This window comes from Cloacibacillus sp., from assembly GCF_020860125.1.
GTDB lineage: Bacteria > Synergistota > Synergistia > Synergistales > Synergistaceae > Cloacibacillus.
The window spans coordinates 1-57671 of the sequence record NZ_JAJBUX010000044.1; the positions used below are offsets into that span (position 1 = coordinate 1).

Annotated in this window: 51 protein-coding genes, 2 tRNA genes and 1 riboswitch (1 of these 54 running past the window's edge); of the genes, 44 read left to right on the top strand and 9 right to left on the bottom strand. The window is 56.3% G+C overall.

Annotation, left to right across the window (positions count from 1 at the left end; translation table 11 throughout):
* Window positions 1-103 precede the first annotated feature (103 nt).
* A tRNA-Tyr gene (locus LIO98_RS05790) sits at window positions 104-189 on the top strand.
* 47 nt (window positions 190-236) lie between these two features.
* Window positions 237-312, top strand: a tRNA-Thr gene (locus tag LIO98_RS05795).
* 327 nt (window positions 313-639) lie between these two features.
* Here the strand turns inward: LIO98_RS05795 and LIO98_RS05800 are convergent.
* Entirely contained in the window at window positions 640-1359 is a 720-nt protein-coding gene (locus tag LIO98_RS05800; RefSeq protein WP_291954066.1) for a PDZ domain-containing protein, read from the bottom strand.
* Window positions 1360-1783: 424 nt separating this feature from the next.
* On the opposite strand from LIO98_RS05800, the gene LIO98_RS05805 reads away from it, so the two are divergent.
* The 6 genes from LIO98_RS05805 (at window position 1784) to LIO98_RS05830 (ending at window position 10889) form a co-directional block, all read left to right on the top strand.
* A complete protein-coding gene (locus LIO98_RS05805; protein ID WP_291954069.1) occupies window positions 1784-3214 on the top strand; it encodes a glucose/sorbosone family PQQ-dependent dehydrogenase in 1431 nt (476 codons plus the stop codon).
* A gap of 466 nt (window positions 3215-3680) precedes the next feature.
* Entirely contained in the window at window positions 3681-4619 is a 939-nt protein-coding gene (locus tag LIO98_RS05810; RefSeq protein WP_291954072.1) for a bile acid:sodium symporter family protein, read from the top strand.
* Window positions 4620-4818: 199 nt separating this feature from the next.
* Window positions 4819-5712 (top strand): ParB N-terminal domain-containing protein, encoded by an 894-nt coding sequence (locus LIO98_RS05815; RefSeq protein WP_291954075.1) that lies wholly within the window; start codon window positions 4819-4821, stop codon window positions 5710-5712.
* Between the two features lie 184 nt (window positions 5713-5896).
* On the top strand, window positions 5897-7507 hold the full coding sequence (locus LIO98_RS05820; protein WP_291954078.1) for a gamma-glutamyltransferase family protein: 1611 nt from the start codon (window positions 5897-5899) through the stop codon (window positions 7505-7507).
* Window positions 7508-7752: 245 nt separating this feature from the next.
* Window positions 7753-9120, top strand: a complete 1368-nt coding sequence (locus tag LIO98_RS05825) for an FAD-dependent oxidoreductase (protein ID WP_291954081.1) — start codon at window positions 7753-7755, stop codon at window positions 9118-9120.
* 419 nt (window positions 9121-9539) lie between these two features.
* Complete coding sequence (locus LIO98_RS05830) at window positions 9540-10889, top strand: GntP family permease (protein WP_291954083.1); 1350 nt, start codon at window positions 9540-9542, stop codon at window positions 10887-10889.
* 107 nt (window positions 10890-10996) lie between these two features.
* Here the strand turns inward: LIO98_RS05830 and LIO98_RS05835 are convergent, their stop codons facing one another.
* A complete protein-coding gene (locus tag LIO98_RS05835) occupies window positions 10997-11734 on the bottom strand; it encodes a FadR/GntR family transcriptional regulator (protein WP_291954086.1) in 738 nt (245 codons plus the stop codon).
* 287 nt (window positions 11735-12021) lie between these two features.
* Here LIO98_RS05835 and LIO98_RS05840 point away from each other — a divergent pair, with 287 nt between their 5' ends.
* From LIO98_RS05840 to LIO98_RS05850, 3 genes are all read left to right on the top strand, one after another.
* Window positions 12022-12990, top strand: coding sequence for an aminopeptidase (locus LIO98_RS05840; protein ID WP_291954088.1), 969 nt, complete (start codon window positions 12022-12024; stop codon window positions 12988-12990).
* Between the two features lie 68 nt (window positions 12991-13058).
* On the top strand, window positions 13059-14258 hold the full coding sequence (locus LIO98_RS05845) for a DUF3798 domain-containing protein (RefSeq protein ID WP_291954091.1): 1200 nt from the start codon (window positions 13059-13061) through the stop codon (window positions 14256-14258).
* Window positions 14259-14360: 102 nt separating this feature from the next.
* The gene (locus LIO98_RS05850; RefSeq protein WP_291954093.1) at window positions 14361-16160 is read left to right on the top strand and encodes an aminopeptidase P family N-terminal domain-containing protein; all 1800 of its coding nucleotides are present in this window, start codon (window positions 14361-14363) and stop codon (window positions 16158-16160) included.
* 116 nt (window positions 16161-16276) lie between these two features.
* Here LIO98_RS05850 and LIO98_RS05855 read toward each other — a convergent pair whose 3' ends face one another.
* Window positions 16277-16747, bottom strand: a complete 471-nt coding sequence (locus tag LIO98_RS05855; protein WP_291954096.1) for a DUF188 domain-containing protein — start codon at window positions 16745-16747, stop codon at window positions 16277-16279.
* Between the two features lie 55 nt (window positions 16748-16802).
* Window positions 16803-17168 (bottom strand): hypothetical protein, encoded by a 366-nt coding sequence (locus tag LIO98_RS05860; protein ID WP_291954098.1) that lies wholly within the window; start codon window positions 17166-17168, stop codon window positions 16803-16805.
* Window positions 17169-17255: 87 nt separating this feature from the next.
* Between LIO98_RS05860 and yfcE the strand changes: the two genes are divergently transcribed.
* The 22 genes from yfcE to LIO98_RS05970 all read left to right on the top strand — a co-directional run bounded on the left by yfcE (window position 17256) and on the right by LIO98_RS05970 (window position 37518).
* Window positions 17256-17828 carry a phosphodiesterase gene (gene yfcE, locus LIO98_RS05865; RefSeq protein WP_291954101.1) on the top strand — a complete coding sequence of 191 codons (573 nt, stop codon included), beginning with the start codon at window positions 17256-17258 and terminating at the stop codon, window positions 17826-17828.
* Complete coding sequence (locus LIO98_RS05870; protein WP_291954104.1) at window positions 17815-18633, top strand: GAF domain-containing protein; 819 nt, start codon at window positions 17815-17817, stop codon at window positions 18631-18633. Before yfcE ends, LIO98_RS05870 begins: the two co-directional genes overlap by 14 nt.
* Complete coding sequence (locus LIO98_RS05875) at window positions 18620-19444, top strand: PHP domain-containing protein (protein ID WP_291954106.1); 825 nt, start codon at window positions 18620-18622, stop codon at window positions 19442-19444. Before LIO98_RS05870 ends, LIO98_RS05875 begins: the two co-directional genes overlap by 14 nt.
* A gap of 44 nt (window positions 19445-19488) precedes the next feature.
* On the top strand, window positions 19489-20529 hold the full coding sequence (locus tag LIO98_RS05880; protein ID WP_291954108.1) for a GntG family PLP-dependent aldolase: 1041 nt from the start codon (window positions 19489-19491) through the stop codon (window positions 20527-20529).
* Window positions 20526-21887, top strand: a complete 1362-nt coding sequence (locus tag LIO98_RS05885) for a TldD/PmbA family protein (protein WP_291954110.1) — start codon at window positions 20526-20528, stop codon at window positions 21885-21887. The genes LIO98_RS05880 and LIO98_RS05885 overlap by 4 nt, the downstream gene beginning before the upstream one ends.
* Window positions 21865-23181: an N-acetylmuramoyl-L-alanine amidase gene (locus tag LIO98_RS05890; RefSeq protein ID WP_291954113.1), complete on the top strand. Its 1317-nt coding sequence runs from the start codon at window positions 21865-21867 to the stop codon at window positions 23179-23181. Before LIO98_RS05885 ends, LIO98_RS05890 begins: the two co-directional genes overlap by 23 nt.
* A 201-nt stretch (window positions 23182-23382) precedes the next feature.
* Window positions 23383-24252, top strand: coding sequence for a GerMN domain-containing protein (locus tag LIO98_RS05895; RefSeq protein ID WP_291954116.1), 870 nt, complete (start codon window positions 23383-23385; stop codon window positions 24250-24252).
* A 1-nt stretch (window position 24253) separates the two neighbouring features.
* Window positions 24254-25018, top strand: coding sequence for a ribonuclease PH (rph, locus tag LIO98_RS05900; protein WP_291954118.1), 765 nt, complete (start codon window positions 24254-24256; stop codon window positions 25016-25018).
* Window positions 25009-25614, top strand: a complete 606-nt coding sequence (gene rdgB, locus LIO98_RS05905) for an RdgB/HAM1 family non-canonical purine NTP pyrophosphatase (protein WP_291954120.1) — start codon at window positions 25009-25011, stop codon at window positions 25612-25614. The genes rph and rdgB overlap by 10 nt, the downstream gene beginning before the upstream one ends.
* Window positions 25615-25675: 61 nt before the next feature.
* Window positions 25676-25903 (top strand): preprotein translocase subunit SecG, encoded by a 228-nt coding sequence (gene secG, locus LIO98_RS05910; RefSeq protein ID WP_066742800.1) that lies wholly within the window; start codon window positions 25676-25678, stop codon window positions 25901-25903.
* Window positions 25904-25916: 13 nt separating this feature from the next.
* The gene (locus tag LIO98_RS05915; protein ID WP_291954124.1) at window positions 25917-26960 is read left to right on the top strand and encodes a nicotinate phosphoribosyltransferase; all 1044 of its coding nucleotides are present in this window, start codon (window positions 25917-25919) and stop codon (window positions 26958-26960) included.
* A 171-nt stretch (window positions 26961-27131) separates the two neighbouring features.
* A complete protein-coding gene (rplM, locus tag LIO98_RS05920) occupies window positions 27132-27566 on the top strand; it encodes a 50S ribosomal protein L13 (RefSeq protein WP_291954125.1) in 435 nt (144 codons plus the stop codon).
* 18 nt (window positions 27567-27584) lie between these two features.
* On the top strand, window positions 27585-27980 hold the full coding sequence (gene rpsI, locus LIO98_RS05925) for a 30S ribosomal protein S9 (protein ID WP_034441771.1): 396 nt from the start codon (window positions 27585-27587) through the stop codon (window positions 27978-27980).
* A 402-nt stretch (window positions 27981-28382) separates the two neighbouring features.
* The gene (locus LIO98_RS05930) at window positions 28383-29039 is read left to right on the top strand and encodes a TetR/AcrR family transcriptional regulator (protein WP_291954132.1); all 657 of its coding nucleotides are present in this window, start codon (window positions 28383-28385) and stop codon (window positions 29037-29039) included.
* Between the two features lie 83 nt (window positions 29040-29122).
* Window positions 29123-29758 (top strand): N-acetyltransferase, encoded by a 636-nt coding sequence (locus LIO98_RS05935; protein ID WP_291954134.1) that lies wholly within the window; start codon window positions 29123-29125, stop codon window positions 29756-29758.
* Between the two features lie 496 nt (window positions 29759-30254).
* Window positions 30255-31268 carry a glycine betaine ABC transporter substrate-binding protein gene (locus tag LIO98_RS05940; protein ID WP_291954137.1) on the top strand — a complete coding sequence of 338 codons (1014 nt, stop codon included), beginning with the start codon at window positions 30255-30257 and terminating at the stop codon, window positions 31266-31268.
* A 19-nt stretch (window positions 31269-31287) separates the two neighbouring features.
* Window positions 31288-32178, top strand: coding sequence for an ABC transporter permease subunit (locus tag LIO98_RS05945; RefSeq protein WP_291954140.1), 891 nt, complete (start codon window positions 31288-31290; stop codon window positions 32176-32178).
* A complete protein-coding gene (locus tag LIO98_RS05950; RefSeq protein ID WP_291954142.1) occupies window positions 32171-33352 on the top strand; it encodes a glycine betaine/L-proline ABC transporter ATP-binding protein in 1182 nt (393 codons plus the stop codon). The genes LIO98_RS05945 and LIO98_RS05950 overlap by 8 nt, the downstream gene beginning before the upstream one ends.
* Before the next feature lie 83 nt (window positions 33353-33435).
* Window positions 33436-34092, top strand: coding sequence for a TrkA C-terminal domain-containing protein (locus tag LIO98_RS05955; protein WP_291954145.1), 657 nt, complete (start codon window positions 33436-33438; stop codon window positions 34090-34092).
* 184 nt (window positions 34093-34276) lie between these two features.
* Entirely contained in the window at window positions 34277-35074 is a 798-nt protein-coding gene (locus LIO98_RS05960; RefSeq protein WP_291954147.1) for an ABC transporter ATP-binding protein, read from the top strand.
* Window positions 35074-36249 carry a SufD family Fe-S cluster assembly protein gene (locus LIO98_RS05965; RefSeq protein WP_291954150.1) on the top strand — a complete coding sequence of 392 codons (1176 nt, stop codon included), beginning with the start codon at window positions 35074-35076 and terminating at the stop codon, window positions 36247-36249. Before LIO98_RS05960 ends, LIO98_RS05965 begins: the two co-directional genes overlap by 1 nt.
* A gap of 312 nt (window positions 36250-36561) precedes the next feature.
* Window positions 36562-37518 carry a magnesium transporter CorA family protein gene (locus tag LIO98_RS05970; RefSeq protein ID WP_291954153.1) on the top strand — a complete coding sequence of 319 codons (957 nt, stop codon included), beginning with the start codon at window positions 36562-36564 and terminating at the stop codon, window positions 37516-37518.
* Between the two features lie 82 nt (window positions 37519-37600).
* On the opposite strand, the gene LIO98_RS05975 is transcribed toward LIO98_RS05970, so the two are convergent.
* A complete protein-coding gene (locus LIO98_RS05975) occupies window positions 37601-38176 on the bottom strand; it encodes a TetR/AcrR family transcriptional regulator (RefSeq protein WP_291954155.1) in 576 nt (191 codons plus the stop codon).
* Between the two features lie 291 nt (window positions 38177-38467).
* Between LIO98_RS05975 and LIO98_RS05980 the strand changes: the two genes are divergently transcribed.
* From LIO98_RS05980 to LIO98_RS06000, 5 genes are all read left to right on the top strand, one after another.
* Window positions 38468-39463, top strand: coding sequence for an efflux RND transporter periplasmic adaptor subunit (locus LIO98_RS05980; RefSeq protein ID WP_291954158.1), 996 nt, complete (start codon window positions 38468-38470; stop codon window positions 39461-39463).
* Window positions 39460-40386 (top strand): ABC transporter ATP-binding protein, encoded by a 927-nt coding sequence (locus tag LIO98_RS05985; protein WP_291954161.1) that lies wholly within the window; start codon window positions 39460-39462, stop codon window positions 40384-40386. The genes LIO98_RS05980 and LIO98_RS05985 overlap by 4 nt, the downstream gene beginning before the upstream one ends.
* A gap of 1 nt (window position 40387) precedes the next feature.
* The gene (locus LIO98_RS05990) at window positions 40388-41386 is read left to right on the top strand and encodes an ABC transporter ATP-binding protein (RefSeq protein ID WP_291954163.1); all 999 of its coding nucleotides are present in this window, start codon (window positions 40388-40390) and stop codon (window positions 41384-41386) included.
* Window positions 41383-42516 (top strand): ABC transporter permease, encoded by a 1134-nt coding sequence (locus tag LIO98_RS05995; RefSeq protein WP_291954166.1) that lies wholly within the window; start codon window positions 41383-41385, stop codon window positions 42514-42516. Before LIO98_RS05990 ends, LIO98_RS05995 begins: the two co-directional genes overlap by 4 nt.
* Window positions 42517-42604: 88 nt before the next feature.
* On the top strand, window positions 42605-43957 hold the full coding sequence (locus LIO98_RS06000) for a TolC family protein (protein ID WP_291954169.1): 1353 nt from the start codon (window positions 42605-42607) through the stop codon (window positions 43955-43957).
* A 234-nt stretch (window positions 43958-44191) separates the two neighbouring features.
* Here the strand turns inward: LIO98_RS06000 and LIO98_RS06005 are convergent, their stop codons facing one another.
* Window positions 44192-45091: a DMT family transporter gene (locus LIO98_RS06005; RefSeq protein ID WP_291954172.1), complete on the bottom strand. Its 900-nt coding sequence runs from the start codon at window positions 45089-45091 to the stop codon at window positions 44192-44194.
* 269 nt (window positions 45092-45360) lie between these two features.
* Here LIO98_RS06005 and LIO98_RS06010 point away from each other — a divergent pair, with 269 nt between their 5' ends.
* From LIO98_RS06010 to LIO98_RS06030, 5 genes are all read left to right on the top strand, one after another.
* On the top strand, window positions 45361-47280 hold the full coding sequence (locus LIO98_RS06010; protein ID WP_291954176.1) for a diguanylate cyclase: 1920 nt from the start codon (window positions 45361-45363) through the stop codon (window positions 47278-47280).
* A gap of 681 nt (window positions 47281-47961) precedes the next feature.
* Window positions 47962-49842 (top strand): diguanylate cyclase, encoded by a 1881-nt coding sequence (locus LIO98_RS06015; protein WP_291954179.1) that lies wholly within the window; start codon window positions 47962-47964, stop codon window positions 49840-49842.
* Window positions 49843-49939: 97 nt separating this feature from the next.
* Window positions 49940-50527, top strand: a complete 588-nt coding sequence (locus LIO98_RS06020; protein ID WP_291954181.1) for a hydrolase — start codon at window positions 49940-49942, stop codon at window positions 50525-50527.
* Window positions 50528-51604 (top strand): tRNA 2-thiouridine(34) synthase MnmA, encoded by a 1077-nt coding sequence (mnmA, locus tag LIO98_RS06025; protein ID WP_291954184.1) that lies wholly within the window; start codon window positions 50528-50530, stop codon window positions 51602-51604.
* A gap of 244 nt (window positions 51605-51848) precedes the next feature.
* On the top strand, window positions 51849-52610 hold the full coding sequence (locus LIO98_RS06030) for an FCD domain-containing protein (protein WP_291954185.1): 762 nt from the start codon (window positions 51849-51851) through the stop codon (window positions 52608-52610).
* Window positions 52611-52616: 6 nt separating this feature from the next.
* Here LIO98_RS06030 and LIO98_RS06035 read toward each other — a convergent pair whose 3' ends face one another.
* Window positions 52617-55103: a cation-translocating P-type ATPase gene (locus LIO98_RS06035; RefSeq protein ID WP_291954188.1), complete on the bottom strand. Its 2487-nt coding sequence runs from the start codon at window positions 55101-55103 to the stop codon at window positions 52617-52619.
* 67 nt (window positions 55104-55170) lie between these two features.
* Window positions 55171-55290, bottom strand: a riboswitch (NiCo riboswitch).
* A 51-nt stretch (window positions 55291-55341) separates the two neighbouring features.
* Window positions 55342-56457: a cyclopropane fatty acyl phospholipid synthase gene (gene cfa / locus LIO98_RS06040; RefSeq protein ID WP_291954190.1), complete on the bottom strand. Its 1116-nt coding sequence runs from the start codon at window positions 56455-56457 to the stop codon at window positions 55342-55344.
* Between the two features lie 374 nt (window positions 56458-56831).
* On the opposite strand from cfa, the gene LIO98_RS06045 reads away from it, so the two are divergent.
* Window positions 56832-57176 (top strand): DMT family protein, encoded by a 345-nt coding sequence (locus LIO98_RS06045; protein ID WP_276795428.1) that lies wholly within the window; start codon window positions 56832-56834, stop codon window positions 57174-57176.
* On the opposite strand, the gene LIO98_RS06050 is transcribed toward LIO98_RS06045, so the two are convergent.
* Window positions 57157-57671 carry the 3' portion of an MFS transporter gene (locus LIO98_RS06050; protein ID WP_291954197.1) on the bottom strand. It continues 679 nt past the right edge of the window, so only the last 515 of its 1194 coding nucleotides appear in the window; its start codon lies off the right edge, out of view — the gene reads right to left on this strand; it ends in the stop codon at window positions 57157-57159. The genes LIO98_RS06045 and LIO98_RS06050 overlap by 20 nt on opposite strands.

Here is a 57671-nt window from a genome sequence, read left to right on the forward strand (position 1 = left end):
CTTCCCTACATTTCCTCCGCAAGCCGTCTCATAAGTCTTGACAAACGTCTGATATCATGTAAAATATCTTTTTGTAATGTCGCTATGTGCGGCGTCGCTGAGTGGTAGGATGGCCGAGTGGTCAAAGGCAACAGACTGTAAATCTGTCGGCGTGAGCCTACGCTAGTTCGAACCTAGCTCCTATCACCATTTTTATGTAAAAATGCCCTTACCGCATTAGTGTATGACTGTTGTAAGCCGACTTAGCTCAGTAGGTAGAGCACATCCATGGTAAGGATGGGGTCTCCGGTTCGAGTCCGGAAGTCGGCTCCATTTAACAAGTCAGGCCCCTTTTAGGGGCCTTTTTTATTGCCTGTTACGCTTGTTAAAGTTGTTAAAATCCTGTTATAATCAAGCGCAACGGTTTTTTTTGATTTTTGGTAGCTTGTCAGGGTTGTTAAAGCTTTTTAAAGCCTGTTAAGCTAAAATCAGCACTAAACGGATGCTCCAGGCAGGAAGTTCCGTGTCCGTGGATGGCGTGCCGCGCCTCAATAGCAGGTTTGGCGGCTGGGCGTAATGATAGAAAGTGATAAAAAGAAGGGCTCCGGCAGGGCCCTTCTTTTTATCACTTTATGACAATATTGTTTTGCCGGTAATTTTCTATTGAGTATCTTTCTTTAAGGTCACGATCTTCTTCTCTCCATCATGTTCGATTAGGATGATAAGTGAAGAACCGGAAGCCCATTTGTTGGCGATATATGTATTGATGGCCTCTAGTTCGAGCGTGCTGAGGTCCTGTCCGTTAATTTCCAGTATCTTGTCGTTGATTACAATTTTTGCATTCGCCGCGGCGCTGCCGGGGTCTACGGTTTTTGCCCTATAGCACCCCTGCATATCCTTATCCGTAAGCGTTAGTCCAAGTTTTTTCTCTCTTTCGTTGCCTGATCCGGGGAGCTGGTCGACGGCCTCGTTTCCTATTTGGTCTTTAGGCGTATGGTCTATCAGGTTTTTTACTTCCTTGATTATTGGGACGAGCTGATCGATGCTGCGCTTTCTTTCATAAAAGCCGCCCCAGCCGTTGGATATTTTTTCTGTTTCAGTGACCATCATTTTAATATTGCCGTCTCTTGGAAGAAGGTTGAACCTTACAGTCGTATTCTGCGCCGCCGTCCAGAAGCCGTCGCCAAAGTTTTTATCGAAAGTTAGTTTATAGGGCGTGACTTCGTTTATCGCGAAGTTTTTGCCGGTCATGACTTCAATAAGGACGTCCTGTACCTGCTGCGGCGTGCAGTCTCTGATTGTGGTCGTATATACCGACGCCGCAAACGAGACGGATGCCGTCAGAATAACGAACAATATGGCCATCATGATTTTTTTCATTTCAATCTTCCTCTCAAGAACAAAAATTGTATTATAGAAGAGCTGCCGTTAGTCTATCATGTTTTATGGATTTTTACAGCTTCATGTTAAAGTGTCTTGCTTCATAGCTTTATCCGGGATATTTTTTCTTTGCTCGCGGTCATCAGTGCGGGGCGGCCGATAATGACGGATAATAAAGGGGCGGCGAAACGGGGCGTTTTCTCCAGTGTTAAGATCAACTTCATATAATTTGTACCAGCTGTTCTCCGGCATAATATGGTATGGGCAAAACTACCGGCTTTTCTCTCCTGGTTTTTATCACTATTTAATCGTTATTTTTACTAACGCGGGAATTTTAATGCTTATTATACTGATTTATATATTAAAGCTGCAAAATAATATATAAAACGGCAGTGATGCCGTAATCAGAAGGAGCGTTATTGTTGTGAAGATATCCCCAATCAAAGTTTTGTTGCTGTCGTTTATGGTTTCACTCTTCGCCTTCGGCGGACAGGCCCTCACGGCGGCGGGAGACGCGGTCCGCACCGCCGAACCGTTCACCGGCAAGGTTCTGGTCGAAGGGCTTGACGGCCCCTGGGAGATGCTGTGGGGGCCCGATAATATGCTGTGGGTGACGGAGCGGCTTGGAAAGAGGATCGTGCGCGTCGATCCCGCAAGCGGGGCGGTGCGCGAGGCGGCCCGTATTGACAGGGCAAACGCCGCCGGCGGCCATGAGGGCATCCTCGGTCTGGCGCTGGCGCCTGATTTTCTCAAAAAAGGCGGCAAAAATTATGTCTATGTGGTCTATACGTATAAATCGTCGCCCAGCCAAAGCAAGTCGGATTTTAAGAGGATAGCCCGCTTCCGCTTTGACGCCAAAAGCGAAAAATTAGTCGATGAAAAGGTGATCCTCGACAAGATCCCCGCCGGAGACGACCATAACGCGGGACGTATAGTCTTTGGCCCGGACGGCAAACTTTATCTCTCTCTCGGCGAGCTCGGCCATAACCAGGGCGCCAATATGCTGCTGCCCAACGAGGCGCAGCGCCTTCCCTCAGCCGCGGAGGTGCGCAAATCCGACTGGAGCTCATATGTCGGAAAGGTGCTGAGGATTGAGCCGGACGGCTCCATCCCGCGCGACAACCCGGTGCTTGACGGTGTGAGAAGCCATATCTTCACCTACGGCCACCGCAATCCGCAGGGACTGGTGTTTGTGGGGGAGAACCTCTTCTCCTGCGAGCACGGCCCCTCGACCGACGACGAGATCAACCTGCTGGTGAGCGGCGGCAATTACGGCTGGCCAATAGTAGCGGGCTTCCGTGACAACCAGGCCTACACCTACGCCGACTGGTCGAAGGCCAACAAGAGCGCGATAGATAAGTACGACCCCAACCAGCCCAACATCATCCCCGAGGGCGTGCCCGTGATAAGGGAGCTGGACTGGAACGCGCCGAACTTCAAAGAGCCGCTGAAGACCTTCTATACGGTGCCCAACAGCTATAACTTCAAGGATTCCCGCTTTGAAAAACTGCCGTATCTCTTCTGGCCGACCGTGGCCCCGTTGAGCATCACCTATTACCCGGCGGACGGCGCGATCGAGGCGTGGAGAAATTCCCTCATCATCACGACGCTGAAAACCGGCGAGTTGTACCGGATGAAGCTGAACGCGGACGGAAAGACGCTGCAGGGCGACGCGATACCGTACTTCCATACCGCCAACCGCTATCGCGCGGCGGTCGTCTCCCCCGATACGAAGAGCATCTTCGTCATGACAGACAAGGGCGGCAATGTGCTGGACAGGAATTTCATGCCGACCAGTCAGGTGGAGAACTCGGGTGCGATAATCGTGTTTACATATGCCGGAGAGGGAAAATAATATATCCATTGACTTAACAGTAAGATATTTTTAAGCCGCGGGGCTGTCCCGCATGATAATGACAGATGCATGGCTTTCACATTGGCGGATGGGCCGAATGAAAGCTGTGTATCTGTCCTTTTTTGTCATTGTAAATTTTGCGTGCAGGGAGCGGTGAAAATAAAGAAGATAAAGGAAAAGTTCCGGTAAGAGGCGGGGCTTTTCCCGTCTGCCGCCGATTCCGGTCACGGCGGCCTGATTGTGAGCTGTCTTTCAGAAAATACTATATTGTGGATAAAATACTTGCAAGCAAATGCTAATGCAAAAAAATACAGGTATTTTATAGCGTAAATATAAACATTACACCTGTTTTATAATTTGAGGCCGGTTTGACATTCCCGTACGGCGCTCACTATAATGCTTGCGCGCCGTTATTCCATAATGGTTTTATATAACAATATTCAGTCTGAAGAGGAGCGTTTTAATTATGAAGTTTCTGGAAAAGCTCAGTGATTTTGTGGGTAAGTATATGGCCGTTATCGTCGTCGTAGTCGCGGCGGCGGCGCTTTTCGTACCGGCGGTCCTGATATGGATAAAGACGTCGTGGATCACGACCCTGCTGATGATAGTGATGTTCGGGATGGGGCTGACGCTGGATCCCGTCGACTTCGCCGTAGTCTTTAAGCGTCCGAAGGACGTCATTCTCGGGTGCCTCGCGCAGTTTACGATCATGCCTCTTCTGGCCTTCGCGCTTGGCAAGGCCTTTGCCCTGGACGACGCGCTGCTGGTCGGCGTTATCCTTGTCGGGACCTGCCCCGGCGGGACCTCGTCAAACGTTATCACCTACCTCAGCAAGGGCGACGTCGCCCTCTCCGTGGGGATGACCAGCGTCTCGACGCTGCTCGCCCCGCTGCTCACGCCGGCGCTGACCTACCTTCTGCTGAGGCAGACCGTCTCCGTCGATATGGCGGCGATGTTCATGTCGATCGTCAAGGTGGTGATCCTGCCGATCGCCGCGGGCTTCGTCATCAATAAATTTTTCAGCAGCACCACCCAGAAGGCGGTCAAGGTACTGCCGCTCGTCTCTGTGACGGCCATTGTCATGATCGTCGCCGCGGTGGTCTCCGCCAACTCCGCGAAGATCATGACCACCGGCGTTCTCGTGTTCTCGGTCGTCATCCTGCATAACATTCTCGGCTACGCGCTCGGTTACGTGATCGCCGCGTTTTTGAAGGTCCCGCTCGCGAAGAAGAAGGCGATCTCGATAGAGGTCGGGATGCAGAATTCAGGCCTCGCCACCAGCCTCGCGGCGACCTCCTTCCCCTCCTTAGCGCTGGCCACGGTCCCGGGCGCGGTATTCAGCGTCTGGCACAACATATCGGGAGCCATTCTCGCGAATATATATTCGCAGATGAAGGAGAAATAGCCTCTTACAAATTACCTTTTGCCTACTGCCGGTCCCGTCCCTTCCCCAAAGGGCGGGGCTTTTTTATGGACTCACTTATCATGTGGTTGGGGAACTATTTTTTTCGCTTGGCGGTATCCCCGCGTGCTAAAATATTACCGGCAAGCACCGCAAAAGTATCCAGACTGCCATAATGCCAAAAGATTGGGATGATGAGCGGGTGAAGATAAATGAGATCGTCAAAAGATACTATCCGCGCGAGCTTTTGCCCTCAGAGGGCGCTTCTGCCCTTGATGGGGAGAGCGTAAGGGCGCTGCTCCGCCGATTCGTTGATGAGGCGAACGGCGACCTTGACCGTCTGGGCGACGAACGCCGCCTCTACCTTCTTGAGGATATCCAGATTGACGAGCCGCGTTTCCAGTCGCGAAACGACATCAGCGGCGAGGCGGTGGAGACCTACGCGCAGAACTATGAGAACGGCGCGGATATGCCGCCCGTCGATATCGCCCTGCTTGACGACGGCCGCCTCTATCTGATAGACGGCTTCCACCGCTGCCGGGCAAGGATGAGGATGGGCGCCGCGTGGGGTTTCATCGACGCCGTGCTGCACAAAAATCTCTCAGAGGCCGACGCACGCTTTTTTTCCATAAAAGAGAACATGAAAAACGGTCTGCCGCTGCGCAGCAGGCGCGACAGAGAGAAGGCCTTCGCGATCTATGTCGAAACTGGACGCTGCCGCTATCCCAACGGGATGCTCAAAAGCTACCGCGAGATCGCGGAGGAGCTGACCTTCCTCGGCAAAGATACGGCGAGGCGTTATATGAGCAGCCTTTTCCCAGAGATCGCGAGACAGCTCTCAAACCGTTACGGCGAGCCGGAGGCTGGGCCGTTGGAAGACAGCTCCTCCAAGACGGAACGGCCGGAAAAAAGCGCCGCGCCAGCGCTGCTGAAGAGCCTGAAGAGGACCGGAGAACGGGCGGCGGCGATCGCCACCGACGAGAGCGCCCTCCTGTATGAGCGGCAGCTGCTGGCGCTGCTGAATGCCTCGCGCGCCAGGTGGCGGCGCGGCGTGATCGAAACGGCGGATTACGAGGGAATCCCAGGGAAGGATTAGGCGGTCTGGCCTTCGGAGGCCTTGAGGACCGGCGGAAATGGGCTTCCGCGCCGCATAGGCGAAGGCTGTCTTTGTCAGTAGTTGCTGTACAATTTTTAATCTCGCACCGCTGGTCACAATTACGCCGATGTTGTATAAATATATATGGGTAAATTAAATATCTTTTTGAAATGTGGTGTTATTTATGAAAATGGACGCTCTGAAATATAAATACCCCTCGCGCCGCACGCTTGTATACGGTTCGCGCGGCATGACCGCCACCACGCAGCCGCTGGCCGCGCAGGCGGGGCTTGAAATGCTGAGAAGGGGCGGAAACGCGGTGGACGCCGCGGTGGCGACCGCCGCCTGCCTCACGGTGGTGGAGCCGACCAGCAACGGGATCGGCGGAGACGCCTTTGCGCTCGTATGGACGGGGGGCAAGCTGCACGGCCTCAATTCAAGCGGACATGCGCCGTCGCGGGCCAATGCCGACGAACTTCTTCGCGGCGGCTGGGAAAAGATGCCGCTCTACGGGTGGAAGGCCGTCACCGTCCCCGGCGCTCCCGCCGCCTGGGCGGCGCTCAACGCGAAGTTTGGCCGCCTGCCGCTCGACGTGCTGCTTGAACCGGCGATCCACTACGCGCGCAGCGGCTTTTCCGTCTCTCCGACGGTGAGCCTGCTCTGGAAAAAGGCCTTCGCCGGTTTTGCCAAAAACCTCCACGGCGGCGAGTTTGCCCACCTCTTCGAGTGCTTCACGGCAGAGGGCAAAGCGCCCGCCGCGGGGCAGATCTGGCGCTGCGAAGCGCAGGCGCGCACGCTGGAAAAGATCGCGGAGACGAGCGCCGCCGCCTTCTATACGGGGGAACTCGCGGAGGCGATAGACCGCTTCTCAAAGGAACATAACGGCTGGCTGCGCGCTGAAGATCTCGCCGCGTTCGCTCCCGAGTGGGTCGAGCCGATAGGCGTGAATTACCGCGGCTACGACGTCTGGGAGATACCGCCGAACGGACAGGGCATCGTCGCGCTGATGGCGCTGAACATCCTGAAAAAATTCACGCTCTCGGAGCGTGAATGCGCGCGCAGCTACCACCTGCAGATAGAGGCGATAAAGCTGGCGTTCGCCGAGGCTCTCGCCGAGGTGGGCGACCCGCGCCATATGCGCCGTTCGGTGACGGAGCTGCTTTCGGAGGAGTTCGCCGACCGCCGCGCCGCCCTCATCGACCCGGCCGTGGCCGGGCTTCCGACCTCGGAGCGCCAGACCTCAGGCGGCACGGTCTATCTGGCGGCGGCGGACGGCGAGGGGAACATGGTCTCGATGATACAGAGCAACTACCGTGGCTTCGGCTCCGGCCTCTGCGTGCCTGGGACGGGGATCACCCTGCATAACCGGGGGAATAATTTCTCGCTTGACCCCGCCTCGCCGAACTTCCTCGCGCCGGGCAAGAGGCCCTACCACACGATAATACCGGGCTTCATCACCAAAGACAACGAGGCGGTCGGCCCCTTTGGGGTGATGGGGGCCTTCATGCAGCCGCAGGGACACCTTCAGATGATCGCCAACATGGTGGACTTCGCCCTCAACCCGCAGGAGGCGCTAGACGCGCCGCGCTGGCAGTGGACGGAGGGGAAACGGGTCGGCCTCGAGCAGGGAGTGGAGAACCATATCATCAAAGAGCTAGCCGCGATGGGGCACGAGGTCTATGTGGACTACGACCACAGCTCCTACGGGCGCGGACAGATAATACTGCGCGGCGAAGACGGCGCCCTCATGGGGGCCACGGAGCCGCGTGCCGACGGCTACGTCGCCGTATACTAAAGGACGGATGTTCGGGTACAAGAGGCGTTCCTGACAGAAGTATCAGGCCTGGACCATTTATAATAACAATATCAGCAGGGCAGCCGTTACTTTTATCAACGGCTGCTTTTATTATATATTTGCGGCGGCAGACTGCGGAATCATTTCAGAAAAAGCCTTTATATGCTTGACATTTTTTAGGATAGCTGTATGCTTTTATTAATGTAATTAAAAAAGATACATTTAATTTCCGGAGGTACGGGAAGATGGAGAGATTCGACGTTATAGTAATCGGTTTTGGTAAGGGCAGCAAAGTTCTCACCAGTGCTATGGCAGCTCAGGGCCGGCGGGTCGCGTTGGTGGAGAAGTCGGACAAGATGTACGGCGGGACCTGTCCCAATGTGGGCTGCGTGCCGACGAAGTTCCTCGTCAACAGGGCTGAGATGGCGCGGATAAAAGGCTTCGCCGGTTTTGAGGAAAAGGCGGCCTTTTACGCGCAGTCCATCCGCGATAAAAAGGAACTTCGGGAGAAAATCCTCGGCAAGATGTTCAATACGTTCGGCGGCAATCCGAATATCACGCTCTACACCGGTACGGCGAAGTTCGTCTCGCCGAAGGAGATAGAGGTCAGCGGCAAAGACTTCACCGCCGCGATCACCGCGGATAAGATCGTCATAGATACCGGCTCCGTGCCGTTCATCCCGCCCATCGAGGGACTTAAAGAATGCCGGTGCGCCTATGTCAGCGAGGGCATGCTCGACCTGGAACGGCTGCCGAAGCGGCTGGTGGTGATCGGCGGGGGAAATATCGGCCTTGAATTCGCCTCGTTCTACCGCCAGTTCGGTTCGGAGGTGACCGTGCTCCAGGATCTGCCGGAGTTTTTCCCGAACGAGGACGCCGACGTAGCGGCGGCGGTCAAGGAGACGCTGGCCGGGCAGGGAATAGAGCTCGTTGCCGGGGCTAAGGTGCTCTCGGTGAAGAACGAAGGCGAGGGCGCGGTCGTCAGGTATGCCGCCGACGGAGAGGAAAAAGAGGCTAAATGCGACGCGGTGCTTGTGTCGACGGGGCGCGTCCCCAATACGCGCGAGCTGAACCTCGGGGCGGCGGGCGTGGAGACGACTCCGCGCGGCGCGGTCGCCGTAGACGAAAGGATGCGCACGACGGAGTCAGGGATCTGGGCTATCGGGGACGTCGCGGGCAGTCCGCAGTTCACCTATATCTCACAGGACGACGCGCGTATCGTAATGGATGATTTTAAGGGCGGCGGCAGAACGAGCGCCGGCCGCAACGTTCCCTACAGCGTATTCCTTGCCCCTCCGCTCTCCCGCGTCGGCCTCACGGAAAAGGCGGCGCTGGCAAAGGGATATAAGATAAAGACCGCCGTGATCCCCGTGACGGGGCTGCCGCGGTCGCACGTCCTCGGCAAGTATACTGGGATGCTGAAGGCCGTCGTCGACGCCGATAGCGGGCTGATCCTCGGAGTTGCCCTCTACTGCGAGGAATCGCACGAGATGATAAATATAGTCACGCTGGCGATGAACGAAAAGCTTTCCTACACGGTACTGCGCGACATGATCTTTACGCACCCCGTGATGAGCGAAGCGTTTAACGATCTTTTCGCCGCGATAAAATAAATCACCGTAAATCGGCGTTTATACGCGCCGCTGACTTAGCTCAACAAGGCCGGAAAATCCTCGACGCACGAAAGTGCGCCTGCGGTTTTCCGGCCTTATTTCGCGTCGTCATCGACACGTCTAAACGCCGATTTCCTTCGGGTGGGAAAAGAGATAAACAGCGATTTAGCTTTTGATTTTCTGGAGAGTAATTCGCTGTTTATCATTACCCTATCGAGGATAAACCGGCGGCGGGGCTGTATTGGAAAATGGGGACGGAGGCGTTTGTGTATTCAACTTCCGCCCCCTATCGCGCGGCCGCGCATAGAGGAAAATCACGCGGTAAAAATGATATAAATCGGGGTTTTCTTTAGTGAATAGGCGTGCTATCCTAGCGTTATTGAAACATATCTAAAAATATACTTTAGGAGGCGGCAATGATGACGGGTATTCCTTTAATTATTATCTTTGTTCTGGCAATCATTGTGATGGTGGCGGCGATATCGAAGTATAAGATTCATCCTTTCCTGTCGATAATGGCGGTGTCCCTGATCTTCGGCGTGATCGCCGGGATTCCGCTCAAGGACATTCCGGGAGTGATCGGGGCGGGCTTTTCCGGAACATTCACCAGTATCGGCATCGTGATAATCTTCGGCGCGCTTGTCGGGACCCTGCTTGAAAAGACGGGGGCGGCGCTCAAGATGGCCGACGTGGTGGTAACGCTGGTAGGGAAAAAGAATCCCGAGCTTGCGATCATCATAATGGGATGGATTGTCTCGATACCGGTCTTCTGCGACAGCGGATTTGTCGTGCTCAACCCGATAAGAAAGGCGCTTGTAAAGAGGACGGGGGCCTCCAGCGTCGCGATGACGGTGGCGCTCTCTATGGGGCTTTACATATCCCACTGCTTCATACCGCCGACGCCGGGACCGATTGCCGCGGCCAACGCCCTTGGTATCGGCGATAATATCCTGCTGGTCATCGGGCTTGGCGCGCTGCTCTCCGTTCCCGCGCTTGCCGCGGGGTATATTTTCGCGAAATATATCGGAAAACGTGTCTCGGCGCGCGACGATAACGCCGACATGGATCTGGTGAAGAGCTACGAAGAGCTTATCGCCGAATATGGCAGGCTCCCGGGCGGCGTGATGTCGTTTGCCCCGATAATCGTTCCTATCTTCCTCATGGGACTGGCCTCGGCCTTCTCAATGGCGAAGGTGAGCATCTCCGCCATTATCTTCCTCGGTACCCCGATCATCGCGCTCGCGGTCGGCGTCATCCTCGGCGTAATCCTGCTGGTCCAGTCCGGCAAGGCGAAGGACTTCTACGAGATCACGAACGACACCCTGAAGACCGTCGGCCCGATACTTTTCATCACCGCCGCCGGCGGCGTGCTCGGCAAGGTCATCAGCGTCTCAGGGATGGTGCAGTACATCACGGAGAATTCCAGCGTCCTCTCGACGATCGGCATATTCTTCCCCTTCGTGCTGGCCGCGATACTGAAAACGGCGCAGGGCTCCTCTACGGTGGCGATCACCACCACCGCGGGTATGCTCGCCCCCATGCTTCCCGTGCTGGGGCTCAACACGCCGTCGCTCTCGGCGCTCTGCGTCATCGCGATCGGCGCGGGAGCGATGACGGTCTCGCACGCGAACGACTCCTATTTCTGGGTCGTCACGAATTTCGGCGAGATGGAGACGGAGCAGGGCTACAAGACCCAGACCATGGGCACCTTGATAATCGGGCTCGCCTCGATGGTCGGCGTATTCGTCGCCTATCTGGTACTGAAATAACCGAAAAAAGGCCGCGTTAAGCGAGGCCTGATAAATCGGAGAGGGGCATGTCCGTTAAGGTCATGCCCCTCTCTTCGTTATAAAGTAATCGCGCGAAAGCGCCGCGCCTAGGGGTTATATATCTTCATTCCGGCCCGCTCCGCGGCGTTTTTCAGGTGCGTGAGAGCCGCTTCCTGCGCCGCCGCCGGGTCTTTCGCCATAATATATTTCACCACGCGGCGGTGCTCTTCGAGGACGTTGTGCGCCCTCTCTGGCGAGGCCATCGTCATTATGCGCAGCTCCTTAGCGAGATCGTGCAGCTTTCCCTGCAAAAAGAGGAGAAATTCTATCAATACGGGGTTATGGCTCGCGCGCGCGATCGCCGCGTTGTAGCGGTCATGGGCCTCCGCCCCCGGGGCATTTTCTTTGACGGCCTCTTCCATTCCTCTGAAAGACTCCGTTATCTCCGCGATATCCTCCTGCGTGCGCCGCATCGCGGCGAGCCCCGCCGCCTCCGATTCAAGCAGCGCGCGCATTTCGTAAAAATAGTTTATCTCACCGATCGAGACGGTCTCGAATACATCGGAAAACCTGAACGCCTGACGGCTGCGCGCGTTTTTTACGACAATGCCGCGCCCCTGTTTTGATTCGAGGATATCCTCGTTTTTCAGGCTGGCGATGGCCTCGCGGAGAATGGTGCGGCTCACGCCGTATCTCTGGGCGAGCTCCGTCTCCGGCGGCAGTTTATCTCCCACCGTGAGCTGCCCTGACTGTATCTCCGAGAGGATCAGCTTCGATATCTGTGAAGACAGCCTCTCCGCTTTGACCGGCATCGCCGGGGATATCTTTCTCTCCTGTATATCCATATGGGAAACCCTCTTTCGGAACTGCTCTCTAATCATCATTGTCCGGCCTTTCTATCTAGTTTATCACAAGCGCCGCCGTGAGTTAAACGTGGTATAGGCATAAATGCCAGCGGCAGCATAGTAAACAGCATTGATTCAATTTTTTTAACGATACGAAAAAATGTTTAAAAAGCCCCTCAAAGCTATTGACATATTTTTGTATGATTGTAGTATTATATTATAAAATTATTATTTAAGAAAAACACAGGCAAGGTCACGTTATATCAAAAAGGAGTGGTTTTTTGAAGATGAAAGAGGCACTTATGATGCAGGGAGCGAGAACGATAATGGATAACTGCGTCTCGCTCAAAGCGGGCGAGACGATCCTGATCGTCACCGATATGGTGCAGGAGAACATCGCCAAGGTCCTGGCCACGGCGGCGGTGGAGCGCGGCGCTGAGGTAGTGGTAAGCACGATGAAGCCCCGCCAGCGCGCGGGCGAGGAGCCGCCGAAGCTCATCGCCGAGAGCATGAAGTTCGCCGACGTCGTCCTCATTCCCGTGAGCTATTCTGTGACGCATACCTTCGCTGTGAAGGAGGCGGCGGAAAACGGCGTGCGCCTGCTCGTCCTCACCGATTTTACGGAGGATATGCTCATCTCCGGCGGCATCGAGGCCGATTTCAGGGCGATCAAGCCGGTCTGCAAAGGGGTGGCCGACGCCTTCGCAAAGGGCAGCAAGGTGCACGTTACCTCGCCGGGAGGCACGGACCTTTGGCTCGATATCACCGGCAGACGCGGCAACGCCCTCTACTGCGTGGTGGAGCCGGGGGAATTTTCCACGATCCCGACGGTCGAGGCCAACTCTTCGCCCGTTGAGGGATCGGCGAACGGACGCATCGTTGCGGACGCCAGCGTTCCCTATCTGGAGATCGGCGTGCTGAACGAGCCCATCGTCGTGGACGTCAAAGACGGTTTTATCACCGATATCAGAGGCGGCAGGCAGGCTGAGGTATTGAAAAAAGACCTCGCGAGCCACAACGACCCGAACTGCTATAACATCGCGGAGCTTGGCGTCGGCCTTAACCCCAAGTGCAGGCTCTGCGGGATCATGCTTGAGGACGAGGGCGTGATCCCCACGGCGCATATAGGGATAGGCACGAGCATAACGCTTGGAGGCACCGTCAAGGCTCCGACCCACTACGACCTTCTGATGTGGAACCCGAAGATAGAGGTCGACGGCAGAGTGCTCGTCGACGGGGATAAAATTTATTTATAGATGCTGAAAAGGCATAATGCGCTGTTACATTTGCGTTATACAAAACATAAAACGGGGAGGTAATTAAAATGAAACGAGTAATTATGTTGTTGGCAGTGCTATTATTATCGCCTATTTTTCCCGGAGGATCATTTGCCGCCGAGGCTCCCTTCCACATAGGGATCGCCACGTTAACCGTCTCGCAGGCGGAAGACACTTACCGCGGGGCCGAACATATGGTAAAAAAATATGGGGACACCAGTGACGGCGGGATGATCAAACATATAACCATGCCGGATAATTTTATGCAGGAGATGGAGACGACGATATCACAGATTGCCGGTCTGGCGGATGATCCTAAGATAAAGGTAATTGTCGTTGGCGAGGCGGTCCCTGGAACTACAGAGGCGCTGCGCAGGGTCAAGGAAAAGAGAGACGACATAATCTGTCTTACCGGGTCTCCGCAGGAAGATCCCAACGTTATCTCTTCCGTGGCGGACTACAGCGTCGCGTCGGATAAAATCATAAGGGGATATCTGAATATATACGCGGCAAAAAAACTTGGCGCGAAAACCTTTGTAATTATCTCTTTTCCCAGGCACATGAGTTATGAGCTGCAGGCCCGACGCCGGGCCATTTTTGAAGAGGCGTGCAAGGATTTGGGATTAAAATATGTCTTTGAAACGGCGCCCGACCCGGTAAGCGATGTCGGCGTCGCGGGAGCGCAGCAGTTTATCCTCGAAAAACTTCCGTCATGGATAAATAAATATGGAAAAGAGACCGCTTTTTTCTGTACAAACGACGCGCAGACAGAGCCGCTTCTCAGGCAGGTGGCGAAATATGGCGGAATATTTATCGAGCCGGATCTGCCCTCTCCGCTTATGGGGTATCCCGGAGCCCTGGGTATAGACCTTAAAAATGAAGCTGGAGATTGGCCCGCGATCATGAAAAAAGTTGAGGCCGCCGTTATCGCGGCTGGCGGAAAGGGACGGATGGAAACTTGCGCATACTCTCAAAGCTGGGCGACGGTCTGCGCGCTGACTGAATACGGAAAACGCATCGTCGAAAAGAAGGCGACGCTTGGCAAATCTAAAGACCTGCTGGAATGCTACGCCTCGTATACTCCCGGAGCCGAATGGTTCATAAGGCCGTATACGGAGCTTGGAACAGGCGTAACCAATAGAAAATACCAGCTCATCTATCAGGATACATATATTTTTGGCAAAGGTTATCTTAAACTTACGGATGTGAAGGTTCCGGAGAAATATTTTAATCTAAAGAATAAGTAGGATTTTAACTTTAAATATGTCTGCCGGCTAATTGATCTAGTATTTTAAAAATTAGCTGGCAGAAAATATATTTTATGGAACTCCGCTGAGGATGTGTTGTCGATGGATTTTAGGGAAAAATTAAGCGCACTCCGTAAAAAAATGGCTAATGACAATGTCGGGGCATTAATAATATCTTCAGCCGATCCCCATCAGAGTCCCTCTGTGTGTGCGCACTGGAAGGCCGTACAGTGGCTTACAGGTTTTACGGGTAGTTTGTCCACATGTATAGTGTCGCGCCAGTCGGTGGCGATGTGGACTGACGGCCGCTACCTTTTGCAGGCTCAGAGAGAATTGAATGACAAAGATATAGAAATTTATATTTCGTCAGATGCGGAAGCTCCCAGTCATGCCGAGTGGATACGCGAACATATTGGGCGTGAAGAAAAAATCGCAATAGATAAAAAGCTGTTTTCAGTAGAGGAGTACCGTTCTATTAAAAGAAATCTGGGGCCGGGTTTCATAGTAGAGGATAGGAGCGGGTATGTTGACGAAACTTGGCAGCCGCGCCCCCTAATATCGTCCGAACGGCTGTTTGAACTTGACGTGTCATTTGCCGGAGCGTCACGGGTGGAAAAAATCAATATTATCCGCGGCCGGATGAAGAAAAAAGGCGCGGAGCAATATCTTGCCGCCTCTCTTGACGCGGTGGCATGGCTTACAAACCTGCGAGGTCATGATAATCCGATATACCCGCTGTTTCACTCGTATCTGTTTATCACGGGAAAAATTGCTGTTTTATATACGAATCTCTCTAAAATTGATGATATCACCGCGGAAGGGTTAAGAAAAGATAATATTTTACTGCGCGAGACTTCAGATATATTTAACTTCCTGCCCAATGAGACGGCCGGTAAATCCATCTATTTGGACCCGTATAAGATTTCTGTCAGCCTGTTTGAGTCATTATCTCCGTCTGCGTCTGTTATAGAGGGAATAGATCTGATTACCCATGTTAAATCTATGAAAAATGAAATTGAGCAGAAAAATATCCGCATGAGTAATATAAAAGAGTGTGTGGCGCTCTGCAGGCTCATAAAATCTGTCAAAGAGAATGTAAAAAAAGAGATTTTCCTTGATGAGTATATGATTGGCCAGAAGGTAAATGAATTTCGTAAGATTGAGCCTACATTTTTACAACCGGCGAATATTCCGATAGTAGCCGTGGGAGAGAATGCGGCTTTGCCGCACTATAAGCCGAAGAAAGAAAAAAGCTCCAGGCTGGAGGCAAAAGGGTTTCTTTTATTTGATCTGTGCGCTCACTATCTTACGGGAAGTACGGATATAACGCGGACAATTCAGATAGGCTGTTTAAGCGATGAGATGCAGAGAGACTATACGCTTGTCCTTAAGGCCCACATCGCTCTTGCGATGCTGACTTTTCCGTATGGAACGACCGGTTTTGTGATTGATGGCATCGTTAAATCCAGCCAATGGCGCAATCACATGAATTATGATACAGGAACGGGGCATGGAATAGGTTTTTGTCTTGATATACATGAAGGTCCATGCAAAATAGTAAACGAGTTCACGCCGTTTTTCCCTTACGCGATGACAACGCCGCTTGATGTGGGGATGTTGTTTTCAAATGAACCCGGAGTATATAAAAAAGGCAGGTTCGGAGTCCGTCTGGAGAATGATATTCTTGTTCAAGAAGATTGCATAAACGAATTTGGCCGTTTCTTGAAGTTTGAAACGCTGACCTATTGTCCCTTCGAGCTGGGGGCGATAAAAAAGGAGCTGCTTTCCGTTGAAGAGCTTGAGTGGCTGAATAAATATCATGAAAAAACCTACGAAGCTCTTTCTCCATACCTGAATGAAAAAGAGAAAACATGGCTTTGGTATGAAACGAGGAAGCTGTAAGCTGCCTGCGTTTTTACAATAGGAACAATCAATTTCTAAGCGCCGTAGAGTAGCCGCAGTCTCTATGGCGCTTATTCTAAACATGACGCGGCCCCTCTCGTTAGGATAATTCTCTTTTACGCAAATATCTTACGGGGGGTATCGTTATCAGTATCCCCCGCGCCGGTCATCTCCGCGAGTTTTTCATAGAAGCGCCGGTCGTCTTTCGCGGTGCGTTTGGCCGGTCCCTTGGTCCGGCCGCCGGCGCGGCGGTATTTGGCTTTGAGCTCGCGTTCTTCGAGGCTGGATTCCATGCGCTCCTGGAGATATTCGAAACCTGTCGGCCCGAGGGCGCGCGCCCCCTTCGCGAGCACCATCGCCGCGAGGCCGATGTCCTGTGTCACGACGATGTCGCCGGCGCGCGCGAGATTTATTATTTTCAGATCGGCCTCCTGCGGGTCGCCGCCCACGGTGATGTGATGCTCCGAGACGATCTCGTGGTTGAAATTCGCGACCGTCACAAGCTCCACCCCGGCCGCGCGGGCGAGCTTTGCCGCGGCCTCGAATGCGCCGCGCGGGCAGGCGTCGGCGTCAATGATTATCCGCACAGCCGCAGAGGCGAAGTTTAATTTCGCAGATCATCTGTTTGCCGTACCGTTTATCTCACTTCATACAGCCGCAGATCTCGGTGTTGTCACCCGAAGCCGGCTCGGCCTTGATCTCGGTTATCTTTATACGTCCCTCGCGGTGGAGCGTGAGGGCGAGTGAAATGATCGTCGCCGGCGTGACGCCGATGTCCCGCGCCAGTTCATCGGGATAGAGGGCGCCCTCTTTTTCTACGGAGCTGATGATCGTGTCGCTCAGACAGGCCACCCACTGGGAGAAGAGCTGCTGCATCTCGGGGGTGTTTGAGGCCGCGAGCTGGCTTATCCTCACGACCGAATCGAATATGCGCGCCGAAACAAGTTCCAGCGACTTTACAAGTTGTCTCATATCCTGGTCTTCAAGATTTTTTATATCGATATTCATAGAAATTACCTCCTTGATGGTATGTCTTTCATGCCACTGTGAATTATAATATAAATTAGCACTTTTGAGAGAAGGGATGGAATCACAATGTCCGTTATCACGATAGATGATGAAAAAATCGGCGTATTATCCGACACACACGGAAGTTTCCCCGCTTGGCGGAAGGCGCTCGCGCTCTTCGGCCCGGAGGTGAAGACGATCCTGCACGCCGGCGACGTGCTCTATCACGGCCCGCGCAACAGCGTCCCCGGAGGTTACACACCCGCGGATCTCTTTGAGGCGATAAACGGTTTTCAGCACGGGGGCGGCAGGGTGCTGATCGCCGAGGGAAACTGCGACGCCGCCGTCGACCGCATGGTGCTCGAACCGGAGATGGAGAAGTGCGTCTCTCTGGTATGGCGCGGCAAAAAGATCCTCATGATGCACGGTGACAACTTCTCACTGCTGCGCGAGATGGCGCGCTACAATAAGGTGGATCTTGCAATATCCGGCCACACGCATATCGGCTCGCTCGTGCGCGAGGGGGGAGTGATCTTCCTCAACCCCGGCTCGACGACGATACCGAAGGGGCGGGACCCGGAGAGCGCCGCGATTCTTGACGGCGAGGGCATCAGGATAATGACTCTCGACGGAAGGGAACTTCACTTTGAAAAATGGTAAGAGCGGGGTGCCGCCGGTATTCAGACCACGCAGGTTCTGGACCTCGGTGCTCTGGCTCGTATTTCTCGCGGCGGGGGCCGCGTTCAGCTGTATATTCGGCGTATTCGCCTTTTTTACGGCGGTGCTGGTCGCCGTCTTCATCGGACTGAACGAGTTTGGCCGCTGGCCCTATAAGACGAACCTTGTTATCTGCGCCGGGACCGCCGTGGTGGTCGCGGTGGCGGGGATATTTACCTGGATGGAGATTACATCGCTCTTTGTGCTGTTTTTTACGATGAGCGCCTATATGTTCTATTTCAGAGACCGCACGAGCCGCCTGATACCGGCGCTTGAGACCTTCGCCGCCTCTCTCGCGAAGGCTCCCGATTTTGATTCGATAATTGAAAACGCCTGGCGCGGCATGCAGGAGATGGCTCCCGCCGCCGCCGTCTTCGTTATCCTTGCCGATATCGAAGGCTGTCTTTACATACCGGACCATTTTGGCCAGCCGGGGCGCGCTTTGAAGAGAAACGGCGGCACTCCCTGGAAGGTATTCACCTCGGGACGTCCGATAAATATTCCGCGCGTCTCGACAGGGCGGGATCAGCCGCTGGACAGGGACGCGCTCTCGCTGATCTCCGTGCCGATCACCGCGCGGGCGGAGAAGCTCGGCGTGCTCCAGCTGGAGGCCGGTACTGCGGGAGCCTTCAGCGAGGAGGATGTGGCGAAGCTTTCGCTTGCGGCGATGATCATCGGCCAGGAGCTGTATATGTTCGAGGCTTCGGAGGTCGTTGAAGAGGAGGACGGCGTCGATGATCCTGATTGATATGCACGTGCACAGCCGCTTTTCCGACGGTACCTTCACGCCGGAGGAGCTCGCGGCGGCGGCGCGGCGGCGCGGACTTTCGCTGCTGGCGCTGACAGACCATGATACGACCGCCGGGCTTGCTCCCTTTATGAGGGCCTGCGTCAAAGACGGGGTCAAGGGGCTCTGCGGGATCGAACTTTCGGCGGAGGCTCCCTTTACGCTTCATATATTGGGCTACCGGATATCGCCGGGAGCGGGCAGGCTGGAGGAGCGGCTGGGCTATATCCGCGAAAGGCGCGACGCGCGCAACCTTCTGATCTGCGAAAAGCTGCGCGCGCTCGGGCTGGACGTCGCCATAGACGAAGCGCGCGAGATATCGGGCGGCGAGGTGGTCGCCCGTCCGCACATCGCGCGGCTCCTGATAAATAAGGGCTACGCGGGCAGTGTCACGGAGGCCTTCACAAAATATCTCGCGCGGGGGGCCGCGGCCTATGTGGCGCGCGAGAGGCTCTCCGCGGAGGAGTGTATCTCGCTCATCCGCGAGGCGGGCGGCGTGGCGGTACTGGCGCATCCTTTTCAGTGCCGGCTTGACGACGAAGGGCTGGAGGCGCTGCTTTCCAGGCTCAAGGGGGCCGGGCTGTGGGGGATGGAGGCCATCTACGGCGCAAACTCGCCGGAGACGACCTACCGCCATCTGAAGATGGCGGGGAAGTTTGGCCTCTACGCGACCGCCGGTTCGGATTTTCACGGAGGCAACAGCCCCGGGACGGAGCTCGGCATGCCGGTCTGCGAAGATCTTCTTCCGTGGGCCAGGCTGGGTATAAGATAGAACAAGAGGATTCTCTGGATAAATACCGCAGGAGGTAAAAGGAAATGTATCATAAAATAATGGATTTCAGAAGCGATACAGTCACCAGGCCGTCGGAGGAGATGCGCCGCGTCATCGCGGCCGCCGAGGTGGGAGACGACATATACGGCGACGACCCTTCGTCAAACGCGCTCTGCAAATATGCCGCGGAGATAACGGGTAAAGAGGCGGCGATCTTTGCCTGTTCGGGAACGATGGGCAACCTTCTCGCCTTTACGACGGCCGGACGCCACGGAGAGAGCCTGCTGGCTGGCAAGCGCTCCCATGTGTGGTGCGCCGAGGTCGGCGGCTTTTCCTCTGTCGCCGGGCTCTGTCCCTATCCGCTGGTTGACGACGAGGGCGTTCCCGATCCCGCGGAGCTCGCCGTAGCGAGCAGAGCCGACAACGACGTCCATCACCCAGATACGACGATACTCGCGCTTGAAAACACCCATAATTACACGGGCGGCATCGCGGTGCCGCCGGACCGCTTCGCGCAGACCGCGCGCGAGGGACGCCGCCTCGGCTTCCACGTCCATCTTGACGGCGCGCGTATCTTCAACGCCGCTGTCCGCCACGGCGTCGACGTGAGAAGGTACACCGACGAGGTGGATTCTGTGCAGTTCTGCCTCTCCAAGGGGCTTGGCGCGCCGCTCGGCTCGATGCTCTGCGGTTCGCATGAACTGATCGAGGGGGCGAAGAAGTGGCGCAAACGCCTCGGCGGCGCGCAGCGGCAGGTAGGGATCGCGGCTGCCGCGGGGCTTTACGCGCTGAAAAATAACGTGGCGCGCCTCGCAGAGGATCACGCCAACGCCGCGCTGCTCGTCGATCTGCTCAAAAGGGGCGGCGTAGAGGTGGAAGAGCGTCCCAATATGACGAATATGGTATTTTTCCCCCTCAAAGAGGGGCAGGTCGGCGACGCGGAATTTGAGGCGAGATGTCTTGAAAAGGGGCTGCTGGCGCACATGATCTCGCCGCGCCGCGCGCGCTTTGTGACGCATCTCGACGTTGACCGCGAGGATGTGGAGCGCGCCGCCGCGATAATCCTGGAGGTCCTTTCGGCGTGATAAAATTTCTACCCCACAATGAAATAGAGGCGCTTGCCGCCCACATGCTCGATCTCGCCTCGCGAAAGGGCGCCTGGGGCGCGGACCTTCTCTACAGCGAGGGCGGCGGCAGCGGGCTGACGCTCAAGGACGGTGAAACGGAGGAGTGTGTCTCCGGCTCCTCCGCCGGCATCGGCATCAGGACGATAATGTCCGACGGACGGCAGGGTATCGCCTACGGCAGCCGGCTCGACAGGGACTCCGTGGATTCGCTCGTCGAGTGGAGTCTCCACAACGCGCTGGCCTCGGAGCCGGAGGAGGGCATCACCCTCTACGACGGGCCGCTGGTGCGCTGCGAGGAGCTTGAGGCGGAGGACGGGCGGATACGAGAGATCACCGCCGCCGACCGCATGAAATATTGTCTTGAAATGACACGGGAGGCGAGGTCGCTCGACAGCCGCGTCGTCTCGGTCCGTTCCGCCTCCTGGCGTGACGGCTGGGGAGCCTCCTTTTTCGCGACGACGAAGGGACTTTCGGGCTGGGAAGAGGGCTCAAGCGCCAACTGCGGCGTTATGGTGCTCGCGCAGTCCGGTGAGTTTACCGAGATGGGCGGTTATGGAATGGAGGCGCTGTGCCTGGACGAGCTGGACATCCAAAAGAGCGCGCGTACGGCGGTGGAACAGACCGTTGCCTCGCTGGGCGGCACGCAGCTCGACACCGAAAGCTATACCATAATGATAGAGCCGGAGACGGCCGCCGCGCTTGTCGACGTCATCGGAGGCCTATTCTGCGCCTCCGACGTGCACCGCGGGCGTTCGATGATGAAGGGCCGTCTCGGAGAGCTTGTCGCCTCTCCCTGTCTTAATCTCACGGACAACGGACGTATCCCCTGGAAGCCCGGCAGCTCCTCTTGGGACTCCGAGGGTGTTCCTACCGGACGCACGGAGCTGATAAAAAACGGCGAGGCGAACGCCTTCCTCTATAATTTGCAGTATGCGATAAAGGACGGCGTCAGCTCCACCGGCAACTGCTCACGCGGGATGTCCTCGCTGCCCGACGTGGGAACGACGAACCTCATCCTCGAGGCGGGGACGGAGAGCCCGGAGGCGCTGCGCTCCCGGATCGCCAGCGGGATGTACGTAACGGAATTCATGGGGCTGCACACCATCGACCCGATCAGCGGTGATTTTTCGATCGGCGCCAAGGGACATCGGATAGAGAATGGCGAGATCACGACGCCGGTAAGCGGTGTCACGATGGCCTCTAATCTGCTAGAATTTATGAAGAATATCTCGGCGGCGGCCTCCGATCTGAAATACTCAGGTTCGGTGGCGGCGCCAACATTGGTGGTTGATAATGTTGTCATTGCAGGTAAATAAAAAAATATTCACGAGACTTATAACGGGGCTCCTCTCGCTCTTCATCCTCTCGGCCTCCTGCGCTTTCGCCGCGGAGAGCCTCTCCTTCTGGAACGGGGAGGTCAAAAAGGGCGACGTCACGATGCGCCGTAACGGAACGATGCAGGAGGTCGCCGTCGACGAGGTCATCTCGTCGCTCGGCTTCATACCCAAGAGCGACGCCTCCTCGATCATTGTGGTGCTGGAGGGAAAGAAGATCGAATTCTGGAACGCCTCGAACGTCGTGCGCGCCGCCGGAAGCATCATCAGCTTCCCTCTGCCGGTGAGCAATACGGACGGCCACTGGTGGGGCGAGGCCAAGTCGGTGGCCGAGGCCTTCGGTTACTTCTACGCCGCGATAGGCAAACCGGCCGCTTTCCGCTGGGGCGCATCCTCGGCCGCGCCTCAGCCTGCCGTACAGCCGAAGACCGCGGAGCCGAAGGCGGAGGAAAAACCCGCCGAACCGGAAAAGAAGCAGGCGGTAAAGATCCCGCCGGCGGAACCCGCGCTGCAGCCGGCCGAACCGGAGGAAAAATATACCCCAGCCGCACCTGCCGTGGCTTTCAGCGGCAAGGCGCGCCCGATCGTCGTCGTTGACGCTGGGCACGGCGGGCACGATCCGGGAGCCGCGGCAAACGGCGTGCGTGAGAAGGACATCAATCTCAAGGCGGCGCTCCAGCTAGGCGAGATACTGCGCCAGTACGGGATCGACGCGAGGCTTACGCGCAGGACGGACGTCTATCTGAAACTTGCGGAGCGTACCGCCTTCGCGAACAAAAACGAAGCCGACGTATTTATAAGCCTTCACTGTAATTCGATGCCCAAAGGACGGTCGAACGTCGCGGGGCTTGAATACTACATCATGGCCCTTCCTTCTGACAAAGACGCGATGAACCTGGCCATCGCGGAAAACAAAGAAATTTCCGCCGGTGTGGACAGCGCCGCCGAGGCGCAGCACGCCGACAAAAAGACGCAGTTGCTGCTCAAGATATTGGGAGACATGCAGCAAAATGATAAAATAAGTGAAAGCACGGCGCTGGCCGAGGTTATGCACAAGGCGGCGAAGTCCGGCTCCATGCCGATGCGGAAGGTGGCGCAGGCTCCTTTCTTCGTTCTGCGCGGAGCGGGAATGCCCGCCGTACTCGTTGAAATGGGATATCTCACCAACGCCGCGGAGGCGAAAAAACTCAGTTCTGCCTCCTATAGGGAGGCGCTCTGCCGCAGCATTGCGCAGGGGATCGTGCAGTACATCAAGGCGCATCCCACGCAGAGATAGGCAACAGCGATTGAATATGGCGGCCTGCGCTCCGGTCACCGGCCCGCGCAGTGAGTATGGGCCGCCCGTTCGCCCTGAGCGGAAAACCGAACCTGACGGCGAAAGCCGTCGTTTTCCCGTCCGCAGCCGAACGGACGAAAATATTTGACCGGTGTTTTGCTGGCGATTATGATACGGAGAGATAGATTGGGAGGACTGTTAATGAGGGATTCAGAGGGAAGACAGCGGCACTTTGTGATACAGGATAAGAAGGACGAAAGTTACGACTCTCCGTCCGTGCGCCGCCGCGGGATCATAAAGGGGCGCGAAGAAGAGGCCGAAGAGGTTCTCGAAGAGCTGCGCGCGCCGCGTCCCCGCAAATCGCTGCGCGAACGCGAGATGGAGGAAGAGGAAGAGTCCCGCACCCTGCGCCGCGGCCGCGGCAAAAAGCGCCTGAAAGAGGAAGAGGACTACGATTACGAGGAGGAGGACGAGGAAAATTACGGCTCCAAAGCTCCCAAAATCGTCCGTGTCTTTGCCTGGGTCGCGCTGATGATCATCCTCTTTGCCTGCGGCTACCTCGCCACCAACTACTTCTTCAGCTGGTCCGACAAAAAGGGCGGAGAGCGTATAGGCAGCGTCTACGGCACGGGCTCCGAGGTCAAAGAATCAGCGGCGACGGAGGAGACTCCCGCCTCCAATACGAAATATACCCTCTATCTGCCAGACGGCGATGGCTTCCAGAGCCGCGGCATCGATATAACCGGCGGCGGCACGAGGGAAGAAGACATCGCGAAAGTGATGTCGATGTACGTTGACAGCCTGAAAGAGACGAAGGCGCTCGACCCGGCGGTCTCCATAAACGAAATATTCCAGAGCGGAGACTGGCTCTATCTCAACATGACTCCCTCCTTCCAGAGCTCGCTCAAGAGCCTTGGCAAGGCCAAGGCGGAGAAGCTGCTCAGCGGCTTTACCAAGACGGTACAGGAAAACTTCCCGCCGCTGAAAAAGGTAAAATTCTACGTGAACTCCAAGGAGATCACCGACAAAACCCCCGTGGACCTCACACAGCCCTGGGAAAGGACCAATTAAAATGGCTGAATTGATCCGTATAGACGGGCGCGGCGTGGAGACGCTGCGCCCGATAACCTTTGAGCGCGCCGTCAGCCGTTACGCCGAGGGGTCGGCGCTTGTCAGATGGGGCAACACCCATGTCCTCTGCACCGCCTCTGTCGACGAAAAGGTCCCGCCTTTCATGCGCGGATCCGGCAGCGGCTGGATAACCGCGGAATACTCGATGCTCCCGCGTGCGACGCATCAGCGCAGCCCGCGCGACATCAGCAGGGGAAAACAGAACGCGCGCGGCAGCGAAATACAGCGGCTCATCGGCCGCTCTCTGCGCGCGGCGGTTGATATGACGAAGCTCGGCGAGCGGACGATCACCATTGACTGCGACGTGCTCCAGGCCGACGGCGGCACGCGCACCGCCTCCATTACGGCGGGCTTCATCGCCCTCTTCGACGCGCTGCGCTGGCTTCGCGCGAACGAGAGAATCGCCGCCATCCCACTTAAGAACCAGATCGCCGCCGTCAGCGTCGGAAAGGTAACCGGAACGCCGATGCTCGATCTTTGCTACGAGGAGGACTCCACGGCTGAGGTTGACGCCAACCTTGTTATGACCGGCGCCGGAGACTTCATCGAACTGCAGGGGACGGGAGAGGGCGGCTCCTTTTCTTACGCGGAGCTTGCGCAGATAATCGACCTCGGCTGGAGCGGCATCTCGGAGATACACCAAAAACAGCGCGAAATACTCGCGCTCAGTGAAGAAGAGAGAGAGCTGTTTGAAAAATGCAGATGATCCTTGCGAGCACAAACAGGGGAAAATACCGCGAGATGAAGGCGCAGCTGAAACCGCTTGGCGTCGAACTTCTCTTCGGCGGCGACTTTGAAAAGCCGCTTGAGGTCGACGAGACGGGAGAGAGCTATGCGGAAAACGCGCTGCTCAAGGCGAGGGCCTGGGCCGAGGCCACCGGCCTGCCGGCGCTTGCCGACGACAGCGGCCTGGAGGCGGAGGCTCTCGGAGGAATCCCGGGGATACATTCCGCGCGTATTATTGAGGGCAGCGACCGGGACCGGATGTACTGGCTGCTCGGAGAGATGAAGGATAAAGAGGACCGCCGCGGACGCTTCGCCTGCGCCGTCGCGGTAGTCTTTCCTGATAAAAAAGAGCCGCTTACGGTCACAAAATATTGTCCGGGGCGGATAACGCGCGAACCGGCGGGCGAGTCCGGCTTCGGCTACGACCCGATATTCGTCCCCGACGGCTTTGACAGGACCTTTGCCGAACTGGGTGACGAAATAAAAAATAAAATTTCCCACCGCGCAATGGCCGTAAAAGGTATAGCCGAAAAGCTCATACCTGTGGTACAATCATACGCTGTACGTGGTATGTAAAAATACTCGGGCGAAGCTGCGGCTTTGTCTCTTTATCTAGAAAATTTTGGAGGTGTGGTTTGTGAAAATTCTTCTTGGAATAATTCACATCCTTGTTTGTCTGGCTCTCATCGCTGTCGTAATGATGCAGCACAGGAAATCCGGCGGCTTCACCGGCGCGTTCGGCGGTGGCGGAACGCAGGCAGATATGAGCGGCACCTGGCAGCGCATGTCCGGCCTTACGAAGGTCACGGCGGTGCTCATGGGGGCCTTCATGGTCATCTCGATACTTCAGGTTGTCATCAGGTAAGCAGGACGACGATATGACCGTAAAACCTCTGGACGGCCAGAAAGATATCGCCTCATACGAACACGTCGGCGGACGGCTTTTTTCCGCGACACATGAGGAGATACTCACGGGCTGGACGACGGATATATATTTTCTTAAAACACGTGACGTCCTGAGATCGGCGGGACTTCTTGAGACCCCAGTGGTCGCCGAAGTGTTCACGCGCAAAAGGGGAACCTTCGCCGGCTCGGAAGAGGTCCTGAATCTCTTCCGCAAACTCCTGAACCCTCCACAGGTGGAGGCGCTTGCCGAGGGCGAAAGCTTCGAGGCGAAAGAGGTGCTGATGCGTATCAGCGGCACCTATGAATCGTTCGGCCTCTATGAGACGGTGCTCCTCGGAATGCTCGCCTCGTCGACCGGCTGGGCTACGGCCGCCAAAGAGTGCGTCGAGGCCGCGGAGGGCAGAAGCGTCCTCTGTTTCGGCGCGCGCCACGTCCATCCCGCCATCGCGCCGGTTATGGAGCGCGCGGCGAAGATCGCCGGCTGCAGCGCAATGAGCTGTATCCTGGCCGCGAAGCTCTGCGGCGAGGAGCCTAAGGGCACGGTGCCCCACGCGGCGATATTGATGGTCGGCGACACGGTTAAATTGGCGAAACTCTACGACGCGCAGGTCCCCGCGGAAGAGCCGCGGATCGTCCTCGTAGATACCTTCAAAGACGAGGCGGAAGAGACGATGCGGGTTGCCGAAGCTCTCGGCGATAAGCTTGCCGGCATACGGCTGGATACCCCCGGAGAGCGCGGCGGCGTCACCCCGGAGCTGGTGCGCGAGATCCGCTGGCGGCTTAATATGGCGGGCTTCGACAAAGTGCAGATAATCGCGACGGGCGGCCTGACCCCCGAACGCATAAAGGTCATGAACGAAGCGGGCGCGGACGTATACGGCGTAGGCAGCTACATCACGAGCGGCGCGCAGCGCGACATGACGATGGACATAAAAATGGTAAACGGCAAGCCGGTCGCGAAGAGGGGCCGTCTGCCCGGAATAATACCGAATCCTAAGCTTAAACGCGTGCTCTAGTCCCGCTGCCCGGCTCTCCCCCACGACAGCCGGGAGTGTCTCCCATGCCGGCCTCCGAAGTTACGTAAGGAGGCGTATGCCACGGCAGAAGGGAGCCGGTAGAAAACGCTTTGAGACATAAAACGAAAAATAAAACAAAGAATTGACTCTCTTTCTTAAGGAGGAAGATCCATGATAGGCACACGTTCCTTCATGGCCAAAGGTGAAGAAGTAGAGCGCAAATGGTACATCATTGACGCTGAAAACAAGCCCCTTGGCCGTCTCGCAGTACAGATAGCCCGCATACTCTCCGGCAAGCACAAGCCCACCTACACCCCCCACGTGGACACAGGTGACTTTGTGGTCGTCATCAACGCCGAGAAGGTAGGCCTCACCGGCAATAAACTCACCCAGTCCACCATCTCAAAGCACTCCGGACACCCCGGCGGACTTAAGGTGCTCACATACAAACAGATTCTTGAGCGCCGCCCCGAACGCCTCGTAGAGCGCGTGGTATGGGGAATGCTCCCGAAGACGAAGCTTGGCCGCGACATGTACCGCAAACTCAAGGTATATGCCGGAGCGGCGCATCCGCACGCGGCCCAGAAGCCCGAGCAGATAGACTAAGGATAGAGGTGGAATAAAATGGCAGACAAAAAATTCCTTTGGGGAACAGGCAGAAGAAAGAACGCTATCGCCCGTGTACGCATCTGCGAAGGCACAGGACAGTTCCTCATCAATAACCGTGAAGTAAAAGACTACCTCCCCCGTTTCTACTGGGCCTCGCAGGCTGTTGAGCCCCTCGCGGCGGCGGGTGTCGAAGGCAAAATAGACGTCTTTGTAAATGCCCACGGCGGCGGTCTCACCGGACAGGCCGGAGCCATCCGCCTCGGCGTGGCGAGAGCGCTGCTCAAGATGTATCCCAATGTGCGCCCCGTGCTTAAAAAGGCCGGACTCCTCACGCGCGACTCACGTATGGTCGAGCGCAAGAAGGTCGGACTCAAGGGCGCGCGCGCGAACAAGCAGTTCTCAAAGCGTTAATCGCGCGGGAGCCGCTTGCGGTTCAAAAGACAAAAACCATTCGCCTTTGGCGGTGTTTGTCACACAACATAAGCTTACTTTCAGGAAATGGCGCTGCTTCGGCAGCGCCGTTTCTTTGTATTTCAATCCGTTTAACGAAGGACGCGGGCCATACTTCTACAGGAACATAAAAAATTATCAATCCGCAGCGGCCTTAGGTCTGAGGCTTCAAATTTACAAACAGAAACATTGAGCGGTCGGTGCTGTGGGGCGGCGGGTGATCAATGCGCTGCCCAGGAGGCTGCCACTGTCCATTTGACCTGTAGAATGGCAGATTCATAAAATTTGCCGTCTTGACAGGTAAACGAGCGTTTACTATAATATTCAGTAAACGCTCGTTTACTTATGGGGAGGCGTAAGAAGATGGGGACAAAGGAAAAAATCCTCATAACAGCCCTTCGGCTGTTTGCGCAGGATGGATATGAGGCGGTCTCCGTGAGCCGGATCGCGGGAGAATTGGGCATGACGAAGGGCGCTCTCTATAAGCACTACAAAAACAAGCGCGACATCTATGACAGCATCGTGGCGCATATCTTTCAGCTGGATGCGGAACGGGCGAAAACATCAAAAGTTCCCGAGAAAACCTTTGACGAGACGCCCCTGCCGTTTCGTTATACCACCGTGGAGGGGCTAAAGACATTTATGGAGGCGCAGTTTCGCTATTGGTCGGAGGATGAGACCGCCTGTAATTTTCGCAGGATGCTGACGCTGGAACAATATCGGAATCCGGAATTGACGGAGCTGTATCACCGGGCCTTTACAAGCGGGCCGCTTGGTTATACGGAAGATTTATTTCGTGAGATGATGGGGCGGGGGCTTTGGCATAAGGGAAATCCCAGGCAAATGGCGGTGGATTTTTACGCTCCCTTTTACCTGCTGCTGAGTATCTCCGACGCCGCCTCAAGCGAGCCCGAAAAGAGAGCGGCGGCGGAGCTTTTTACGGCGCATGTTGAAGGGTTCATAGAAAAATATGCCTCGGAGGGCGAAGAAGCGGCCGACGGCGGAGATCATAAAAGCTGAATGGCTTCGTGCCGGATACGCGGAAATAATGGACGCCCGCGTTCGTTAAAGGCAGTATTAATAAGAAATGAGGAGAATTAGCAGTGATAAAGATAAGAAACGAAAGAGAAACAGATTACAAAACAGTAGAGGAGATCACCAGAAAGGCCTTTTATAACCTCTATATTCCCGGGTGCGCGGAACATTATTTAGTTCATATCATGCGCGGGCATGAGGATTTTGTCGCGGCGCTTGATTTTGTGCTCGAACTTGACGGGCAGGTGATCGGAAATATCATGTACACGAAAGCTAAGCTGATCGACGAAGCGGGGACGAAAAAAGAGATACTCACCTTTGGCCCCGTCTGCATCGCCCCTGAACATCAGAGAAAGGGCTATGGAAAGATGCTCATGGAGCATTCATTTCAAGAGGCGCTGGCGCTTGGCTATGACTCCGTCGTCATATTCGGCAGTCCGGTAAACTATGTGAGCAGCGGTTTCAAGAGCTGCAAAAAATACAACGTTTGTCTGGAGAATAATAAGTTCCCCGCGGCGATGATGGTAAAAGAACTTACCCCTAATGTCTTTGACGGCAGAAAATGGTCTTACTACGACAGCCCGGTGATGGCGATCTCGGAGCAGGAGGCCATGCAGTATGACGATGCTCTGGAAAAAATGGAGAAAAAATATCAGCCCAGCCAGGATGAATTTTATATTATGAGCCGTTCTTTCGTCGAATAAGACGAATTATCCCATGTCGGATGGATATGACAGGCTCAATAAAATTAAATTTTTAGATCATATTGATAAAACCGGATAATTGCCTCACGCCATAGCGTCCCGAGGTCAACGACGAACCCCGCCGCGTCAGCGGCGGAGCTCGTTTTTTCGCTCCCGCGCCGTTCTCCTCTTTCTTAAATTTATGAAGGCCGCTCTTTTCGACATATGCCTTGACAAAGTAACAACTTTAAATGTAGTATAAAGTTGTTATTTGTTCTTGTATGGGCGGATACGAAAAAACAGTACGGACAGCGTCGCTGAAACTGTGGAAAGACGGCAGGCTGTCACGGCATGTTGTCTTTGTTTACCTCGTTAGAGTTGGGTATTCATAAAAAGGGGCGGTTCCGCGTTCCTTTATTTAGAGGCTGATAAGAGCCTGCTGTTGGTCTCTTCGTTACTGTTTTCTTCGTCCGCTCCGTCAAGGAAAAACAAAATTCATGGAAAAGAGGGGAAAAGCATGACGAAAAAAGGCAGGAATATCTTGTTGGCCGCAGCAGCGGTATTGGCAGTGGCCGGGCTTTTTACGGCCTTTGGCCAGAAGGAGACGGAGAAGACCGTCATTACGGCGAGCGCGAACAATTGGGACAGTCAGAACCTCCACAACGCGATAGCGAAGCTTGTGGTCGAGCATGCCTATGACGGCTACGAATTTGGAACGTCGGCCGCCTCTTCAACGATGAATTGGCAGTCGCTGCTCGCGGGGGAGGTCGATCTCGATATCGAAAGCTGGACCTTCAACGTGCCGTCATATCCCGACGATATCGCGCGCGGAGATATCGTCGACCTTGGAACGCTGGTCCCCGACAGCAAGCAGGGACTTTATGTGCCGCGCTATGTGATAGAGGGAGACCCCGCCCGCGGCATCAAGGCGCTGGCTCCGGGGCTAAAGAGCGTCGCGGACCTCGCAAAATACTGGCAGGTCTTCCCCGATGATGAAAAAGCGGGGCGCGGGCGTATCTACGGCTCCCTGCCCGGCTGGATGGCGGATGAGATCCTCTACAAAAAGTATGAGGCCTACGGCCTGAACAAACATTATGAATATGTACGGCTCGGAGACGAATCAACGCTCTTCGCCTCGCTGACCTCGGCCTATAACCAGGGGCTCCCCTGGGTCGGATACTGCTACGAGCCGACGGCGGTCACCGGCAGGCTGGACCTTGTGCTGCTGGACGACAGGCCTTACGACGCGGCGCTTTACCTCAAGGGAGAGAGCGCCTTTCCCGATCAGGAGCTGAAGATCGTCGCAAGCAAAAAGTTTCTCACCAAGGCTCCGGAACTGGCAGAGTTCTTTAAAAGATACAAAACTGGCAGCAGCCTCATCTCGAAGGCGCTTGCGCATCTCGACGAGACGCAGGACGGCATAGACCAGACCGCGGTGTGGCTCCTCAAGGGCAATGACGAACTGCTGGAGCAGTGGCTGCCGGAGGAAAATGCGAAGAAGCTGCGTGATTACCTGAAGACGCTTGATTGATACGGGGGCGGAGATTTTTATGGACTTCGTACAGCAGTATATACTGAACTTTCCGCAGAGCTGGCAGTTTAAGGCCGGCAAGGTGATCGATACCATGGTGATGGAGTTCGCCCGTGACCACCGGAGCGGACTGGAGCTTATAAAATCAGGGATCATCTTTATGATCAACTGTGTCCGGTGGTTTCTCTCCTCCGTTCCCTGGGTGGTGATCGTGCTCTTTGTCGCGCTGCTCTCGTGGTATCTGATGAAGAAGTGGTACGTCGGGGCGCTTTACGGGGCGATGCTTGTCTTCATCGGCAGCTGCGGGCTCTGGAACGAGATGATCGAGACGCTCAGTATAGTTGTCATGGGCGTGGCCGTCTGCGTCGCGCTTGGTTTTCCGTTGGGAGTATTCCTCGCCGTCAACCCGCGGGCCAACAGGATCGTACGCCCCATTCTCGACACGATGCAGACGATGCCCTCGTGGGTCTATCTGGTGCCGGCGGTGCTGCTCTTTCAGGTGGGGATGACTCCGGCGCTGATCGCGACGGCGACCTACGCGATCGTCCCGATGGTGCGTATGACGAGTCACGGGCTGATATATGTCGATAAGGAGATGCTTGAGGCCTCCTATGCCTTTGGTTCGACGAAGCTTCAGACGCTCATGAAGGTACAGATACCGCAGGCGAAGCCGACCATCATGGCCGGTGTCAATCAGACGATCATGATGGCGATGTCGATGGTCGTCACCTGCGCCCTCATCGGCGCGAAGGGGCTGGGCATGGAGATACTCATCGCCACGAACCGCGTGGAGGTCGGCCGGGCGCTCTTCCCCGGCATCTGCATCGTCATGCTCGCGATAATTCTTGACCGGCTGACGCAGGTCGCCGTCAAACGGCAGGACGTTTTGGGGGAAGAGGCCGATGGTTAGTCCGGAGATCATCCTCGAGGCCCGCAATCTTTCTGTCATCTACGGCTCTCCGAAGAGGGAAGCGGTGCGTATGATGGAGGAGGGCTCCGATAAGGCCGGGGTTTACTCCAAGACCGGCGCCACCGTCGCGCTGTGGGACGTGAACTTTCAGGTGAAGCGCGGAGAGCTTTTCGTCATCATCGGTCTCTCCGGCTCCGGGAAGTCGACGCTTGTGCGCTGCTTCAATCAGCTTCTCCGTCCGACCTCAGGGCACGTTCTCTTCGAGGGAAGAGAGATAGATTCGATGAAGAAAAAAGAGCTGCTGGAGTTCCGGCGCGACAAGGTCTCGATGGTCTTCCAGCACTTCGGCCTCTTCACGCACCGTTCCGTGATGGATAACGTCGCCTATGGCCTTGAGGTGCGCGGCATACCGCCGGAGGAGAGGCATGCCAAGGCGCTGGAATTTATCCGCATGGTTGGCCTCGACGGCTGGGAGGGCAAGGCGATCTCGAGCCTTTCAGGAGGCATGAAGCAGCGTGTCGGCATCGCCCGCGCGCTGGCGAACGACCCGGAGGTCCTGCTGATGGATGAACCCTTCTCGGCGCTCGATCCCATCGTACGCCGCGAGATACAGTTTGAATTCCTCCAGATACTGCGAAAGCTCAATAAGACAGTCCTCTTCATTACGCACGACATCGACGAGGCCTTCAAGCTTGGAGATACCGTCGCGATCATGAGAGACGGCAGGATAATTCAGGTCGATACCCCGGAGGAGATGTCCGCTAATCCGGCCGACGATTATGTGCGCTCCTTCATTGAGGGAGCCGACCGCTCGCAGGTGCTGACGGCGAAGAACATTATGACGGTGCCAACCTGCCTGATCCGCGTGAGAAACGACCCCGCCGGCGCGATTCGCGAGATGAGCCACGGCAATCTTTCCAGCGCCTACGTCGTAGATGACAGGATGCGGCTCGTTGGCGTGATCCCGATGGACGCGGCGCTGAAATGCCTGCGGGACAAGACGCCGCTCTCCGAGGCTGTCGAGCGGGAACCGGTGACGACGACGGAGGATACCCTGCTGAGCGACATCATCCCTCTCGCCGCGGGCACCCGTTATCCGATCGCGGTCGTTGATCCCGACGGAGTGCTGAAGGGCATCGTGAGCCGCGCGGCGGTGCTCTCTTCTTTGGTATGACGGTTGCCTTTTATGCCGCTTGTGATAGTATTTTCCCTATCGGAACCATACATATCAAAGAGGAAAGCGCAGGTTTTCTGTTGATGACAGAGGAAGATGTCCCGGTAAGCAGTCCCCGTTACAGACAGGTCGCGGTGGATATAGCGGCGAAGATCGTAAACCGCCAGTACAGGGTCGGGGAGCGGATATACGCCCGTTCGCTCATTGCGAGCACATATTCCGTCTCGCCGGAGACGGCGAGGCGGGCCATCGCCGTGCTGGCCGATCTCGGCATTGTCGAGGCGACCAAGGGCAGCGGCGTGCATATCATCTCCTATGACAACGCCATGAAGTTTCTCCGGCAGTCCAAAGACTATAAGACCCTGTCGGGGTACAGGCACAGCATTAAAAAAATGGCCGAAGAGGTATTCAGCCAGTGCGGCAAACTGAAGGACGAGATAGAGAGTCTGGTGAGCCACGCGGAGCAGTTCCGTTCCAGCAACCCCTTCACCCCCTATGAGGCCGCGGTCCAGGAGGGGGCGCCGTGCGCGGGGCGAAGCCTCTCCGAGCTGAAATTCTGGCAGAACACCGGCGCGACGATCGTCGCTATCGGGCGGGGCGGCGCCTGTATGCTCTCCCCGGGACCGCACATGGGCCTTCGCGAGGGGGACGTCCTCTATTACGTGGGGGATGAGCGCTGTATCGACCGGGTGCTGCACCTGACAAAAGGCGAACTCTCCCTCTCAAACGCCAATATGTAGATAGTTTATCAGGAAACATAGCGCGCAATGCTCCGCGCCGGAGGTTTGGCCTCCGGCGCGGATGTCGTTACGCGGTCCGCGCGCACCGAAGCTTTAACAAATTTTAATTAAGATATATACTTCAAGTAATATGTAAGCGGAACGTTCCCGCTAAATTGGGTACGAAAGAAGATGAGTTGAGCCAATGACTGGTGATAAATTACTGGAAATAGAGGACCTGCATGTCTCCGTGGAGGGGCGCGCGGTCTTAAAGGGGGTCTCGCTTTCGGTCGGAGAGGGCGAGATACACGCGCTCTTCGGCCCCAACGGCTCCGGCAAGACGACGCTGCTCAATACCGTGATCGGCTTTTTCCGCTATAAGATAACGCGCGGCGCGATATATTTTAAGGGACGTGATATTACCGGCGCGACCATCGACGAGCGCGCGCGGCTGGGGGTAGGCATCTCCTTCCAGCGTCCGCCGACGATTAAGGGAGTAACGCTGCGTTCGCTGATCTCCTTCGGCAGCCCCGACCTCTCGCGGGAGGAGATCGAGAAGACGGCGGCGAAGCTCGACGCCGAAGAATTCCTCGACCGCGAGATAAACGCCGGGCTCTCCGGCGGAGAGATGAAGCGCACGGAGATGCTTCAAATAATCCTCCAGTCTCCGGAGCTCGTCTGTCTCGACGAGCCGGAATCGGGCGTCGACCTGGAAAATATGGCGCTGATCGGCAAGGCGGCGCGCATCGCCCTTGGACGCGACAGCTTTGACGGCGCGGCCTGCCGCCGCTCGATCAAGAGCCGCCGCGCCGATTACAAATCCGGCCTCATCATCACGCATACGGGGCAGATAATGGATCATCTCTATGTCGATAAGGGACATGTGCTGATGAACGGCGAAATAGTCTGCTCGGGCAACGCCCTGGAACTGCTCGGTGAGATAAGGAGCCATGGCTATACCGAATGCTTCCGCTGCGCGGGCTGCGAAAGGAGTGAGGGCTGATGAAAGAAGAATTCCGTGTGGACGAACATCTGGACGATTTCAGAGCCGACGCTCCCGTCCATGACGAAATAAAAAATATCGCCGAACTCCCCGCCGGGGACCGTGAAAGGCTTCTGCGGGCCGGTATCGACGACGAGGAGAAGGCGGCGGGGACCTTTGTCCACGCCGACCATAACACGGTCTACTGCAACGCTAACCTCAAGGGCGTGGAGCTGATGCCCATCTCCTACGCGCTCTTTAAGTATGATGGGCTCAAAGACTACTGCTGGAAGATAATCGAGAAAGAAAAAGACCCCTTCACTGAACTGGCGGCGAAGCGTTCCGAGGGCGGATACTTCATCCGCGCCGAAAAGGGCGCGAAGGTCGACTATCCCGTCCAGGCCTGTATGTACATCAAGACGGACGCGCTGGCGCAGGACGTGCACAATATCGTCATCGCGGAGGAGGGTTCGGAGCTAAACATCATCTCCGGCTGCGCCTCCGGCCCCAACGTGCGCTCCGGCCTCCATGTCGGCGTCTCCGAGATGTACGTCAAGAAGGGGGCGACACTCTCCTTCACGATGGTCCACGACTGGGCCGAGGAGATGTCGGTGCGTCCGCGCACCGTCGTCGTTGTCGAAGAGGGGGGTCGCTACATCTCCAACTACATCTGCCTCAAACCGGCGAAAGACCTGCAGATGTACCCGACGGTCTATCTCAACGGCGAGGACTCCGTCGCCACATTCAACACCGTGCTGATGGCGGGCCCCGGCTCGAAGATGGACACCGGCTCGCGCGTCTACCTGCGCGGTAAGGGGAGCCGCGCGGAGATCGTCTCGCGCACCGTCTCCACCGGCGGGGACATCTACGCGCGCGGCCACCTCATCGGCGAAGAGGCGGGCGTCAAGGCGCACCTGGAATGCAACGGCCTGCTGCTCTCTAACCAGGGTAAGATCCACGCGATACCGGAGCTTGAGGCGCGCCACAAAGACCTCGAGATGTCGCACGAGGCGGCGGTCGGCAAGATAAACCAGGAGGAGACGGAATACCTCATGGCGCGCGGCCTCTCCGAGACCGAGGCGCAGTCTCTGATCATCAAAGGCTTCCTCTCGCTCGACATCCTCGGCCTGCCGGAGTCGCTGCGCAAAGACGTGGAGCGGACAATAGAGGAATCGACAGCCGCCGGGGCGATGTGATACATACCGGCTGTGCGTTTATCGCTGTAAACGGCGGGCGCTCTCACCAAAGAGAGCGCCCGTTTTGCTGGTGTGCGGCGGCCTCTCCGCATCATCTGTCACGTAATTTTTACTTGACCGCTGTCATTTGAAAGACTAAAATTTATTAGTTGACGCTATGGAAAATCGGGCATTATGCCTGAGAAGGGAGAAATTTTTTTTATGGACGCAAGCGGCCCCAGTCCTGAACCTGTGGGACAATCTCTTTTAATTTTCATCTAGCAGACCCCGGGCCGTTTCGTACCCGGGCGATGCGGGTACGGAGGGAATTTTATGTTAAAGATCACCAAGACCACCGAGTCGCAGCTTATTGAGCTGACGCCTGACCGGATAGAGGTCGGCGCGTGGATAAACCTTGTACGCCCGTCGGCGGACGAACTCAACGTGGTAGAGGCGATAACGGAGGCGCCGCAGGACTTCATCAGGTCCGCGCTCGACCCCGAAGAATCGTCTCGTATTGAGATAGAGGATAACCATATCCTTGTCCTTATAAATGTTCCGATAAATCATGACTCTCATGTCTATGAATACGACACGATACCGCTCGGCATTATCATCACCCCTGATTATATCGTCACCATCTGCCAGGAATATAACGACGTCATCCAGAATTTTTCCGAGACGCGCTTCCGCTATTTCAGCACCTTCAAGCGCACGCGGCTCTTATTCCAGATACTGTACCGTTCGACGATGCTCTTCCTGAAAGACCTGCGCCAGATGACGCACCGTTCCGACCAGATAGAGCTGGACCTGCGCAAATCGATGAAGAACGAGGAGCTCTTTCAGCTACTCGACCTGCAAAAGGGGCTCACCTACTACTCGATGTCCCTGCGCTCCAACAAGGTCGTCGTGGAACGGCTGCTGCGCCTCTGCTCCAACCCGCAGGTGAGCCACATCATCAAATTCCGCGAAGAGGACGAAGAGCTGCTCGACGACGTCCATGTCGAATATGACCAGGCGATCGAGATGGCGCAGATACAGACCGACGTCCTCGCGGGGATGATGGACGCCTTCGCCTCCGTCATCTCCAACAACCTGAATATCGTGATGAAATTCCTCGCCTCGATCACCATCGTCATGGCGATCCCGACGATGGTGGCAAGCTTCTTCGGCATGAACGTCCCGGTTCCCTGGGAGGGCGACCCGATGGGGTTCGCCATCGTCAGTACCGTCGCGCTGGGGCTGACGATCGTCGCCATCTGGGCGCTCTGGAAGAAGCGGCTCTTCTAAAAATCCGACTGTAAATTATTAAAGATGGAGGGCGCCCCGCGTGCGGACGCCCTCCATCTTTGCGGTTTGTACCGGACGGTATTTATTTCATGGTGGCCCGCAGAATATCTATCGTCTCCAGGGCCCGCGCGTTTTTTCCCTCCGCGAGGTACTGCGTGGAAACTCCGAGGACGAAGGCGATGATGAAATTCGCGGTCTGTACGGGGGTGTGCGTCTTCATTATTTCAAGGTTAGAGGCATAGCGGGCGACATACGAGGCGACGACCTCGGTGAGTTCTCCGACGAGCACGCTGAATTCCGCCCGGAAGGGCTCAGAGCTCATCGCCAGATTGGAAAACTCAAGACGCAGGCGGTGGATGTCCGAATCCTTAACGATGCTCTCCCTTGAATATTCGCAGATAAAGTCGATAAAGCCGTCCGAGGAGGAGATGCCCTCCATCTTTTCCCTGATGTCGCCGACAAACGACTCCTTGAGCTGTCTGATAAGGGCGATAAAGAGCCCCTCTTTATTTTTATAGTGATAGGATATCTGGCTGATGGCGACGCCCGCCTCCTGCGCGATGTCGCGCATGGAAACCTGAGCGTAACCATTCTGTGAAATGAGATTAAGCGCGGCCTCCAGAATCCTTTTTGACGTATCCTTCTCTTCGGTATGCAAGGCGGTATATCCCTTCTCTCACGGCGGTGAACATTTTCTTTAAGGATAAATATATCACATTTTTTACCCGCGGGACCGCGGCTGGGCGGCGGCCGGCGGCTGTTTCCATGATAATACGGAAAAAGTAAGAGTCTGATTGACTTATCTGTTTGGATTGTTATAATAAGAACGTTCGTTCTAATACTGATATTAAAAAAGTTTTAGGCTACGTCGTTTGCGCTTTGACTTTTGCCGGTGTGGAACGGATAATAAAAAAGTTATTTGAAATGTATCTCGAAGGGAGCAGCATAGATGAAGGTTTCGGAGTTCTTTACCGGCAAGAGGATACTTCTGACGATTCTCGCAGTGTTAATAATCGGTTCTTCCATCACCATCTATTTTAAGGAGAAGCCCAAAGAAAAGTATGTCAAGGCCTCGGGCACGGTCGAGGTGACGCAGGTGCAGCTTGCGCCGCTAGCCGGCGGCCGCATAGAGGAACTTGCGATAGACGAATCGGACCACGTGAAAAAGGGGCAGTTCATCGCCCGTCTTTCGCTGGACGGGGCGGACGACGAGGTGAAGATGGCGGAGGCCGCGCTCGCCGCCGCGAAGGCGCAGCTTGAAGAGCTCAGAAACGGCTTCCGCAAAGAGGACATCTCAAAGGCTAAGGCCGAACTCGCCGCGCGCAAAGTTCAGTATGAACAGGCCAGGCGGGATGAAAAGCGCTTTGCGGCGCTAGCGGCGGACGGCGTGGTGGCGGCGCGCGACGCGGAGCTCTACGCCGAAGCGTCAAAAGCGTCCTACAACGCGATGCAGGCGGCCTCCGACCAGGTGCGGCTGCTGGAAAACGGCATGCGACCCGAGCAGATATCGGCGGCGGAGGCTAATGTCGCGCGCGCCGAATCGGCCTATCAGAGAGCCAGGACCCTCGTTGGCTATAAAGAATTCTATTCGCCCGCTGACGGCGTTGTTTTGACGAAAAATTACCAGATAGGCGACGTAGTGAACGCCGGCGCCGCCATCGCCACCCTCGGCGATATGAACGACTGCTGGGTCAAGCTTTACATCCCCTCGACACAGCTGGGGCTCATCAAACTTGGCGCGAAGTGCAGCGTCTACGTGGATCCTTTCCCCAAACGCGCCTTCGAGGCCACAGTCACCGAGGTCAACCAGCAGGTCGAGTATAACCCGCGCATGTCGCTGACGCAGAACGAGCGCGCGAACATGGTCTTCTGGATAAAGATCTCCATCAAGGATACGGAGGGCGTCATCAAGCCCGGAATGCCGGCGGACGTCACGATATTATGATAGAGGCCGCGCCGGAGCGCATCCTCTCTTACCGCAGCGTCACAAAAGATTTCGGCGCGCTGCGCGCTCTGGACGGCGTCGACCTGGAGATAAAAAGGGGAGAAATATTTGGCTTCATCGGCCCCGACGGGGCGGGGAAGACGACGATGATGCGTATCGCCATGGGTATCATCAACCCCGACGGCGGCGAATGTTCGTTGCTCGGCTCGACCGACAGGCGCAAAGCCCGCGTCATGGCGGGTTACGTGCCGCAGCTCTTCAGCCTCTATCTGAACATGAGCGTTATGGAGAACATCAGCCTCTTTGGCTCGCTCTACGGCAAACCGGCGGGTGAAGTCGAGCGGCGCGCGGAATATATCCTTTCGCGCGTCGGCCTCTGGGGCTTCCGCGACCGTTTTGCGGGGAACCTTTCGGGAGGTATGAAGCAGAAGCTGGCCCTCGCGATCGGGCTGCTCAACACGCCGGAGATACTGCTGCTCGACGAACCGACGACCGGCGTCGACCCGGTGGCGCGCCGCGAATTCTGGGCGCTTCTCTACCAGTTCAACCACGAGGGGCTCACGATCGTCGTCAGCACCCCCTACATGGACGAGGCGGAGCTCTGCACGAGGAAATTGTTCCTTAACAATGGAAAAATACTTGACATCGGTACCACGGGGGAGCTGCTTTCGCGTTATCCGTACAAGCTGCTCAGCCTTGGCAGCGGCGGGCGTGAGATCCGCGGCTGGCTTGAAGGCCGACCACACATCGTGGACGCCAATATGTTCGGCTCGAAATACCACATCGTGACGGACGACGCGGAGAGTGCGCGGAGCTGCATCGAAACGGTCTTTAAAGAACACGGCAGCCCGCTGCCGGAGATCCGCGGCATCGAACCTGGGCTCGAAGATCTCTTCGTCGCCTTTGCGGGAAAGGAGAACTGACATGCCCCCCGTAGTGGTCCGTACGGAACACCTGACGAAAAAATTTGGCAGCTTCACCGCCGTTGACGATATAAACATGTCCATCGAGGAGGGGGAGGTCTACGGCTTTCTCGGCCCCAACGGCGCGGGAAAATCGACGACCATCCGCATGCTCTGCGGCCTGCTCGCGCCCACCTCGGGCAAGGGGCTCGTTCTTGGCCTCGACCTGGCCTCCAACGGACAGAAACTAAAGGAAAAAATCGGCTACATGTCGCAGAAATTCTCGCTCTATCCGGAGCTCTCCGTCCTGGAAAACCTCAACCTCTATTCGGGGCTCTACGGGCTCAAGGGCGCGGCTAAGAAAAAGCGTATTGACGAAATGATCGAGCTTGCGGGGCTTGTGGGGCGCGAGAACGAACCCACCTCGTCGCTCTCCGGCGGCTGGCGGCAGAGGCTTGCCCTCGGCTGCGCCATCCTCCACAAGCCGAAGATACTCTTCCTCGACGAGGCGACGAGCGGCGTCGACCCCAAGGCGCGCCTGCTTTTCTGGGACATCATCTACGACCTTGCCGCGAACGGCACCACCGTGATGGTCACCACTCATTTTATGGACGAGGCGGAACACTGCAACAAGGTCGCCTTCATCTACTATGGGCGGCTGATCGCCGACGACTCACCGGACAACCTGAAGAAAAAGATCCCCGGCAGACTATATGAGGTGACGGCGGCGGACCCGATGGCGCTGCTCGCCAAGGTACAGGCCGGAGAGGGCGGCCCGATGATCGACTCCTACTTCTTCGGCGACAAGGTACACCTGCTCGTCGCGCAGGACCGTGAGATAACGGCGGAGGGTATCTTCGCGGAGAGCAAGATCGAGCGCATCGAACAATCGATGGAGGACGTCTTCGTCTACCTCGTCAAATCCCACGCTGGTGACGACCTGGGAGACGGACGAATATCCGGAATCGGTAATGCCACTGCGAATCAGGCCCAAGAGGCGAAAAAAGAGGGGACAAAATGAACTGGGAACGGATGCACGCACTGATAGTAAAAGAATTCATACAGCTTATGCGCGACCGCATCACGCTGGCGATAGTCGTATTCATGCCGCTGGCGCAGCTGCTTATTTTCGGCTTCGCCATCAACACCGACGTAAAGCATCTGCACACCGTCGTCTTCGACCAGTCGCGTACGCAGGAGAGCCGCGCGATGATCAACAGCCTCACCTCCAGCAACTACTTCGACATCATAAAATACGCCGGAAGCGTCAAAGAGGTCGACCAGACGGTAGAATCGGGCCGCGCGAAGGTGGGCATCGTATTCCCGCCGGATTACGCGAGCCGGATAAAGGGCGGCCGCCAGACCTCCGTTCAGGTGATAATCGACGCGACGGACAACCTAAGCGCCTCCTCGGCGCTCGCCGCGGCGCAGACCATCGGCATGCTTAAATCGCAGGAGATCCTCGCGGAAAAATTCTCGCGCCTCGGCATGAAGATACCGGGACAGGCGGTGGATATGAGGATACGGTTATGGTACAATCCGGACTTCATCACCTCGTGGTACATCGTGCCGGGCATCATGGGGCTGCTGCTGACGCTGACGCTCATCTCAATGATGTCGATGGCCATCGTCCGTGAGAGCGAGCAGGGGACGCTTGAGCAGCTGCTCGTCACGCCGATGAAGATATGGGAACTGCTCTTCTCCAAGATAATCCCCTACATCGTCGTCGGCTACGTGCAGGTATTTATCTCCATCGTCGTCGGCATATTCGTCTTCAACATGCCCTTCCTCGGGAGCCTCACTCTCTTCTACTTCCTCACCTTCTTCTACGTGGTGGCGAGCCTCTCGCTGGGCATCATGATCTCCTGCTTCGCGCAGAACCAGACGCAGGCGCTCCAGATGTCTGTATTCATCATCCTGCCCAGCGTGCTCCTCTCGGGCTTCGTATTCCCGCTCGAATCGATGCCCGCGGGCTTCCGCTACCTTGGCGAGTGCTTCCCGATAACATACTACATCAGCCTCTCGCGCCAGATAATCCTCAAGGGCGGCGGCCTCGCCTACGTCTGGCAGGACACCCTCGCGCTCGTCGCCTACATTGCGGTGATGTTTACGGCGTCGATACTGATGTTCAAACGCCGCTTCGTTCCGTAAGCCGCGGCGTTTCCTGATGATCTTTCAGATTCCTAGAGGCATAAACGTGGGAAAGGACAGATAAAAAATGTTCACGAAAAAAATTGTCATGGCTTTTCTGATAATATCGCTCACGGCGGGAGCGGCGGCCGCTTCGCAGAGACCGGCTGCGGAGGATGGCGCGCCGCAGACGCCGCCGGTAACGGTTCCCGCCGTAGACGACGCGCTGCTTGCGGCGCTGCTGACGACGGTCTACTCAAATAATCCGCAGATCGCGGCGGCGGCTCAGAAGACGGCGGCCGCGGAGGCTCAGATCTCCCAGGCGCAGGCAAAAATGGGGCCGCGGGCCTCGGCGGGCATGGCGGCCCTCTGGCAGCGCGACGGCATATCAACTAATGTCGATATTCTCGGGCGTTCGATGAATGTGCCGATCCTCGGGTCGCACACCTACGCGGCGGCGGTCGGGCTTACACAGGTCATCTACGCCGGCGGCTCGCTGACGGCGAATAAACAGGCGGCGCAGCTTGCGCGCGACGCCGTTGAAGCGCAGGAGCGGCGCACGCGGCAGGGCGTGGAAAACGCCGTCTGCCGCGCCTACTACGCGCTGCGCTGCGCGCAGGCCAAAGAGCTGGTAGCCGCGGAGGCTGTCGAGCTCTCCAAAAGCCACATGGCGCAGGCGGAAAAACTCTTCAAAGCCGGAGTGGTGGCGAAAAACGACGTCCTGCGCAGCAAAGTGGCGGTAGCCTCGGCGGAGCTGGACCTCATCCGCGCGCAGAACGGCAGCGCCGTCGCGCTCACGGCCCTGCGCCGCGCTGTGGGGACCGACCTTCCCGACGGCCTCGCGGAGACGCGCCCGCTCGATAAAATATTTCCCACGGCGAAAGAGATGACGCCGCTCGTCCTCTCCGGAGACGCCGTACAGGCCGCCTTCGCGGAGCGCGAAGAGCTCAAAGTCTACGCGCTTCTCAGCGGACAGGCGGAAAAACTGGCGCGCGCCGCGCAGGGGCAGCTGCTGCCGCAGATACTAGGCGCGGTAGGCTACGTGGCGGCGGACGATAAATTCTTCCCCAGCGAACAGAGCGAACCGGTGGCGGCGGTTGGCCTCTACTGGAACTTCTACGACAGCGGCGAGATGCATGCCAAGACGACGGAGGCCAAAGCCAAGGCCAAAGAGCTGCTGTTCATGCTCGACGACATGAAAAACGCCATCCGCATGGAGGTTACGCAGGCCGAACTCAACCTGAAATCGGCGGAGAGCCGCCTCGTCGTCGCCACGAGGCAGTCAAACGAGGCGCGCGAGGACTACCGGATCGCCGCACGCCGCTACGCCGAGAGCGTCGGCACCAACCTCGACACCCTCGACGCGCGCCTCGCGCTGACAAACAGCCTCACGGAGCTGGCCACCGCGATGTACGATATCAAATCCGCCGAGGCCGACCTGCGCTACGCGATAGGCGAATAAAAAGAGGCATACTGTAAGGGATCAATAAATCAACGAGCCACCAATTCGTCACACCGGCCCTCGGGCAGGAGTGATGGATTGGGGGCTCGCTTTTTGTACGTTGAAATGATACCCGGAGAGACTCTGTACTCCAAAGTGACGGCGGCTACTCTTGCTATCCGCCTGTGATTGTTTCTGGTGGTTTTGTTCTAAACGGCAGCTGTAAAAACCGATACGATGTACGGTTCAGATTTGTTACGGCTGCTGCCGTTTCTGTTGGTTTTGCTTTCTTACCGCCGGGATCGCCTCTACGGAGAGGACTCCCGCGAGGATGAGCGCCGAGGCGATGAAGATGCGCCAGGTCATCGGCTCGCCGATAAAGATCACGCCGATGGCGCTGCCGAAGATGCCGGAGGTAGAGAGCAGGATCGCGACGTGCGTGGAGGTGGTGTATTTCTGCGCGGTGGTCTGGAGGACGAGGGTCAGCGCGAAGCCGATGGTGCCCGCATAGACGATCGCCGCCCACGCCGCGCCGCTGAGATGCGCCGGTATCGGTTCAAAGGCGAGGGCCGCGGCCACGGCGAGGATCATGCCGCCGAAGGCCTGCCAGCAGGCGAGGCCGCAGGGATCGGCGCCGTCGACAAATTTCTGCACAAGCAGAATGTAGGCGGTGACGAAGAGCATCGCGCCCGCGGAAAGCAGGTCGCCGGTGTTTACCGAGAGGTTTCCGTCAAGGACGAGTCCAGCCATGCCCGCGGTGCAGAGGGCGACGGCGGTGACAACGTGCCAGCCGGGAAATTTTCTCGTGAAGAGCCAGACGGAGAGCGGCACGAAGACGACGGACATGGAAATGATGAACGACTGGTTGCCGGCGGTGGTGTAGAGCAGGCCCACCGCCCCCGCGAGGTAGGCGCAGATAAAGACCATGCCGGTGAAGGTGCCCGCGGCCTTCGCGCGGCGCTCCATCGCCATCGCCCTTTTGCCGAATATGAGCATGACGGTGCCCCAGGCGATGATGAAACGCAGCGCGCAGAACCAGAAGGGGGTTATCCCGTCCAGAGCGTCTCGGATGACGACGTTCGTTGCCCCCCATATCAGGGCTACCAGGAGGACGGCGAGGTCTCCGATGATCATTTGTCTGCGTTTCGCTTCCATGGTAATAAAACCTCTTTTTTCGCGGTATATTTTTTACGAACATCGTTATATTATATCATTCAGTAAAATAACGGTAAAAAAATAAAAGGATTCCCTCTGGCGCTCTCCTCCTTGCCTGCGTTCTTTACAGATTTATTTTTTTTGCAGCCAGCTTATAATCGGAACGCCCGGCTGGCGGCTGGCGTTTCACCCCTGCGGCTGTTTTCTGTGGAGGGATTTCCGGGGTGCTTGTTCGGCCGGTGTTTTTGCAGCTTCACCGAAAGGGGCCGATGATGGATATTACTGAAAAGAACGCGAAGAGGTTATGGAAGCGGATTTTATGGATACCGACCCTGATCGTGCTCGTTGCCTGCGCCAGTATCGCGCTCTTTAGCGTAAGCACGGTGCGGGTGGCCAGAAACAGGAATTACATGATGCTGACCGAATCCGGCAGGCAGCAGGCCGAGATATTCGACCTCTCACTGGCGGAGCAATATAAGACTCTCACGATCTTCGCGAACAGCCTCCGCCTTGATGAAAATATCCTGAACGATGAGCACGAGCTTTTTCAGCGGCTCGTCCTAATGAAAGAGACGATGCGCGTCTCACACGTCGGGATCGCGGACGCGGCTGGCGAGGGCTTTCTCGGCAGCGGCCGAAAGATAAATGTCAAAAATTATAGTTTTTTTGCCAGGGCCATGGATATGGCAAGTTCCGCCGAGCTGGAACGGAAGTTCCCCGGCGGCGAAGAGGGGCGCCTCTTTGTCATCTCCGTACCGCTGATAAGGAACGGGCGGTCCGTGGGTGTCGTATTCGCCTGCTGCAGCGATGCTGAATTCAGAAAAATCGTGAAGCTGTCGACCTTCGATGGGGAGAGTTATTCCTTCGTCGTGAACAAGGACGGCGATATAATGCTTGGGAGCGCCAGCCGGGATTTTCTTCTCCGTGAGGCGCACGTTGCTCCGAGGGCGCAGGAAAACTATCTCAGCCTAATAAAAGAGAGCGAGCTGGAACGTGGCTTCTCGGCGCGGAAAATTGCCGAGGACATGGAGAATGGGCGCGGCGGCGCAGCCGAGGTCTCTTACCGCGGCAAGCGCCGGTATGTAGCCTATGAGCCGCTCGGTATAAACGGCTGGTATCTGGTCAATTCAACGCCGGCGCGTGTGGTGGAGGGACCGGCTAGAAGGACGATCGCTGCGGTCTTTGTGCTTTTGGGCATCATCACAGCCTGTTTTTTACTGTTGATTTTTTATATTTACCGGCTTAACGCGAGAAATAACAGGGAGCTGATTCTGGGGCATGAACAGCTGCGCCAGTCGGAAGAGATATACCGTATCGCGGCGAATTTTTCCGACGCCGTACTCTTTGTCATCGACTTCCCCAACGATAAGGTGACCTTTAACCGCAATTTTAAGGAAAAACTTGGTTATGAGCCGCGTTTTTCCTCTTTAAGCGAGATGATGCGCCTTCTGGATACGTTCATAAATGAAAATGATCTTGAGGCGGTAAGGGCGGTGGGCGATAATCTCAGCAGCCAGGAGCTGGAGTGCTGCATTGAGTTCCGCCTTCAAAGGCCCTGCGGCAGAGAGCAGTGGGAGCGCGCCGAGTTCACAAGGATATTCGATCCAGAAGGGGGCCTGCAGCGGGTCATTGGCCGTCTCGTGAATATTGACGAGGAGAAGCGCAGCCTGCGGCAGCTCATAAATCTGGCCGAGAGCGACCCTCTCACGGGGCTGCTGAACCGCAAAGCCGCCGAAGAGCGGATAAGGGCCTTCCTCGCGGACACGGGGGACTGCGGGCTGCACGCGCTCTTTATCGCCGACATAGATGATTTTAAGCTGATCAACGATGGCTACGGTCATATTGAAGGGGACCGGACGATCATCTCGATCGCGCAGGAGATGAAGAAGTTTTTCCGCGGCTCGGACATCATCGGCCGGCTTGGCGGCGATGAGTTTGTGGCGCTGCTGAAGGATGTTCCGTCGATGGATGTCGTGCGCCTGCAGGCCGCCGATTTTTGTGCCGTCTTTGAGCAGGGGTGCCGCGTCTGCACGCTCCGCGCCCACGTTTCCATGAGCGTGGGGATCGCCGTCACCGTTGGCGGCCAGAAGAGCTTTGACGAGCTTTACCGCGAGGCCGACGCCGCGCTCTACCGCGTCAAGGCGGCGGGAAAGAACGATTACCATATTTATAACGACGGCGTCGCGTAAGCCGAGCCGCGGCGAGGACCACGCCGCCGGTGTATTTGAGAGCCTCTCTCGTTATCCATTTTCCAGTATGGTTATTGTATGGTAATTTTATAGACGATGTCCCCACAAAGATAAGGTACTTTTCTTAAATATTTGCCGTTCCCCCGGCGGGGCATATGGCAAACGCGTCACACTTTTTACATCACCTCTTTCAATATAGACATTTAGCAGTCCGCGCCGTCCGCCGGAGGGAACGTCTGCGGCGGTTTTTCATGCGTTTGTCCCGGCGCGGTTCAGGGCAAACGCATGAACGTCAGTGTCATTGCCCATGCTGCCGGACAGCGTCATTTTTATAGTTTTCACAGTGTTCGCCGTAAATTACCTTAGAAATATTAAGAAAAATAACGCGGGGTCCCCTTCCTGTAAATGCTCACCGCGGCCTGCCTCTGCCATGTTAAAGCGAAAAATGCCGCTGTCCGGCATCGCGGTCTGCTCAATATTCGTCAAAAGACTTGACGCGTTTGTCCGGATATGATTATTTGGACATTTACAATTTTGAATTGTAAAGAGTATAATTATGAAATATTTTATAATAAATAATGAATTTTAATGGTTATAAAACAAATTGCGGTTATAAGAACCGGATAAAACCATCATTTCTCTGATATTATCCGCCTGCCATTAAATTGGAAGGAGATATTTATGGTAAATTGGAAAAAATACGCGGCGAAGAATATTTGCCGTATTATCGGCGTTCCTTCCGTCATTGCGCTGGCGGCCTTTGTCAGTATGCTTATATTCAGCGTCGATGTCACGCACCAGACTGAGGAAAATACATTTTCCATGCTGATGGATTCCGCGAAGCAGCAGGTCATGCTCTTCGACGTGTCGATAGAGGGGCAGGTCAACATGCTTTCGACTCTTGCCGACAGTATCGCCAAGCCGGTGGGGGAGGGGCATGATCTCAGGGAATTTATTCCGCGGCTGGAGATGATGAAATATTCCTCCAACTTTACAAACGTGGGGATCACGGGCAAGGACGGAGAGGGATATATCTCAAGCGGCCATCATATCAATATTGGGGACAGGGGGTATTTTCAGAAAAGTATGCTCTTTCAGACCGTCGTCGAGAAGGTAAAATCCGGCAAGGTCATTAAAACGCCGATTTTTATCATATCGGTGCCAATTGTGGATAATGAACGCGTGGTGGGTATTCTTTTCGGGAGCTACAATTTTTCCCAGTTCAAGTCGATCGCGAAGATAGACGCCTTTAAGGGCAGCAGTTACTGTTTTATCGTCGACAGCGACGGCTGTATAGTCATCGGCACGGATAAGCGTCATTTCTTTACGGACGGCAAGTTAGCGGAGGAGTCGCTGTATAGCGTTAATTTTCTGGATGAACTGAAGAACGGCACTATCGACAGAAGAGATTCTTTTAATAAGTTCATGAATAATTTTAAATCTGAAAGAGGCGGGATGTTCGGTTACTCTTTCGGCGGGAGCAGACGTTATGCCGTTTATCAGCCGCTTGGTATCAACGGCTGGGTCTTGTTCAATATGATAGACGCCTCTTCGGTCGACGCGCGGAAGAATAAGATACTGTATTCCGCCTTCGTCGTCATCGGGATAGTCGCCCTATGTTCGCTGTTTTTGGTCTTCTGTATATACAGACTGAACGCCGAGAAGAACAGAGAGCTTCGTGAGAGCGAGGAGCTCTATCGCGTCGTTGAAAATTTTACCAATATGGTGATTTTTGACATGAGTATAAAGAACGACACGATCAGATATAACGAAAATTTTGAGGAGATGTTCGGTTATAAGCCGAGGTTCTTTAAGTTCTCCGAACTTGTGGAAAATTATGCTGCTATAGTATACGAGGATGATCTGCCGATGATCGACAAGATGCTGAACGCCATCCCCGTCGCCGAGTGCGGCTCGGCGGAATTTCGCTGTATCTCTCCCTTCGGTTATTGTATTTGGATGAGGATCGAGTATAACAAGCTGCACGGCGAGGACGGACAGGTCCAGCGCATCGTCGGACGGCTGACGAATATCGACGACGAGAAGAAGAAGTTTCAGCGGCTGCGTTTGGCGGCGGAGCGCGATTCTCTTACGGGGCTGCTGAACCGCAAGACGGCGGAGGGACAGATAAGGGCCGCCCTTGCGGGAGGTGGCGGCGGGCTGCATGCCCTTTTCATCATCGATGTGGATGATTTCAAGTCGATCAACGACGGCTTTGGGCATATTGAGGGAGACCGGGTGCTCATGGCGATCGCGAAGGCGATGGAGGAATTTTTCCGCGGCTCCGATATTATCGGGAGGCTCGGCGGCGATGAATTTGTTGTGTTGTTGAAGGATATTCCCTCGATCGATGTCTTGAAGACGCGGGCCGCCGGCTTACGCGCCCTTTTTTCAAAGATAGGCGGCTCCTGTTCACTTCCTGGGCATATCTCCGCGAGCTTCGGCGTCTCAGTCGCCTCCGGTGGCCGGAAGAGTTTTGAGGAGCTTTATCGGGAGGCTGACGAGGCGCTGTACAGGGCCAAGGCCGAGGGGAAAAACGGTTATCATATTTACGGCGGTTAAAGCCCGGATGCCGGTTTGGTCATGTTTGCAGATAAGAGGAAGAGAACTTATAATTTAGCCCATGTATGAATCAGTGAAGTTTGACGGAGGGATTTTTATGGGCAATTGTATTACCAGAGAGGCGGCCCTTGAGCTGCTTAGAAAATATAACAAAGAGGAGTTCCATCTGCTTCATGCTCTGACGGTGGAGGGCGTGATGCGCTGGTACGCGAACGATCTCGGTTACGGTGATGAGGCCGATTACTGGGCGGCGATAGGGCTGCTTCACGACATAGACTTTGAGCTCTATCCCGATGAGCATTGTAAAAAGGCTCCCGAGCTGCTGGCGGAGGGCGGCGTGGACGAGGCGATGATACGCTCCGTATGCAGCCACGGCTACGGCCTCTGCTCGGATATCAAACCGGAGCATCTGATGGAGAAGGTGCTCTTCGCCTCCGACGAACTGACGGGCCTTATCGGGGCGGCGGCGCTGATGCGCCCCTCGAAGAGCGTGCAGGATATGGAGCTCAAGAGTCTTAAAAAGAAGTATAAAGATAAAAAATTCGCCGCCGGCTGCTCGCGCGAGGTGATCGCGCAGGGCGCGGAGATGCTCGGATGGGAGCTGGACACGCTGCTTGAAAAGACCCTCGAGGCGATGCGCTCCTGCGAAGCGGGCGTCGCCGTCGAGCTGGAAAGTATAAAATAATTGAACGGCAAAAGGGCGCTGATTGCGATGAGCGGCGGAGTGGACAGCTCCGTCGCCGCCTTTTTAACGAAGGAGGCGGGCTTCGACTGCGCGGGCGCGACGATGAAGCTCTTCTCGAACGAGGATATCGGCGTCGAGGGCGAGAGCCGCTGCTGCTCTCTTGACGATGTGGAGGATGCGCGCAGCGTCGCGAACCGGCTCGGCATTCCCTTCTTTGTCTTTAACTTTTCCGATAATTTTCGCCGCGAGGTGATAGAGCGCTTTATCGCCGCCTATAAGAGCGGCGCGACGCCCAACCCCTGCATCGACTGCAACCGTTTTCTGAAGTTTGATAAATTTTTCTCCCGCGCTAAGGAGCTTGATATAGGTCATATCGTGACGGGGCACTACGCCGCCGTCTATTATGACGCGGCCTCGCGGCGTTGGGGTCTGAAAAAGGGGGCGGACGAGAGCAAGGATCAGAGCTATGTCCTCTACTCGCTGACGCAGGAGCAGCTTGCGCACACGCTGCTGCCGCTCGGCGGCATGTCGAAGGCCGAGGTGCGCGAAGCCGCGCTGGAGAACGGCTTTGTCAACGCGAAGAAGCGGGAGAGCCAGGATATCTGCTTCGTCCCCGACGGCGATTACGCCGCCTTTATCGAACACTATACGCGGGAGCCGAACTGTCCCGGCGATTTTGTCGACGGCGGGGGGCGGGTGCTCGGACGCCACCGCGGCTTTGTCCGCTACACGATCGGCCAGCGGCGCGGCCTTGGCCTCTCGCTGCGCGAGCCCCTCTATGTCTGCGCGAAGCGCGCGGCGGACAACACCGTGGTTCTGGGCCGAAGCGAAGAGCTTTTCTCCAAGAGCCTTACGGCCTCGGAGTTGAATTTGATCGCCTGTGACCGGCTTGTTGCTCCGACGCGGGTAAAGGCGAAGGTCCGCTATAAGCAGCGCGAGCAGTGGGCGACGGTGGAACAGACGGCGGAGGACCGTATCCGCGTTGATTTCGACGAGCCGCAGCGCGCTGTGACTCCCGGGCAGGCGGTGGTGCTCTACGACGGCGACTGCGTGGTCGGCGGCGGCACGATCGAGTAAACTTATGGCCGCGGCGGTAGGGGGCTTGCTCAACCGGCTGGCCTTTACCGCCGTGGTTAGCGCGGATATCTATTCCCGATGATTTATAATTTACTATACTCTGATAAACCGGTGTTGGTGTACTTTGCCTTCCAAGATGACCGCCATTGATGTGCGCCCATATCGTGCCCTCGCGCGGAGCCGTATGAGGAGACGGAGAGAGGACAGAAAATTCCTAAATATGATTTTCTTGGGGTGATTTTTTATGAACGAAAAGAGACGGCAGATCATAGAGAAGCTGCTGGAAAAGATCAACAGCGGCGAAGTCGTCACGGGAGACAGGCTGCTGCCGGAGCGGCAGCTCGCGGAGGCGATCGGAGAGACGCGCCCCGTCGTCCGCGAGGGGCTTATCGCGCTGGAGGCGATGGGCGTGCTCGACATCCGCGACAGGCAGGGCATCTATCTCTCGTCAAGCGAGGAGAACGAGGCCAAGATGATGCTTCATAAGGTGCGCGGCTGGCCGGCAGACATGCTTTCGCGGGTGATGGAGGTGCGCCAGATCATCGAACCTCTGGCGACGGCGATCGCCGCCGTTCGGCGCGACGATAAGGACCTCGCGAAGATGCGCGAGTGCCTGCGCAACCTTGCCGAGCTTGTGGATGAGCCCGGAGAGGCCGCGGCGCGGGAGAGTCTTATCTGGAACACCACCCTTCACACCGTCATCGTGGAGTCGGCGGAGAATGCCTACCTCTCGCGTATCTACGAGGGGATACATACGGTTATTGAGCACAGCCTGTCGCTGATGCGGATCGGCACCGCTCCCGAGAAGGAGGGCGGTCCCCGCTCCGTCTACCATGATCACCTTAGATTATTTGAACGCATAGAGGCGCGGGACTCCGCGGGGGCCGAACTCTGCGCAGAGGAGCACCTTCGCCACTCCATCAACGCGATGGTGACTCTGGGGCAGATAGTGCCGGCTTCGGATCTCTTCGGGCAAAAGCTGATCGGGCAGGCGCGGCTTTTGTAGCCGCTATTAGCCTCTCGTCCTTCTGAAGCACTTTACGCCCTCCCACCAAAAGGTGGCAGAGGCGGCGGCCAGCAGCGCGAGCGCGAAGTCCGCTGGCGACAGCGGCTGCAGTTTTGTCGCGGCGGCGGCCTGCGGCAGCGTTGACATCACAATTAAACAGAGCAGCACGCCGAAGTTGACGAACCATGCGACCTTGTCAACCGCCGCGCTCCCCTTCGCGAAGGCAAAATCTCTGTCGGAGCGGTTCACATAGACGAGGAAGAGGTTCGCGAGCACCAGGACGGTGAGGAAGAAGGTCCGCGCGTGTTCCGCGCCGCCGTAGGGCAGCGTGATATAGTAAGAGCCGAAGGCCGCCGCGAAGATCGCGAGCCCCTGCGCCGCCGCCTTTCCGAGCAGCCCGCGCGTGATTATCGGCGCTCCCACGGGACGCGGCGGCCGCTCCATGATGTCCCTCTCCTCCGGCTGGCGCTCGAAGATTATCGAACAGGTGGGGTCGATTATCAGCTCGAGCAGTACGACGTGGATCGGAGCCAGCAGCACGGGAAGGGCCAAGAGCGGCGCGGCCAGCGCCGACAGCGCGATGGGAATATGTATCACAAGGATGTATTCCATCGCCTTTCTGATATTGTCATAGATACGCCGCCCGTCGCGTATAGTGCTCACGATGGTCGAAAAATCGTCGTCCAGCAGCACCATATCCGCCGCTTCGCGTGCCACCTCGGTGCCGCGGCCGCCCATCGCGATGCCGATGTCGGCGTATTTGAGCGCGGGGGCGTCGTTCACGCCGTCGCCCGTCATCGCCACCACCTCGCCGCGCGAGCGCAGCGCCTTGACGATGCGCATCTTTTCACGCGGCATGATACGCGAGAAGATCGTCACGTCTCCCAGCTTTTTAGCCAGCTCCCCGTCGTTCATTTTTTCAAGCTCTTCGCCGGTTATCATTACATGTTCCCTCTCGCCGCAGCCAAGGCCGACGTCGTGCGCGATTCGGTGCGCGGTGACGCTGTTGTCGCCGGTTATCATCACGACGCGCACCCCCGCGCCGCCGCAGGCTCTTATCGACTCCGCGACGTTTTCGCGCGGCGGGTCGACGAAGGCCGCAAGTCCCGCGAGGCGTAGCTTGCAGGCCTCCATCCGCTCGGGGATATCTTTCATATCGTCGTTGTAGGCGACGGCGAGCACGCGGCATCCGGCCCCCGCGAGTCGCAGCTGTTCGCGCTCGGCCCATTCGCGTTCGTCCGGCGTTAGTGAGCAGAGCCGGAGGATGTTTTCGGGAGAACCCTTCGCCGCCGCCATCACCTTTCCGCGGTAGGCCCAGACGTGGCACATCATGCGCGACTCCGAGGAGAAGGGGTATTCGTGTAGTAGGCGCTGCCCCTGGAGCCGTTTTACGTCGAACTTATTCTTCGCCGCTTCGTCGAGGATCGCGCGCTCCATCGGGTCGTAGGGGTTGGTTTCGGAGGCGAGCACCGTCACCTCCGTCAGCTTTTTCGGCGTGGCGCCGCAGAGCGGGGTCAGCTCCTTCAGCGACATGCGGTTCTCCGTCAGCGTCCCCGTCTTATCGACACAGAGCACCGTCACCGCGCCGAGAGTCTCCACGGAGGGGATGCGCCGGATGAGAGAGTTGCGTTTCGCGAGCCTCCAGGCGCCGAGCGCGAGAAAGACGGTGAGCACGACGGGAAATTCCTCGGGGATCGTTGCCATCGCGATGGTGATGCCCGAGAGTGCCGCCTCGATGATGCCGCTGCCCCGGTAGTAGGTGGCGGCGACGATGAAGACCAGCATCATGACGCTGAATAGCGAGCAGTCGCGCACGAGGCGGTGGGTCTGTTTTTCAAGCGGGGTCGGCCTGTCCGGGGCCTGGGCGACGTCCGTGCCGATCTTTCCATATTCCGTACGCGGCCCCGTCTCCGTGACGCGCGCCACGGTGCGTCCGGCTACGGCGTTCGTCCCCGCGTAGCAATGGTCGGTGCGCCAGCCGCGTCCGGCCTCTCCGTGCGGGGCGCAGACCTTCCAGACGATCTCCGATTCGCCGGTAAGCGCCGACTCGTCGGCGCCGAAGCCGTCGTTTTCCAGCAGTTCGCAGTCCGCGGCGATCCGTTCGCCCTCAGATACGATGATTATGTCGCCTGGGACGAGCTCTTCGGAGGGGAGCGTGACGACCTCGCCGCCGCGCACCGCCGTCACCTTGGGAGATGAGAGCGACTTGAGCGCCGCGAGCGTCCGGTCCGTCTTCCACTCCTGATAGATATTGATCGTTCCCATAAAGGCTACGAAGACGAGCATGACGGCGCCGTCGCGTGGCTCTCCCAAGAAGAAATAGAGGCCAGCCGCGCCGATGAGCAGCAGGAATACCGGTTCCGAGAAGAATTTGAGCAGTACGCGCAGCGCGGAGTCCTCTCTCTTCAGCGTGAGCGAATTTTCCCCGTACCTTTCCCGCCGCTTCTTGACCTCGCCGTCCGATAATCCGCAATATTTTTCCGTTAATTCCATGACGTGACTCTCCTTATTCAGCCTCCGCGCGGAGTGTATAAAAATAGAGCCCGCGGGATCGTATTCAAACGGTCCCGCGGGCTCTATAAGATTCATCCCGCTGCCGGGTTGTCGTCCCGGCCCAGCCCCACGACCCGGTATAAATAAAAACTAATTACCAAGTCATCGCCTGCTCCATGTTTAATTGAGTGAATTTTAAATGAAATTTTTGCCTGTTGTCAATAGTATGGCAAAAAATTTAGCGCAGAGTAACCAACGGCTGCTCGCGCGCGTCCCCCTCTCTCGTCATCACGACCTGAAACAGCTGGATGGCGCGCGAACGAAAAGCGCCGGCGCAGGAGAGCAGATAGTAACTCCACATGCGCTGGAAGCGCTCGCCGTATTTTTCCGCAAAGGCGGGCCATGCTTTAGTGAAGTTCCAATACCAGCTCATCAGGGTCTTATCATAGTGGCTGCCGAGGTTGTGGAGGTCTTCGATGACAAAAAGACCCTCCGCCGCCGAGGCGATCTGCGCCGCCGATGGCAGCGCGCCGTTGGGGAAGATGTATCTGTTGAGCCACCTGTCGCAGTTGACGCCGGAGCTGTTGCCTCCGATCGTGTGCAGCAGGAAGAGGCCGTTTTTGCGCAGAAGACGGTGCGCCACCTTCATGTAGGTGCGGAAATTTTTGCTTCCGACATGCTCAAACATTCCCACGGAGACGATCTTATCATACTCCCCGTCGATATCGCGGTAGTCGCAGTCGAGGAATTTGACCGGCAGCCCCTTGCAGTCCTCTTTCGCAAAGGCGAGCTGCTCCTGGGAAATGTTGACGGCGGTGACGCGGCAGCCGCGGCGGGCGGCCATGTACTTTGCGAGGCCGCCCCATCCGCAGCCGATATCCAGCAGACGGTCGCCCTCTTGGAGTTCAAGCTTATTCGCGATCAGCTCCAGCTTGTTGACCTGGGCGCTCGCGAGATCCGCGGTATCTTTGAAATAGGCGCAGCTGTATTGGTGCAGAGGGTCGAGGAAAGAAAAAAAGAGGTCGTTGCCGATGTCGTAATGTTCCTCCGCCACCTTGTGGCTGCGGGAACGGGACTGCATGTTCAGCAGCTTCATCGGCAGCAGCAGCAGCGCGTAGCGCAGGCTTCCCTTGATATCATATTCAACACCGCATTTTATGATCCGGCAGAGAAGCTCATCCAGGCGCTTACAGTTCCACCAGCCGTCCATGTAGGCCTCGCCTAGCCCGAGATTTTTCTCGGCGATGACGCGGCCGTAGAACGCTTCGTTGTTAATTTGCGGGTCCCAGTCGTGCGGGCCGTTTATTTCGATGCCGGCGCTGGTTAATTTTTGCTGAACAGATGCGGGAAGCATGTAAATCACCTCTGTATATTATAATTTTATTTTCAATAATAGAGGAGACGAAAAACGCCTCCAAAATATGTATTATTTAAATATATTATGAACCTATTCGCCCTCTGTAAAAAGAGAAGCCGCGAAGAAAAAAAGGCGTAAAATTTGAAAAAAAGTGAACAGAACCAGGCGCAGAAGAATTTTGCCGTGGGTTTTTCTTTACTTTACCGGAATGGGAGAATATGTAAAGGCGGCGGAGGATGTCTGCGATATAGGATCGCCGCGGCATAGAAATTTTTTCAATGAAGGGTACATTATCTATTGTGCGGAGTCCATTTTTCGTTATATACTACCTTTTCGGTGATATCTTTATCTATCGAAAAGAGGAAAGTATAATGTTAAGATATGCTGCTCCGTTGATACTTCTCTTTGTATCAAACATCTTTATGACCTACGCCTGGTATGGACACCTGAAATATGTCGGCGCGAAGCCTCTTATCGTGGCGATCCTCATCAGCTGGGGTGTCGCCTTCTTTGAATACTGTTTTCAGGTACCCGCGAACCGCATTGGCCACACCGTTTACTCGCTGCCGCAGCTAAAGATTATGCAGGAGGTCATCACGATGACTATATTCGCGGGCTTCTCCTTCTTTGTGATGAAGGAAAAGCTCTCACTCAACTATCTTTGGGCCTCGTTCTGCATGGTGGGCGCGGTATTCTTTATCTTTCGCGGGAATTAGAGGCCGGAGACGCTGTTCCAGCGTTTCCGGTGAAAAGCAGCGCGGCGGCCGTCAGCGCCAGCAACAGGCTGAATACCATAAATCCCTCCGTCATGCCGAAGCGCCGTCCGCCGAAGCTCCAAAGCAGGGGACCGAGAAAATAACCGATACCCCAAAAGAAATAGTAAGCCCCTGAAATAGTTCCCTTTAGGTGGTCCGGCGCGCGCTCGTTGAGGAAGGCCATTGAGGCGACATAGAAGCCTCCGAGGGAACCGGCGGCGAAACCCACGCAGATTATGGAAGAGACCCTGGGTATATATGGGAAGATACCCCAGGAGAGCGCCGTCAAAAGCAGTCCCGCGATGATGAAGGGCCGCCGGCCGTAACGGTCGGAGAGTGTTCCGTAAGTTATCTGCAGTAAGAATATGAATACGTAGCTGGCGGTGAAGATCATGCCCGTTTCGATCAGGCTGAATCCCTTCTCTGTGATGAACCAGGCGGGCGCGATGGCGAAGA

Excerpts from the sequence above, each read along its gene's own strand:
- LIO98_RS05800 (WP_291954066.1), bottom strand. The coding sequence starts at position 1,359 with ATGAAAAAAATCATGATGGCCATATTGTTCGTTATTCTGACGGCATCC.
- LIO98_RS05810 (WP_291954072.1), top strand. The coding sequence starts at position 3,681 with ATGAAGTTTCTGGAAAAGCTCAGTGATTTTGTGGGTAAGTATATGGCC.
- LIO98_RS05820 (WP_291954078.1), top strand. The coding sequence starts at position 5,897 with ATGAAAATGGACGCTCTGAAATATAAATACCCCTCGCGCCGCACGCTT.
- LIO98_RS05825 (WP_291954081.1), top strand. The coding sequence starts at position 7,753 with ATGGAGAGATTCGACGTTATAGTAATCGGTTTTGGTAAGGGCAGCAAA.
- LIO98_RS05830 (WP_291954083.1), top strand. The coding sequence starts at position 9,540 with ATGACGGGTATTCCTTTAATTATTATCTTTGTTCTGGCAATCATTGTG.
- LIO98_RS05835 (WP_291954086.1), bottom strand. The coding sequence starts at position 11,734 with ATGGATATACAGGAGAGAAAGATATCCCCGGCGATGCCGGTCAAAGCG.
- LIO98_RS05840 (WP_291954088.1), top strand. The coding sequence starts at position 12,022 with ATGAAAGAGGCACTTATGATGCAGGGAGCGAGAACGATAATGGATAAC.
- LIO98_RS05845 (WP_291954091.1), top strand. The coding sequence starts at position 13,059 with ATGAAACGAGTAATTATGTTGTTGGCAGTGCTATTATTATCGCCTATT.
- LIO98_RS05850 (WP_291954093.1), top strand. The coding sequence starts at position 14,361 with ATGGATTTTAGGGAAAAATTAAGCGCACTCCGTAAAAAAATGGCTAAT.
- LIO98_RS05860 (WP_291954098.1), bottom strand. The coding sequence starts at position 17,168 with ATGAATATCGATATAAAAAATCTTGAAGACCAGGATATGAGACAACTT.
- yfcE (WP_291954101.1), top strand. The coding sequence starts at position 17,256 with ATGTCCGTTATCACGATAGATGATGAAAAAATCGGCGTATTATCCGAC.
- LIO98_RS05875 (WP_291954106.1), top strand. The coding sequence starts at position 18,620 with ATGATCCTGATTGATATGCACGTGCACAGCCGCTTTTCCGACGGTACC.
- LIO98_RS05880 (WP_291954108.1), top strand. The coding sequence starts at position 19,489 with ATGTATCATAAAATAATGGATTTCAGAAGCGATACAGTCACCAGGCCG.
- LIO98_RS05890 (WP_291954113.1), top strand. The coding sequence starts at position 21,865 with ATGTTGTCATTGCAGGTAAATAAAAAAATATTCACGAGACTTATAACG.
- LIO98_RS05895 (WP_291954116.1), top strand. The coding sequence starts at position 23,383 with ATGAGGGATTCAGAGGGAAGACAGCGGCACTTTGTGATACAGGATAAG.
- rph (WP_291954118.1), top strand. The coding sequence starts at position 24,254 with ATGGCTGAATTGATCCGTATAGACGGGCGCGGCGTGGAGACGCTGCGC.
- rdgB (WP_291954120.1), top strand. The coding sequence starts at position 25,009 with ATGCAGATGATCCTTGCGAGCACAAACAGGGGAAAATACCGCGAGATG.
- LIO98_RS05915 (WP_291954124.1), top strand. The coding sequence starts at position 25,917 with ATGACCGTAAAACCTCTGGACGGCCAGAAAGATATCGCCTCATACGAA.
- rplM (WP_291954125.1), top strand. The coding sequence starts at position 27,132 with ATGATAGGCACACGTTCCTTCATGGCCAAAGGTGAAGAAGTAGAGCGC.
- rpsI (WP_034441771.1), top strand. The coding sequence starts at position 27,585 with ATGGCAGACAAAAAATTCCTTTGGGGAACAGGCAGAAGAAAGAACGCT.
- LIO98_RS05930 (WP_291954132.1), top strand. The coding sequence starts at position 28,383 with ATGGGGACAAAGGAAAAAATCCTCATAACAGCCCTTCGGCTGTTTGCG.
- LIO98_RS05940 (WP_291954137.1), top strand. The coding sequence starts at position 30,255 with ATGACGAAAAAAGGCAGGAATATCTTGTTGGCCGCAGCAGCGGTATTG.
- LIO98_RS05945 (WP_291954140.1), top strand. The coding sequence starts at position 31,288 with ATGGACTTCGTACAGCAGTATATACTGAACTTTCCGCAGAGCTGGCAG.
- LIO98_RS05950 (WP_291954142.1), top strand. The coding sequence starts at position 32,171 with ATGGTTAGTCCGGAGATCATCCTCGAGGCCCGCAATCTTTCTGTCATC.
- LIO98_RS05955 (WP_291954145.1), top strand. The coding sequence starts at position 33,436 with ATGACAGAGGAAGATGTCCCGGTAAGCAGTCCCCGTTACAGACAGGTC.
- LIO98_RS05960 (WP_291954147.1), top strand. The coding sequence starts at position 34,277 with ATGACTGGTGATAAATTACTGGAAATAGAGGACCTGCATGTCTCCGTG.
- LIO98_RS05965 (WP_291954150.1), top strand. The coding sequence starts at position 35,074 with ATGAAAGAAGAATTCCGTGTGGACGAACATCTGGACGATTTCAGAGCC.
- LIO98_RS05970 (WP_291954153.1), top strand. The coding sequence starts at position 36,562 with ATGTTAAAGATCACCAAGACCACCGAGTCGCAGCTTATTGAGCTGACG.
- LIO98_RS05980 (WP_291954158.1), top strand. The coding sequence starts at position 38,468 with ATGAAGGTTTCGGAGTTCTTTACCGGCAAGAGGATACTTCTGACGATT.
- LIO98_RS05985 (WP_291954161.1), top strand. The coding sequence starts at position 39,460 with ATGATAGAGGCCGCGCCGGAGCGCATCCTCTCTTACCGCAGCGTCACA.
- LIO98_RS05990 (WP_291954163.1), top strand. The coding sequence starts at position 40,388 with ATGCCCCCCGTAGTGGTCCGTACGGAACACCTGACGAAAAAATTTGGC.
- LIO98_RS05995 (WP_291954166.1), top strand. The coding sequence starts at position 41,383 with ATGAACTGGGAACGGATGCACGCACTGATAGTAAAAGAATTCATACAG.
- LIO98_RS06000 (WP_291954169.1), top strand. The coding sequence starts at position 42,605 with ATGGCTTTTCTGATAATATCGCTCACGGCGGGAGCGGCGGCCGCTTCG.
- LIO98_RS06005 (WP_291954172.1), bottom strand. The coding sequence starts at position 45,091 with ATGGAAGCGAAACGCAGACAAATGATCATCGGAGACCTCGCCGTCCTC.
- LIO98_RS06010 (WP_291954176.1), top strand. The coding sequence starts at position 45,361 with ATGATGGATATTACTGAAAAGAACGCGAAGAGGTTATGGAAGCGGATT.
- LIO98_RS06015 (WP_291954179.1), top strand. The coding sequence starts at position 47,962 with ATGGTAAATTGGAAAAAATACGCGGCGAAGAATATTTGCCGTATTATC.
- LIO98_RS06020 (WP_291954181.1), top strand. The coding sequence starts at position 49,940 with ATGGGCAATTGTATTACCAGAGAGGCGGCCCTTGAGCTGCTTAGAAAA.
- LIO98_RS06030 (WP_291954185.1), top strand. The coding sequence starts at position 51,849 with ATGAACGAAAAGAGACGGCAGATCATAGAGAAGCTGCTGGAAAAGATC.
- LIO98_RS06035 (WP_291954188.1), bottom strand. The coding sequence starts at position 55,103 with ATGGAATTAACGGAAAAATATTGCGGATTATCGGACGGCGAGGTCAAG.
- cfa (WP_291954190.1), bottom strand. The coding sequence starts at position 56,457 with ATGCTTCCCGCATCTGTTCAGCAAAAATTAACCAGCGCCGGCATCGAA.
- LIO98_RS06045 (WP_276795428.1), top strand. The coding sequence starts at position 56,832 with ATGTTAAGATATGCTGCTCCGTTGATACTTCTCTTTGTATCAAACATC.